49 protein-coding genes (2 of these 49 only partly in view) are annotated in these 57,671 nt (G+C 35.8%); 24 read left to right on the forward strand and 25 right to left on the reverse strand.

Features of this window, described 5'->3' with window-relative positions:
* The 8 genes from KORDIASMS9_RS09365 to KORDIASMS9_RS09400 form a co-directional block, all read right to left on the reverse strand.
* Positions 1–541, reverse strand: the 5' portion of a protein-coding gene (locus KORDIASMS9_RS09365; protein ID WP_114905194.1) for a GNAT family N-acetyltransferase. It extends 53 nt beyond the left edge of the window; the window shows 541 of its 594 coding nt (coding positions 1–541); its start codon is at positions 539–541; its stop codon lies off the left edge, out of view.
* A 139-nt stretch (positions 542–680) separates the two neighbouring features.
* Entirely contained in the window at positions 681–1,445 is a 765-nt protein-coding gene (locus KORDIASMS9_RS09370; RefSeq protein ID WP_162819857.1) for an energy transducer TonB, read from the reverse strand.
* Between the two features lie 116 nt (positions 1,446–1,561).
* The gene (locus tag KORDIASMS9_RS09375; protein WP_114902597.1) at positions 1,562–2,389 is read right to left on the reverse strand and encodes an energy transducer TonB; all 828 of its coding nucleotides are present in this window, start codon (positions 2,387–2,389) and stop codon (positions 1,562–1,564) included.
* Between the two features lie 29 nt (positions 2,390–2,418).
* On the reverse strand, positions 2,419–3,243 hold the full coding sequence (locus KORDIASMS9_RS09380) for a thymidylate synthase (protein WP_114902598.1): 825 nt from the start codon (positions 3,241–3,243) through the stop codon (positions 2,419–2,421).
* 115 nt (positions 3,244–3,358) lie between these two features.
* Positions 3,359–5,086: a nucleoside transporter C-terminal domain-containing protein gene (locus tag KORDIASMS9_RS09385; protein ID WP_114905195.1), complete on the reverse strand. Its 1,728-nt coding sequence runs from the start codon at positions 5,084–5,086 to the stop codon at positions 3,359–3,361.
* Between the two features lie 13 nt (positions 5,087–5,099).
* On the reverse strand, positions 5,100–5,747 hold the full coding sequence (locus tag KORDIASMS9_RS09390) for a bifunctional nuclease family protein (protein WP_114902599.1): 648 nt from the start codon (positions 5,745–5,747) through the stop codon (positions 5,100–5,102).
* Positions 5,748–5,841: 94 nt separating this feature from the next.
* Positions 5,842–6,810 (reverse strand): electron transfer flavoprotein subunit alpha/FixB family protein, encoded by a 969-nt coding sequence (locus KORDIASMS9_RS09395; RefSeq protein WP_114902600.1) that lies wholly within the window; start codon positions 6,808–6,810, stop codon positions 5,842–5,844.
* Positions 6,811–6,922: 112 nt separating this feature from the next.
* Positions 6,923–7,669, reverse strand: coding sequence for an electron transfer flavoprotein subunit beta/FixA family protein (locus KORDIASMS9_RS09400; protein WP_114902601.1), 747 nt, complete (start codon positions 7,667–7,669; stop codon positions 6,923–6,925).
* Between the two features lie 444 nt (positions 7,670–8,113).
* Between KORDIASMS9_RS09400 and KORDIASMS9_RS09405 the strand changes: the two genes are divergently transcribed.
* From KORDIASMS9_RS09405 to KORDIASMS9_RS09425, 5 genes are all read left to right on the forward strand, one after another.
* Positions 8,114–9,091: a pyruvate dehydrogenase complex E1 component subunit beta gene (locus KORDIASMS9_RS09405; protein ID WP_114902602.1), complete on the forward strand. Its 978-nt coding sequence runs from the start codon at positions 8,114–8,116 to the stop codon at positions 9,089–9,091.
* A 76-nt stretch (positions 9,092–9,167) separates the two neighbouring features.
* Positions 9,168–11,690, forward strand: coding sequence for a DUF5686 and carboxypeptidase-like regulatory domain-containing protein (locus KORDIASMS9_RS09410; RefSeq protein ID WP_114902603.1), 2,523 nt, complete (start codon positions 9,168–9,170; stop codon positions 11,688–11,690).
* Positions 11,691–11,846: 156 nt separating this feature from the next.
* Complete coding sequence (locus tag KORDIASMS9_RS09415; protein ID WP_114902604.1) at positions 11,847–12,374, forward strand: inorganic diphosphatase; 528 nt, start codon at positions 11,847–11,849, stop codon at positions 12,372–12,374.
* 115 nt (positions 12,375–12,489) lie between these two features.
* Entirely contained in the window at positions 12,490–14,817 is a 2,328-nt protein-coding gene (locus KORDIASMS9_RS09420) for a sodium-translocating pyrophosphatase (protein ID WP_114902605.1), read from the forward strand.
* Between the two features lie 567 nt (positions 14,818–15,384).
* On the forward strand, positions 15,385–16,920 hold the full coding sequence (locus KORDIASMS9_RS09425) for a rhomboid family intramembrane serine protease (RefSeq protein ID WP_162819858.1): 1,536 nt from the start codon (positions 15,385–15,387) through the stop codon (positions 16,918–16,920).
* 5 nt (positions 16,921–16,925) lie between these two features.
* Here the strand turns inward: KORDIASMS9_RS09425 and KORDIASMS9_RS09430 are convergent, their stop codons facing one another.
* Positions 16,926–17,411, reverse strand: coding sequence for a cyclopropane-fatty-acyl-phospholipid synthase family protein (locus tag KORDIASMS9_RS09430; RefSeq protein ID WP_114902607.1), 486 nt, complete (start codon positions 17,409–17,411; stop codon positions 16,926–16,928).
* Positions 17,412–17,425: 14 nt separating this feature from the next.
* On the reverse strand, positions 17,426–19,927 hold the full coding sequence (locus KORDIASMS9_RS09435; protein ID WP_114902608.1) for a hypothetical protein: 2,502 nt from the start codon (positions 19,925–19,927) through the stop codon (positions 17,426–17,428).
* A gap of 154 nt (positions 19,928–20,081) precedes the next feature.
* Between KORDIASMS9_RS09435 and KORDIASMS9_RS09440 the strand changes: the two genes are divergently transcribed.
* Positions 20,082–20,333, forward strand: a complete 252-nt coding sequence (locus KORDIASMS9_RS09440) for a hypothetical protein (RefSeq protein WP_114902609.1) — start codon at positions 20,082–20,084, stop codon at positions 20,331–20,333.
* 218 nt (positions 20,334–20,551) lie between these two features.
* On the opposite strand, the gene KORDIASMS9_RS09445 is transcribed toward KORDIASMS9_RS09440, so the two are convergent.
* The 4 genes from KORDIASMS9_RS09445 to KORDIASMS9_RS09460 all read right to left on the reverse strand — a co-directional run bounded on the left by KORDIASMS9_RS09445 (position 20,552) and on the right by KORDIASMS9_RS09460 (position 24,613).
* Positions 20,552–21,166 (reverse strand): deoxynucleoside kinase, encoded by a 615-nt coding sequence (locus KORDIASMS9_RS09445; RefSeq protein ID WP_114902610.1) that lies wholly within the window; start codon positions 21,164–21,166, stop codon positions 20,552–20,554.
* 77 nt (positions 21,167–21,243) lie between these two features.
* On the reverse strand, positions 21,244–21,996 hold the full coding sequence (locus KORDIASMS9_RS09450; RefSeq protein ID WP_114902611.1) for a hypothetical protein: 753 nt from the start codon (positions 21,994–21,996) through the stop codon (positions 21,244–21,246).
* A gap of 437 nt (positions 21,997–22,433) precedes the next feature.
* Positions 22,434–23,117, reverse strand: coding sequence for a response regulator transcription factor (locus KORDIASMS9_RS09455; RefSeq protein WP_114902612.1), 684 nt, complete (start codon positions 23,115–23,117; stop codon positions 22,434–22,436).
* Positions 23,114–24,613, reverse strand: a complete 1,500-nt coding sequence (locus KORDIASMS9_RS09460; protein WP_114902613.1) for a sensor histidine kinase KdpD — start codon at positions 24,611–24,613, stop codon at positions 23,114–23,116. Before KORDIASMS9_RS09460 ends, KORDIASMS9_RS09455 begins: the two co-directional genes overlap by 4 nt.
* Positions 24,614–24,755: 142 nt before the next feature.
* On the opposite strand from KORDIASMS9_RS09460, the gene KORDIASMS9_RS09465 reads away from it, so the two are divergent.
* The 4 genes from KORDIASMS9_RS09465 to KORDIASMS9_RS09480 all read left to right on the forward strand — a co-directional run bounded on the left by KORDIASMS9_RS09465 (position 24,756) and on the right by KORDIASMS9_RS09480 (position 30,579).
* Positions 24,756–25,607 carry a GLPGLI family protein gene (locus tag KORDIASMS9_RS09465; protein ID WP_114902614.1) on the forward strand — a complete coding sequence of 284 codons (852 nt, stop codon included), beginning with the start codon at positions 24,756–24,758 and terminating at the stop codon, positions 25,605–25,607.
* 10 nt (positions 25,608–25,617) lie between these two features.
* Positions 25,618–26,790 carry an aspartyl protease family protein gene (locus KORDIASMS9_RS09470; RefSeq protein WP_114902615.1) on the forward strand — a complete coding sequence of 391 codons (1,173 nt, stop codon included), beginning with the start codon at positions 25,618–25,620 and terminating at the stop codon, positions 26,788–26,790.
* 139 nt (positions 26,791–26,929) lie between these two features.
* Positions 26,930–27,820: a GLPGLI family protein gene (locus KORDIASMS9_RS09475; RefSeq protein WP_114902616.1), complete on the forward strand. Its 891-nt coding sequence runs from the start codon at positions 26,930–26,932 to the stop codon at positions 27,818–27,820.
* Positions 27,821–27,861: 41 nt separating this feature from the next.
* Positions 27,862–30,579: a carboxypeptidase-like regulatory domain-containing protein gene (locus KORDIASMS9_RS09480; RefSeq protein WP_114902617.1), complete on the forward strand. Its 2,718-nt coding sequence runs from the start codon at positions 27,862–27,864 to the stop codon at positions 30,577–30,579.
* A gap of 164 nt (positions 30,580–30,743) precedes the next feature.
* Here KORDIASMS9_RS09480 and KORDIASMS9_RS09485 read toward each other — a convergent pair whose 3' ends face one another.
* On the reverse strand, positions 30,744–31,070 hold the full coding sequence (locus KORDIASMS9_RS09485; protein ID WP_114902618.1) for a hypothetical protein: 327 nt from the start codon (positions 31,068–31,070) through the stop codon (positions 30,744–30,746).
* Positions 31,071–31,334: 264 nt separating this feature from the next.
* Here KORDIASMS9_RS09485 and KORDIASMS9_RS09490 point away from each other — a divergent pair, with 264 nt between their 5' ends.
* From KORDIASMS9_RS09490 to KORDIASMS9_RS09505, 4 genes are read left to right on the forward strand one after another with little or no spacing between them, the layout of a single operon-like run.
* On the forward strand, positions 31,335–32,066 hold the full coding sequence (locus tag KORDIASMS9_RS09490; protein WP_114902619.1) for a hypothetical protein: 732 nt from the start codon (positions 31,335–31,337) through the stop codon (positions 32,064–32,066).
* Positions 32,067–32,075: 9 nt separating this feature from the next.
* Positions 32,076–32,726, forward strand: coding sequence for a hypothetical protein (locus KORDIASMS9_RS09495; RefSeq protein ID WP_114902620.1), 651 nt, complete (start codon positions 32,076–32,078; stop codon positions 32,724–32,726).
* Positions 32,702–33,490, forward strand: a complete 789-nt coding sequence (locus tag KORDIASMS9_RS09500) for a sensor histidine kinase (RefSeq protein WP_114902621.1) — start codon at positions 32,702–32,704, stop codon at positions 33,488–33,490. The genes KORDIASMS9_RS09495 and KORDIASMS9_RS09500 overlap by 25 nt, the downstream gene beginning before the upstream one ends.
* Positions 33,487–34,155, forward strand: coding sequence for a response regulator transcription factor (locus tag KORDIASMS9_RS09505; RefSeq protein WP_114902622.1), 669 nt, complete (start codon positions 33,487–33,489; stop codon positions 34,153–34,155). Before KORDIASMS9_RS09500 ends, KORDIASMS9_RS09505 begins: the two co-directional genes overlap by 4 nt.
* 2 nt (positions 34,156–34,157) lie before the next feature.
* On the opposite strand, the gene KORDIASMS9_RS09510 is transcribed toward KORDIASMS9_RS09505, so the two are convergent.
* The 4 genes from KORDIASMS9_RS09510 to metK all read right to left on the reverse strand — a co-directional run bounded on the left by KORDIASMS9_RS09510 (position 34,158) and on the right by metK (position 38,643).
* Positions 34,158–35,456 (reverse strand): paraquat-inducible protein A, encoded by a 1,299-nt coding sequence (locus KORDIASMS9_RS09510; RefSeq protein ID WP_205318048.1) that lies wholly within the window; start codon positions 35,454–35,456, stop codon positions 34,158–34,160.
* Between the two features lie 96 nt (positions 35,457–35,552).
* Positions 35,553–36,527, reverse strand: coding sequence for a Gfo/Idh/MocA family protein (locus tag KORDIASMS9_RS09515; protein ID WP_114902624.1), 975 nt, complete (start codon positions 36,525–36,527; stop codon positions 35,553–35,555).
* Between the two features lie 209 nt (positions 36,528–36,736).
* Positions 36,737–37,261: a DinB family protein gene (locus KORDIASMS9_RS09520; RefSeq protein ID WP_114902625.1), complete on the reverse strand. Its 525-nt coding sequence runs from the start codon at positions 37,259–37,261 to the stop codon at positions 36,737–36,739.
* A gap of 125 nt (positions 37,262–37,386) precedes the next feature.
* Complete coding sequence (metK, locus tag KORDIASMS9_RS09525) at positions 37,387–38,643, reverse strand: methionine adenosyltransferase (RefSeq protein WP_114902626.1); 1,257 nt, start codon at positions 38,641–38,643, stop codon at positions 37,387–37,389.
* A gap of 927 nt (positions 38,644–39,570) precedes the next feature.
* On the opposite strand from metK, the gene KORDIASMS9_RS09530 reads away from it, so the two are divergent.
* The 6 genes from KORDIASMS9_RS09530 (at position 39,571) to KORDIASMS9_RS23640 (ending at position 47,434) form a co-directional block, all read left to right on the forward strand.
* Positions 39,571–40,866, forward strand: coding sequence for an O-acetylhomoserine aminocarboxypropyltransferase/cysteine synthase family protein (locus KORDIASMS9_RS09530; protein ID WP_114905196.1), 1,296 nt, complete (start codon positions 39,571–39,573; stop codon positions 40,864–40,866).
* Entirely contained in the window at positions 40,832–41,866 is a 1,035-nt protein-coding gene (locus tag KORDIASMS9_RS09535) for an alpha/beta fold hydrolase (RefSeq protein ID WP_371412761.1), read from the forward strand. Before KORDIASMS9_RS09530 ends, KORDIASMS9_RS09535 begins: the two co-directional genes overlap by 35 nt.
* 24 nt (positions 41,867–41,890) lie before the next feature.
* A complete protein-coding gene (gene thrA, locus KORDIASMS9_RS09540; RefSeq protein ID WP_114902627.1) occupies positions 41,891–44,293 on the forward strand; it encodes a bifunctional aspartate kinase/homoserine dehydrogenase I in 2,403 nt (800 codons plus the stop codon).
* Between the two features lie 295 nt (positions 44,294–44,588).
* Positions 44,589–45,185: a transferase hexapeptide repeat family protein gene (locus tag KORDIASMS9_RS09545; RefSeq protein ID WP_114905198.1), complete on the forward strand. Its 597-nt coding sequence runs from the start codon at positions 44,589–44,591 to the stop codon at positions 45,183–45,185.
* A gap of 74 nt (positions 45,186–45,259) precedes the next feature.
* Positions 45,260–46,375, forward strand: coding sequence for an AraC family transcriptional regulator (locus KORDIASMS9_RS09550; RefSeq protein WP_114902628.1), 1,116 nt, complete (start codon positions 45,260–45,262; stop codon positions 46,373–46,375).
* A 123-nt stretch (positions 46,376–46,498) separates the two neighbouring features.
* A complete protein-coding gene (locus KORDIASMS9_RS23640; protein ID WP_205318049.1) occupies positions 46,499–47,434 on the forward strand; it encodes a hypothetical protein in 936 nt (311 codons plus the stop codon).
* Positions 47,435–47,520: 86 nt separating this feature from the next.
* Here KORDIASMS9_RS23640 and KORDIASMS9_RS09560 read toward each other — a convergent pair whose 3' ends face one another.
* The 4 genes from KORDIASMS9_RS09560 to KORDIASMS9_RS09575 form a co-directional block, all read right to left on the reverse strand.
* Positions 47,521–48,465, reverse strand: coding sequence for a hypothetical protein (locus KORDIASMS9_RS09560; RefSeq protein WP_114902629.1), 945 nt, complete (start codon positions 48,463–48,465; stop codon positions 47,521–47,523).
* A gap of 12 nt (positions 48,466–48,477) precedes the next feature.
* Complete coding sequence (locus KORDIASMS9_RS09565) at positions 48,478–49,431, reverse strand: RimK family alpha-L-glutamate ligase (RefSeq protein WP_114902630.1); 954 nt, start codon at positions 49,429–49,431, stop codon at positions 48,478–48,480.
* Positions 49,432–49,549: 118 nt separating this feature from the next.
* The gene (locus KORDIASMS9_RS09570; RefSeq protein WP_114902631.1) at positions 49,550–50,098 is read right to left on the reverse strand and encodes a hypothetical protein; all 549 of its coding nucleotides are present in this window, start codon (positions 50,096–50,098) and stop codon (positions 49,550–49,552) included.
* 13 nt (positions 50,099–50,111) lie between these two features.
* On the reverse strand, positions 50,112–50,579 hold the full coding sequence (locus KORDIASMS9_RS09575) for an Lrp/AsnC family transcriptional regulator (RefSeq protein WP_114902632.1): 468 nt from the start codon (positions 50,577–50,579) through the stop codon (positions 50,112–50,114).
* Between the two features lie 244 nt (positions 50,580–50,823).
* Here KORDIASMS9_RS09575 and KORDIASMS9_RS09580 point away from each other — a divergent pair, with 244 nt between their 5' ends.
* The 4 genes from KORDIASMS9_RS09580 to KORDIASMS9_RS09595 all read left to right on the forward strand — a co-directional run bounded on the left by KORDIASMS9_RS09580 (position 50,824) and on the right by KORDIASMS9_RS09595 (position 56,312).
* Positions 50,824–52,131, forward strand: coding sequence for a dihydrolipoamide acetyltransferase family protein (locus KORDIASMS9_RS09580; protein ID WP_114902633.1), 1,308 nt, complete (start codon positions 50,824–50,826; stop codon positions 52,129–52,131).
* Between the two features lie 204 nt (positions 52,132–52,335).
* Complete coding sequence (locus KORDIASMS9_RS09585) at positions 52,336–53,400, forward strand: branched-chain amino acid aminotransferase (RefSeq protein WP_114902634.1); 1,065 nt, start codon at positions 52,336–52,338, stop codon at positions 53,398–53,400.
* Between the two features lie 359 nt (positions 53,401–53,759).
* Entirely contained in the window at positions 53,760–55,832 is a 2,073-nt protein-coding gene (locus KORDIASMS9_RS09590; RefSeq protein ID WP_114902635.1) for a thiamine pyrophosphate-dependent enzyme, read from the forward strand.
* Between the two features lie 3 nt (positions 55,833–55,835).
* Positions 55,836–56,312, forward strand: a complete 477-nt coding sequence (locus tag KORDIASMS9_RS09595) for a hypothetical protein (protein WP_114902636.1) — start codon at positions 55,836–55,838, stop codon at positions 56,310–56,312.
* A 279-nt stretch (positions 56,313–56,591) separates the two neighbouring features.
* Here the strand turns inward: KORDIASMS9_RS09595 and KORDIASMS9_RS09600 are convergent, their stop codons facing one another.
* Together KORDIASMS9_RS09600 and KORDIASMS9_RS09605 are read right to left on the reverse strand one after the other, a co-directional pair.
* Positions 56,592–57,434, reverse strand: coding sequence for a toxin-antitoxin system YwqK family antitoxin (locus tag KORDIASMS9_RS09600; RefSeq protein WP_114902637.1), 843 nt, complete (start codon positions 57,432–57,434; stop codon positions 56,592–56,594).
* Between the two features lie 129 nt (positions 57,435–57,563).
* Positions 57,564–57,671 carry the end of a COR domain-containing protein gene (locus tag KORDIASMS9_RS09605; protein ID WP_114902638.1) on the reverse strand. It continues 2,565 nt past the right edge of the window, so 108 of the gene's 2,673 nt are visible here — the last part of the coding sequence; its start codon lies off the right edge, out of view — the gene reads right to left on this strand; its stop codon occupies positions 57,564–57,566.

Below are 57,671 nucleotides of genomic sequence, written 5' to 3' on the forward strand. Positions count from 1 at the left end.
GAATACTGAGTACAATGCTATCGCGTCTGCCATCTTCGGTAGCGCAGTTGCTACGCAATATTCCTTCTTCTGTGCAACCAATACTTTTCATAGCAGCAATGCTTCGTTTATTTTTATTGTCTGCTCTAAATTCTACACGTTGCACTTTCATGTGTTCAAAAGCAAATTGAAGCAGTAAAAATTTGCAATTTTTATTCAAGCCTGTACCGTGAAAATCTTTTCCATACCAAGTATATCCTAAGGAAACGGTATCATGTGTTTGATTAAAATCATAAAATCGGGTAACTCCTGCATACATGTTGAAGCGTTTGTCATACACAATAAAAGGATATGCTTTTTCTTCGGCTCTTCCTTCGGTAGCAATGGTAAGATAGTTTCGTAAATTTTCTTCACCATTTGCTGGAATTAATGAATATTTCCATAAATCAGGTTCGTTCATGGAATACGGAAGCAAATATTTAAAATCATCTGCTTGCAACGGTCGCAACTGCACAAAACCATTATCTAGAATGTAATTTTTTTTAAAATCGAGTAAAATCATTTGATGTTCGCTGTATTCTTGTTGCTTTGAGAAACATTTATACCAATTTACATTTAAAATGGTATTATTCATGTAAATGTACACAAATCTCTCATAGTTTATGTAGCTATTTTGTTGAAAATGATATAATGTAAGAATCTTATTCGACGATAAAATTAAAAGGAATCATGATTCGAGTGCTTTTGGGCATTCCATTTCTAATAGCTGGTCTAAAACCATCAATTAAATGTATTACTTCTTTGATATTATCTTCAATTTTTGAATGTGGAGTTATAACTCGTATATTTCTAATAGTGCCATATTTTGTTACATTAAACAGAATTCTAATTTTTACAACGCCTTCCAAGTTTAAGTCACTTGCCAAATCACGATTGAAATGTTTGCCAAGATGAGCTGTCATTTTTTCATCAAAACAGCGCATTTGGTCTTGACGCGTTGTCATCGTTTCACAACCTGGAAATAACACGTACGAATCTGGTTTTGGTGGAGGAGCGTAATTATACAAAGGTTCCAATGTGTTTTTTTGTCTGTTTATTCGGAAATAAACCGTTTCTGTAAGATTTGGAAAAGTATTATTGCTTGCTGGTTTTTCTATAGTAAAATCAAGTTTTTGGACTTTACGATACAAATCAAAGTTGAATGGATTTCCTTCTTCTTTGAAAAAACGAACATAAGAAGCTGCCATTTTTATCTTTCCTGATGGCTTTTTGAATAAAAGTTGAATTGTGGCAAAAACGGTGTCTTTGTCAGTATTATGAATGACCTTTTTTATATCGGAAGCATTCAAAACATGGAAAAAAGCTTCATGGATTTTCTTTTTAGTGCACGCTGTGTCGGAAACATTTTGGCAGTCGACAGCAGTTACATTTGTAGGAGTTGTATTTTGAGAAAACCCAGTATACATTAGCAAAACAAAGCTTAGTAATATATAATTCTTTTTGAAATTGAATAAAATCATAGACTGTAAATTACAAATCATTCTTGTGATTCAAACTAAATTGAATACAATATTTGTGAAAATTACTGAACTTTAAAAATAATGGGAAGTGTATAGCGTAAGGCAATAGGTGTATTCTCTAATTCTCCAGGTTTCATTTCAGGAAGCAATTTTACAACTCTTCTAGCTTCTCTTGCAAGTTTTGGATGTGGTGCTTTGGCGTTAACTTTGATGATTGCTCCATCTTTATCAACCGTGAAAATCACATAAATTCTTTGAATTCCTTTTAAATTGAGCTTGGTTGCCAATTCGGTGTCAAAATATTCAGCAACATGTTTTGAAATATTTTGCGACATACATTTTCGCAAGTCTTTGTTGTTTTTTTTAGATTCACAACCTGGATACACAATGTATCTATCGGGACCGCTAAACGGAATTCTTTCAGGTTCGTAATCGGGTAAAGGAATCAATTTTTTGTTTTCACGATCAATCTTTAAAAAAAGATAACTTGCAAAACCAGTCTTTCTCGGTTTTTCTTCAGCAGTAGGTTTGATTGGTATGTCTTCCAAAGAAAAACTCAAATCAACTTCAAAAAATGTTAATTCGCGTTCATGAAACCTTACGGAAGAAACGTCAGTTGCTAACTCTCTGTTTTTATAAAAATAGAGTTTGGTGTTCATAAAGATAGTGTCTTTTTCGGTCTTCAGCAGAATTTGATCAATATCACTTTGCGCTAATGCTTCAAAAGCAAGATCTCGAAGTTTTTTATCTGTACAATAATACGGATCAGAAACATCTTCGCAACCTTCTGCAAAAGGTGTGGATGGTGGCGGTTGTGGCGGTGTTGATTTTTGTGCAAAACCAACATGTGCTGATCCAACAAAAAGCATTAGTAAAAAAAAGTTTTTCATAAGTAATTTTTTTTGTCGTAATGAATTGATTAAATCGCAACTGCACCTTTAATTCGCGGATGATGTTTGTAATTGACCAATTCAAAATCTTCAAAAGTAAAGTCGAAAATACTTTTTACATCTGGGTTAATCTTCATCGTTGGCAACGGATACGGTTCACGTGTAAGCTGTAATTCCACTTGCTCAAAATGATTGCTGTAAATATGCGCATCACCAAACGTGTGAATAAAATCGCCATATTCATATCCGCAAACTTTTGCCATCATCATCGTTAACAACGCGTATGAAGCAATATTGAACGGAACGCCTAAAAATACATCCGCACTTCGTTGATACAACTGACACGATAATTTTCCATCAGCCACGTAAAATTGAAAAAATGCATGACATGGCGGCAACGCAGCTTTTCCATTGGCTACATTTTCACTAAAAGACACAGAAGTATCGGGCAGTACACTCGGATTCCAGGCAGAAACCATCATGCGTCTGCTATTTGGATTGTTTTTTAAAGTTTCAATCACTTCTGAGAGTTGATCAATACTTTCACTATTCCAATTGCGCCATTGATGTCCGTATACAGGACCTAAATCGCCATTTTCGTCTGCCCATTCGTTCCAAATACGCACACCGTTTTCTTGCAAATATTTTACATTGGTATCTCCTTTAATAAACCATAACAATTCATGAATAATGGATTTTAAATGCAGTTTTTTAGTCGTAACCATCGGAAAACCTTCGTTGAGATCAAAACGCATTTGGTAACCAAATACACTTTTCGTTCCAGTTCCTGTACGATCTCCTTTTTCATTTCCGTGTGCTAATACATGTTTTACAAGATCTAAATATTGTCTCATGGTGTTTTCTTTTTTATTATGATGCGATACAATTTTTGCAGTTCATAAAAATAAAAAAAACGCTTTGATTTTGAACCAAAGCGTTTGTATTTTATCAATAGGTTATTAACTATATTTAGCCAATCAACATTCCTGCGATGGTAGCCGAAATTAAAGAAGCAATGGTTCCTCCAATTAAAGCTTTGATTCCAAACTCTGACAATGTTTTTCGTTGTCCAGGTGCGAGTGAACCAATGCCTCCAATTTGAATTCCGATAGAAGCAAAGTTGGCAAAACCGCACAACATATAGGTAGCCATAATAATAGACTTCTCATATGTTAAATGTGATGCATTTGCAACATCTTTTAATTCTGCTAATTGAATATAACCTACAAATTCACTTGCGGCGAGTTTTACACCTAAGAGTTGTCCCATCTGCATAATATCTTCCATGGCAACACCAATCAACCACATTAAGGGCGCAAAAACAGTTCCTAGTATCGCTTCTAGTGAGAATTCGGAGTATACTGTATTTGCTGCCATCCAACTATTTAAGGATGTAATGTCTCCAACCCAGCCTAAAATTCCGTTAATCATGGCAATAAAAGCCACAAATACTAATAGCATGGCTCCGACATTTACTGCTAATTTTAAGCCTTCTGTCGTACCATTAGCAATAGCATCTAAAATGTTAGAACCTATTTTTTCTTGAGAAACTTTTACGTCATTATTAATTTTTTCCGTCTGCGGGAACAGCATTTTAGAAATGACAATCGCACCTGGCGCAGCCATTACAGAAGCAGCTAATAAGTGTTTTGCGTAGACAAGTTGTAATTCGGGATCGCTTCCTCCTAAAAACCCAATATATGCTGCCAAAACGGCACCAGCTACTGTCGCCATTCCTCCGACCATGACCAATAAAATTTCAGATTTAGTCATTCTTTCTAAATAGGCTTTAATCAATAAGGGTGCTTCGGTTTGCCCTAAAAAGATATTTCCGGCAACAGACAAACTTTCTGTACCTGAAATACCTAATAATTTCGTTAAAACCAATGCCATTCCTTTTACAACGACTTGAATAATTCCTAAGTAAAATAATACAGAGGTAAGTGCCGAGAAGAAGATGATGGTAGGCAATACTTGAAAAGCAAAAATAAATCCATACGACTTTTCATTCATCATACCACCAAATAAAAATGTACTTCCAGCTTTGGTATATTCTAATATTTCAATGAACAATTGTCCAACAAATTCAAATCCAGTTTGTACAAAGCCAACTTTCAATACACCAATGGCTATAATTAATTGAAATGCCAACCCTAAACCAACGGTTTTCCAGTTGATGGCTTTTCGATTGCTACTGCATAAAAATGCAATGATTAGCAAGACTAACATTCCCAAAACACCACGTAGTAAACTATTCGTACTGAATCCTTCGCTTGGTTTTATATCGCTAGTTTGATCTGTGTTGGTAATTGCTGTAACCGCTTTTACTTCCTTCTCTTTTGCTCTACTGAATTGATACGAAACACCTTTTTCTTTAAAAACTAAGGTAGAATCATTCAGAGAAGTGATTTTATATTTACGAATGGTATCGTTTGGTTGGTTGTAATAAAAAACCAATAAATTATTCTGATAAATATAATCTCCGCTGGCTTTTAGATTGTTTTTAGCGGCAAGTTGATATTGAAATTCACCTGCTTCTAAGTTCAGTTTGTCTGCATTGGTAACGGGAATGATACTTTCGCTTTGTGCGTTTTGAATGCTGCTAAAATTCCACGTTCCATCAATTTCAGTTTCTTGCGCGCTTACATGAAAAAGCACACAGAATACTGTTAGAATACTTGCTACAAATTTCTGCATTTGAATAGGTGTTTTATTTTTTGTCTTGCTCTCTGTTAGAGATTTCATCACGAAGTCTAGCTGCTTTTTCATAATCTTCATCCGCCACAGCGCCATCTAACATGTTGTATAATTCTTGAAGTGATAATTTTTTTAAAGTATTATCTTTCGTACTTTCCACAGTATCCATTTCTTCTTCTTCATCGGTAAACAATTCGTCTACGACAATACTTTCCTTTTCGGCTTCTTCTTCCTCTTCTTTAGAAGTTAATTTTAAGAAGATTCCCGCTTTGTCTAAAATAGTTTTATAGGTAAAAATTGGCGCGTCAAAACGCAGTGCCAATGCAATCGCATCGGAAGTACGCGCATCAATAATTTCTTCTATTTTATCACGTTCGCAGATAATGCTTGAGTAAAATACACCATCTACCAATTTGTGAATAATAACTTGTTTGACAACCACATCAAAGCGATCGGCAAAGTTTTTAAAAAGATCGTGGGTAAGTGGTCGCGGTGGTTTGATTTCTTTCTCCAAAGCAATAGCAATGGATTGTGCTTCAAAAGCACCGATTACAATCGGGAGTTTTCGGTCTCCATCAACTTCATTCAAAATTAACGCGTAGGCTCCGTTTTGCGTTTGACTGTATGAAATTCCCTTTATATTTAGTTTTACTAAACTCATTTGTCTCTGAAATGCATTCTCATAAAAAAAGGCTGTCTAAAAAAAGGGTTTCCCAATTTTAGACAGCCCTTTGTTGGGCACAATTTAGCAAAAATTATGCGTTATTCGCTTTAAATTCTTTCAATTTTTCGATTAGTTGTGGAACTACTTCAAATGCGTCTCCTACAACACCATAATCTGCCGCTTTGAAGAAAGGAGCTTCTGGGTCTGTATTGATGACAACTTTTACTTTAGAAGCGTTGATTCCAGCTAAATGCTGAATGGCTCCAGAGATTCCAATCGCAATGTATAAGTTAGAAGCTACGGGCTTTCCTGTTTGTCCTACATGCTCTCCGTGAGGTCTCCATCCTAAGTCAGAAACTGGCTTCGAACACGCGGTTGCAGCACCTAAAACGTCTGCTAACTCTTCTACCATTCCCCAATTTTCAGGACCTTTTAATCCTCTACCAGCAGAAACAACAACATCTGCATCGGCAATCGTTACTTTTCCAGTCACTTTATCTACGGAATCCACTTTTACGCCGAATAACGAATCGTCTAAGTTTGGCGAGAACGCTTCCGCCGCAGCGGCACCTTCATTTTCAACCAACCCAAAGGCATTGTTAGAAACACCTATGATTTTTACATCCGAGTTAATTTCTGTCATATTGAACGCTTTGTTTGTAAAAGCAGTTCTTTTTACGGTAAAAGGACTCGTGCTACTTGGAGCAGCCACTACGTTTGAAGCATATCCTGCATTCAAATTTACCGCTAAAATTGGCGCCAACGTTTTGCTATCGGCACTTGAACTGATGATGACTACGTTGGTATCTTCTTTAGCAGCTGCTTGATGTAGGGTTGAAGCATAGGCTTTTGCGTTAAAATCTTTTAATGCATCCGCAGATACATTTAATATTTTATCTACACCATAGTTTCCTAATTCGGCAGTATTGTCTGCATTGATCGTAACTGCAGTTACGGTAGTTCCTAATTGGTTGGCAACTTCTTTTGCGTAGGATGCTACTTCAAAGGCTGCCTTTTTTAATTTTCCTTGATCTGATTCTGTATATACTAAAACTGACATGATTTTATTTTTTAAAATTATCCTGAACTTGATTCAGGACCTGATTTAATAATTAAAAGATTATTGATTGAAAAGATTCCGAAAATGAATTCGGAATGATTTAATCGCTAGATTAAATCACCTTTGCTTCGTTGTGTAACAAGTTGATCAATTCGTCAATGTTTCCTGCATCTACCAACTTTACAGCTCCTCTTGGTGCAGGTTTTTCAAATTTTACAGCGGTTGTTTCTTTGGCTGCATCTACAGGATCAATTACATTTAATGGTTTTTTACGTGCCATCATAATTCCTCTCATATTTGGAATGCGAAGATCTGTTTCTTCTACCAATCCTTTTTGTCCTCCAATAACTAGTGGTAAAGATGTTTTTGAAGTTTCTTTTCCACCATCAATTTCGCGTACTGCTGTTGCAGAAGTTCCATCTATTTCTAAACCAATACATGTATTTACAAAATTGGCACCTGTTAATTCAGCTAACATGCCAGGAACCATTCCACCGTTATAATCAATAGATTCTCTTCCGGCGATTACTAAATCATATCCACCATCTTTTACCACAGCAGCTAATTGTTTAGCTACAAAAAATCCGTCAGTTGCTGCTGCATTTACACGAATCGCTTTATCTGCTCCAATCGCCAATGCTTTACGCAATGTAGGTTCGGTTTCAGCACCTCCAACATTTACAACATCTACAGATGCGCCTTGCTTTTCTTTAAACCACATGGCACGTGTCAATCCAAATTCGTCATTTGGGTTAATTACAAACTGTACACCATTGGTATCAAATTTAGTATCTCCTTCGGTAAAATTGATCTTTGAAGTAGTGTCAGGAACATGACTAATACATACTAATATTTTCATGGAATTTATATGTTTTAATTGAAATTTAAAATTTTGACGAATATACTGAATATTTCTCTAAAAATACTATGCATGCATAGTATTTTTTAATAATTTTTTATTTTTTGAACGAATTATTCAATTATCAATAATTTTTAAACGTTTTTTGGGGGAATTCACTAATTTTTTGTGCAAACAAACTTAGGTTTTGTCGCTATGAAAGCTACTTTTCTTAAAAGCATTCTCGTTTTTATTTTTCATTTATGAACATCTTATGTAGAAATAAACATTGATACATTGTAACATTTTGGGCGTGGAAACAAAAGAAGATTTTCAAAGAGTTCTTTATTTTGCTAAAGAAATCATAAAAACACGTGTCTTTGTGAAATGTTTGATGTAGTAACTACCAATTTTGGAATTAATTGTTATTTTTGTTTTTCACTTTTTTAAAACAATAATAATTGTATGAAAACAATACAGTTTAGAGAAGCGGTAGCTGAAGCCATGAGCGAAGAAATGCGCGCAGACGAAACCATTTATTTAATGGGAGAAGAAGTTGCCGAATATAATGGAGCCTACAAAGCTTCTAAAGGCATGTTGGACGAGTTTGGAGCAGACCGTGTAATTGATACGCCTATTGCAGAACTTGGTTTTGCAGGGATCGGAGTTGGTTCTGCCATGAACGGAAACCGACCAATTATTGAGTTTATGACCTTCAATTTTGCTTTAGTAGGAATTGATCAAATCATAAATAATGCTGCGAAAATGCGTCAAATGTCAGGTGGACAGCTAAATATACCAATCGTTTTTCGTGGCCCAACAGCTTCAGCAGGACAATTAGCCGCCACACATTCACAAGCTTTTGAAAGCTGGTTTGCCAATTGCCCAGGTTTAAAAGTAGTCGTTCCTTCTAATGTATATGATGCAAAAGGATTGTTAAAAACGGCGATCCGAGATAATGATCCTGTCATTTTTATGGAATCTGAACAAATGTATGGTGATAAAGGAGAAGTTCCAGAAGGGGAATACACAATTCCATTAGGAGTTGCAGATATTAAGCGAGAAGGAACAGATGTAACCATTGTTTCTTTTGGAAAAATCATCAAAGAAGCATACAAAGCTGCAGATGAGTTAGCCGAAGAAGGAATTTCTTGTGAAATTATTGACTTACGTACCGTGCGTCCAATGGATCACGATGCTATTTTGACTTCTGTAAAGAAAACGAATAGATTGGTGATTTTAGAAGAAGCATGGCCATTTGGAAATGTAGCTACAGAAATTGTATATCAAGTACAAGCACAAGCATTTGATTACTTAGATGCGCCAATTCAAAAAATAAATACAGCCGATACGCCAGCACCTTATTCTCCCGTATTATTGGAAGAATGGTTGCCAAATAAAAATGACGTAATTAAAGCTGTAAAAAAAGTTATGTATAAATAAACATGAACTTTTAACGTTATAAAAGCTTCATCGGCATATTTGTTGATGAAGTTTTTGTTTTTAAAATGATACAAATTTGAGGACTACACTATTTTGTTTTTTAGCCATTTTACTCTGTTATACAGGTTTTTCCCAGACAAAAGTAAGCGGAGTAATTAAAGATTCATCAGGAGAACCTGTACCTTTTGCCAATGTGGTATTTAAAAATTCTATTGAAGGAACGATCAGTAATGAAAATGGTCGATTTTACCTTGAATCAGATAAAACATATAAAGTAGTCGTCTTTTCTTTTGTTGGATATGCCACGAAAGAAGTCACATTGACCAAAAAAGTCAATTATAAAATGGAAATCACCTTGGAAGAAGGTGAAAAACTCAAAGCTGTCGTCATTGTTTCGGGAAAACAACCCAAAAAGAACAATCCCGCAATTGACATTCTCCGTAAAATATGGAAGCGAAAACGTTTCAACGGTATTCGACAATTCAAACAATATGCATACGATAAGTATGAAAAAGTTGAGTTTGACTTGAATACAATTGACAGCGCCATGATGAAAAGCAGGCTGTTTCGTGGTATGGAATTCATCTTTAAAGAAATAGATACTTCCAGCATTACAGGGAAAACCTATTTGCCAATTTTTATCAACGAAGCGGTTTCAAAAGTGTATGGTGATAATGTTAGAAACAAAGAAAAAGAAGACCTAATCGGGAATAAAAACTCTGGTTTTAGTAGTAACGAAACCATTACTTCTTTTGTTAAAGATTTATACAACGATTATGATATTTACGATAATTACCTAAAGTTTTTTGACAAGAGTTTTACCAGTCCATTATCGCGTACAGGAATCAACACGTATAACTATGTCTTGGCAGATACGGCGTACATTGACAACAAATTGTGTTACAATATTATTTACTATCCGAGACGAAAAAATGAACTCACTTTTAAAGGTGATTTTTGGGTGAATGATTCCACATTTGCCATCAAAAAAATCAATTTGCAAGCTAGTAAAAGTGCCAATATCAACTGGGTAAAAGAAATATATATAGAACAGGAATTTGACGTGTTAAACGATTCTGTTTTCTTACTAAAACGCGATTATATGTTGTCTGATTTTGCGTTGAACAAAAAAGAAAAATCGAAAGGTGTCTACGGAAAACGAACCACTTTGTATGACAATTATGTATTTGATGAAGAAAAATCTTCTGATTTTTACAGCCAAGAGATCAATCCGTTTAATCAAGAAATTTACGAACGCAATGACGAGTTTTGGGCAGAAAACCGAATGGAAAAACTGAACAAAGACGAACAAGGTGTGTATAAAATGTTGGACACGCTCAAAACGGTGCCTAAGTTCAAACGTTTGTACAATTTGGCGTCTATTTTAGCGTCTGGTTATGTAGAATTTGACAAATATAATTTGGATTACGGACCTATTTTCTCCACGTTCGGATTCAACGATGTGGAAGGCATCAGACTTCGCGCAGGTGGACGAACGTATTTCGGACCAAACGACAAATGGCGTATTGAAGGTTATGGCGCGTATGGATTTGGTGACAATCGATTCAAATATGGAATCTCTGGAAAATGGTTACTCAGTCCTAAAAACAGATTGATTGTCTCCGCAGGAAATCGACGCGATGTGGAGCAAACAGGTGTAAGTCTAACCGTAAATGACAATGTCTTGGGAAGAAGTTTTGCATCGTCCGCATTATTTGCTTCTGGAAACAGCGATCGTTTAACAGACATCAATTTATCTACTTTGGCGGTGCAAATGGAACCTTGGAAAAATATTACCTTGCGTTTAGGAAGTTCCTACAAAACCATGCGATCTGCGTCGCCGACTACGTTTAGTTTGTCGTATCTCGATCCGCAAGCTCCGAATGGAATCAACGATCGTTTGGTGCAATCGGAAATTAATTTTTCAATAGATATGACACCCGGAAGAAAAACCATTCGTCATGGTGTGGAACGCAAAATTGTCAACGATGATTTTCCACGAATCTATCTTAATTTCAGTCGCGGTGTAGAAGGATTATTCAACAGTGATTTCAACTATTCTCGTGTACAATTATTTTACAGACAGCCTTTCCAAATTGGAGGTTTCGGACGAACATACACAACCTTTGAAGCTGGAAAAACATTTGGAACGGTTCCGTTAAGTTTATTAAATGTCGTGCCAGGAAATCAAGCATATTTCTCCATTCACAACACGTTTTCACAATTAAATTTTTATGAATTTGTGACAGATACGTACACTTCTTTGCACATAGAACACAATTTTAACGGACGTATTTTTTCGAGAATTCCGTTTTTACGAAAGTTGAATTTACGTGAAATAGTAGGAATTCGCGGAGTTTGGGGAAGCATTTCAGATGAAAACGTTGCCATGAACGTTCCTGCATTTGAAAGTTTGCCATTTAGAAACATCACGCCAGAGCGAATTGCACCCAACAATCAAATATACTGGGAATATTCACTCGGAATTGGAAACATCTTTAAAGTCTTTCGAATCGACTTCAACTTCCGAGGAAACTACAAAAATAATATTGACGCTCGCCAATTTGGTGTCACAGGCGCGTTTGGATTTCATTTCTAAGGGTAATTTCGCTGTAAAAATAGATTTTTCGTTCACAGAAATATGGGCAATTTAAAAGCGTACATCAAATAATACCGCTTCTTCATTGCTCAGTCAAAGTGTTTTACCTAAATTTGCAGCCCTTTTTAAAAAATGTTTGACAAATAAAATGGTTTTATGACAGCGAAAGAAAAAGTAACCTTCGATGCACTGATTGAAATTCCAAAAGGAAGTAGAAATAAATATGAGTACGATTTTGATCTAAAAAAAATACGTTTTGACAGAATGTTATTTTCTTCCATGATGTATCCTGGCGATTATGGTTTTATTCCAGAAACACTAGCTTTAGATGGCGACCCATTAGATGTATTAGTGTTAGGAACCGAGCCTACATTTCCAATGTGTGTTATGGAAATTAAACCAATTGGCGTATTCCACATGGCAGACGAAAAAGGACCCGATGAAAAAATTGTATGTGTGCCTGTAAGTGATCCAATTTGGAATAGTTATGAAGACATTCAAGATTTGAATCCACACCGAATCAAAGAAATAACACACTTTTTTCAAGTATACAAAGATTTAGAAAAGAAAAAAGTTGATGTTGGTGGCTGGGGAAATGCTGATGAAGCCTACGAAATTGTAGATAAATGCATTGAACGTTATGAAGCCAGCGAACACAAAAAAAACGGCGACTTTACGATATAAAAAAAATATTACAACATACAATCTTAAAAAAACCTTCTAAATCGATTTAGAAGGTTTTTTTTTCTGCTTGATTTTGTTACTTTTACGCCGCTAATTAACAAATCAAAAAAACAATATGGAATCACTGATGATTTACATGCCGATAGTTGCAGCAGCAATAGGCTTAATCTACATGCTCATAAAAAAGTCTTGGGTAATGAAGCAAGACGCAGGCGACGGGAAAATGAAAGAAATCTCGGATCACATCTACGAAGGCGCATTGGCGTTCTTAAATGCAGAATATCGCCTCTTAGCAATATTTGTAATTGTAGTAAGTGTAGCGCTTGCAGGAGTTTCGTTCATTGTGCCAACAACACATTGGATGATCGTCGTTGCATTTATTTTTGGAGCCGTATTTTCAGCATTTGCAGGAAATATTGGGATGAAAATTGCAACCAAAACAAACGTTCGTACTACACAAGCCGCACGAACCAGCTTGCCAAACGCTTTAAAAATATCATTTGGTGGCGGAACGGTTATGGGACTTGGAGTTGCTGGTTTAGCAGTTTTAGGACTCACAGCGTTCTTCCTAATCTTCTTCCACTACTTTATGGGAGGAGTTTGGTCTGATGAAATGGTAACTGTTAATGGAGAATTGTTAAACAAGTCAAATTTAGACATGACAATCGTACTAGAAACACTAGCGGGATTCTCGCTTGGAGCAGAATCTATTGCATTATTTGCACGTGTTGGTGGAGGAATCTACACCAAAGCAGCCGATGTAGGAGCCGATTTAGTAGGAAAAGTAGAAGCGGGAATTCCAGAAGATGATCCACGAAATCCTGCAACCATTGCAGATAATGTAGGAGACAATGTAGGTGATGTTGCTGGAATGGGAGCCGATTTATTTGGTTCGTATGTAGCAACCGTACTCGCAGCAATGGTATTAGGAAACTATATCATTAAAGATATGGGCGGAAGTATAACGGATGGTTTCGGAGGAATTGGGCCTATATTATTACCAATGGCAATTGCAGGAGCAGGAATCATCATCTCTGTAATTGGAACCATGTTAGTAAAAATAAAGAGCAACGAAGCCAAAGAAAAGCAAGTAATGGGCGCATTAAATGTTGGTAACTGGACATCAATTGTATTGGTAGCTATTGCTTGTTTTGGATTGTGTACTTATATGTTACCAGAAACCATGAAAATGGAGTTCTTTGGAGAAGGAAAAGTAGATATCACCGCAATTCGTGTATTTTACGCAACGTTAGTAGGCTTATTTGTGGGTGGAGTTATTTCATCCATCACAGAATACTACACAGGATTGGGTAAAAAACCAATCTTAGCCATCGTACAAAAATCAAGTACTGGTGCAGGAACAAATATCATCGCTGGTTTGGCAACAGGAATGATTTCTACCTTCTCATCTGTATTATTATTTGCTGCAGCTATATGGGCATCCTATGCATTTGCAGGATTCTACGGAGTAGCGATGGCAGCTTCAGCAATGATGGCAACTACAGCAATGCAGTTAGCAATTGATGCTTTCGGACCTATTGCAGATAACGCAGGAGGAATTGCAGAGATGAGCGAACAAGATCCAATCGTACGTGAGCGTACCGATATTTTAGATTCAGTAGGAAACACCACAGCAGCAACTGGAAAAGGATTTGCAATTGCTTCTGCGGCATTAACGTCGTTAGCATTGTTTGCAGCGTATGTAACCTTTACTGAAATTGACGGAATTAACATTTTTAAAGCTCCTGTACTAGCGATGCTATTTGTGGGTGGAATGGTGCCCGTGGTATTCTCTGCCTTAGCAATGAACGCCGTAGGAAAAGCAGCGATGGAAATGGTATACGAAGTACGTCGCCAGTTCAAAGAAATTCCTGGAATTATGGAAGGAACTGGAAAACCAGAATACGATAAATGTGTGGCAATTTCTACTAAGGCATCTTTAAAAGAAATGATGTTGCCAGGGTTATTAACCATCGGATTCCCATTAGCCATTGCTTTTGTTCCTTTAGCATTTGGAATGGAAAACAAAGCCATTGCAGAAATGTTAGGTGGATATATGGCAGGAGTTACTGTAAGTGGTGTACTTTGGGCAATCTTCCAAAACAACGCTGGAGGCGCTTGGGACAACGCTAAAAAATCATTTGAAGCAGGAGTAGAGATCAACGGAGAAATGACATACAAAGGCTCTGACGCGCACAAAGCGGCGGTAACTGGTGATACTGTTGGAGATCCTTTCAAAGATACGTCTGGACCATCAATGAACATTTTAATCAAATTAACGTGTTTAATCGGATTGGTAATTGCGCCAATATTAGGAGGACATCCTGATGAAACTGCCACTGCGGAAGAAGTAGATACAAATATCATTCAAGTCAATGCACAAGAAGCTACCGAAGCCGATGTAGCATTGAATATCATCACAATGAAAGAGGAAAATTTATAAAAAACCGACTTTTTATAATTTTTACAAAGCCGTCATCGAAAGATTACGGCTTTTTTTAGTGAAACTCAACTTTGAGAAGTCGAAGACGCACTCAAAGTTGTAAGTTGAACTAATCCCGCTGTATAGCGGGATCTCATCAAATTTTCCGCAGCGGTTTTTAATAGTTAGATTTTATAGTTTGAAACTCAACTTTGAGAAGTCGAAGACGCACTCAAAGTTGTAAGTTGAACTAATCCCGCTGTATAGCGGGATCTCATCAAATTTTTCACTGCGGTTTTAATAGTGATATTTCATAGTTTGAAACTCAACTTTGAGAAGTTAAAGACGCACTCAAAGTTGTAAGTTGAACTAATCCCGCTGTATAGCGGGATCTCAAATTGTTTTCCGTAGAGGTTTTTCTAATAATATGATTTATATTTGAAACTCAACTTTGAGAAGTTAAAGATGCATTCAAAGTTGCACATTCAAAAGAATAAAAAGATACGTATAACTCAAAAGTGATCGGTTTTTCTTGAAAAATTGAACTCATTTCGTTACAAAGCATCATTTAAAAACGATTCCAATAGTTTGAAAAACATCAAAATAAAACTTCAATACATATTTCTCCCTTTTTTGCTAGTTTCTATTGGAACAATTGTGAGTTATACTGCTTTTCGTTGGTTCTTTGATATCAAATTAGGAATCTTACCACTAAAAGAAAACTTACTAAACCTTTGGATTCCCATAACGGTTGCTGGGATTTTAGTATATGTTTTTCTTCGCAGAAAAGTCAAAATTCTAAATCTTCGCGGAAAAAGAGATGATGGACATTTTGTGTATGTATTTGTCATGGCATTTGCAACAGGAATTCCATTAATGATGAGTCAACAATATCTCGTAAAAAGCGCATACAAGCTACAAGAAGTATCTTCTATTGCAGAAATTCAAAACTTACAAAATGAAAAATACTTTACAATACCTGCATTTCAAGTAAATAAGTATGCAAGTTTGTCGCATGTAAATTCTAGAGTTTCTGGACGCAATAATGAAAACTTAAATTTTCACTTATACCTTTCTTGTCCTTTCAAGTTTGTAGATAATGTTTGGTATGGAGTTGAGTATTCTAGAAGCATTAAAAACAGCGGCACTGAACAAAAGAAAAATAGCGCATACAGGATCTTCATAAGATCTTCCGAAGAGAAATTTAATAAGTATAACTTCCAAGATGTTCGCTACTTTGAAAAACTAGGATATTCTGACGATAAGGACGGTTTTTTAAATGCAATTAAAGAGCAATATCCAGACAAAAATCTCAAAGAACAAATCATACTCATTCCTAAGAAAGAAGCTTTCAGCGAGCGACTTGGCAATACATTTCCATGGATTTTTGGTGCGTATGGTATTGGTGTTTTTGTCCTGTTGATCATGATTCTTATTCCTAAAATTGATGAAGAAGAATGGAAGCGTTTCCAGCAAAAAAAACCACTTCGTGATGATGACGTAAAAGATATTTTGAAATTTTTAAATCCAACTGGAGTGTATAAAGCAAGTGCTATTTTAATACTGTTAAATATAGGTGTGTTTTTAGTGATGGTTCTTTACGGACTCAATCTTATGTCGCCAACACCGCAAGAATTACTCGAAATTGGCGGAAATAGAAGAACAGAAGTCCTAAATGGTGAGTATTGGCGATTGTTCTCGGCGACATTCATTCACGGTGGCTTGTTACATTTAGGCATGAATATGGTTGGTCTTGCGTTTCTAGGAATGCTATTAGAACACTTTGTTGGAGCTGTAAAATTAATTGTAATCTATGTAACTTGTGGAATTCTAGCGAGCTTGGCAAGTATCTATTGGTATGAAAATACGGTCGGTGTCGGCGCTTCCGGAGCTATTTATGGATTAAACGGGTTGCTTTTAGCCTTTTTAGTATTCAAAGTATATCCAAAATACGAACGTTCGGCTGCGTGGATCGTATTAGGCCTTTTTGGTGGAATTGGTCTTTTGTTCGGAATTTTTTCTGGCGGAATTGACAATGCAGCACACTTTGGCGGACTTTTTAGTGGATTTGTAATTGGAGCCATTTTAGTGCTGTTGTATAAAAAACAATTCACAAAAAAGTAGCTTGATCATTGTACACAATACACATAAAAAGTAAATAAAAATGCTTCTTTCGATTGAAAATCAATCACTTTTTCTGCTGTCCAACCTGGAATGTCAAAATCGTGTGTAACAATTCTAGTGCCTTTGGGCAATTCGTTTTCTAACTTTCCCGAAAGTTTTCCCAAAGAGTTTCGCGTTAAATATAAAATCAATGCGTTTGCGTTAGAAAGATCAGCCCGTAAAAAATCTTTTTCTATAATTTCAATACGATCTGCCAATCCTGCATCTTCAATATTTTTTGTAGCAGCTTCCAACGCTTTAGGCAGAATTTCGTAACCAATGCATTGTATATCGGCAAGTTTGGTGGCAGCAATCAAATTTCTTGCATCGCCGCAACCTAAATCTACTAGCACGTCGCCATCTTGCAATGCTAACAATTTTAATTTTTCTTGAACAACTTCGTCAATCGTTTTTTCAAAAGGTTCGTCGAGTCGCGTTGGGAATGTTTTCAAATTAGCTACAGTTTTTAAGAGGAATAGAGTTGTTTTTGTAAATTTTCAAAAGTGTCTGATACATAAAATGCGCACAAACTTTTCAAGCGTATAATCAATTCTTGATGCACAAATTCATCCTGTTCATTGGTTTGCGAAAGAAAGTGTTGCACGCCATGTTCTGTAATAATAGAATGATACTCTTCATAAAATTTCGTGCCAACCAACAAACCTTTTACGGCAGCTTTCAAATCATCACAAAACAGCAGCGCGACTTTATCCGCGATGATTTCCATCAATCTTGAAGTAATCAACAAGTTTTCAGAAGTATTTGTTTGCGTAGTTTTTTTACTAAAAGGATTCAAATTAAACGTGTCACTCACGTCTTTAATTTCCTTTCCTTTTTCGGCAGCATTTGCCACTTGTTCTACGCGCTGTAAAATAGTTCCGTACTTTTCAATTGCTTTCGCATTTCCAAACAACGTTCCAATATTTCCGGCAAAAGGCAAGATAGTCAGCAGCATATTGATCAATGAAAATCCTTTATCTGCGGCGCCACGCCAAACATCGGTTGCGGTAATTTTTGAATGTTCAAAATACATATGTGCCAATTCGATAGTGATCAAAAATGTCAACGCATTGAGTTCTAAATAGCGAATGTTGTTTGGTGCTAAAAAGTCAATTCCAACAATTAAAAAGGAAGGTTTGCCTTCTACACCAATTACAGCATTTGCATAATTGCCACGACCAATATAACATTCAGGAACGTCCATTTGTAAAGCCGTACAAATTTCGGTCAAGCGTAGAAAAATCTTAGGATAATTGGCTGCATTCAAACGATCAGAAAAGGTAATCACAGCGTTGTAATCTGGCGGATTCAAATCGGCAATAAAATTGTTTAAAGAATCAAAAAAGCCTTTCGCATCTTTAAAACAACTGGGAACCACTTTGGGTAAAATTTCTTTTTTTTGGAGGTTTTGAAAGGAACTTTTTGGAAGTTCTGTCGCAATATTAAATGTTTTTGTGTGTAAAATTTCTTTGATGGTTTCCGCTTTCGGTTGATACTTCTCATGATCGTACAACGCTTCAATTCTGGAAGCAACCAACGGTTGTAATTCCGCAAGTTGGTGAACCGTTTTGGAAACATCTGCATTCAGTTTTTCTTGAATCTCCAAAATAGCTTCTAAAATTGTAACTTTTAACTGTCGTCCGCCTTCACCATTAAAAATATTGGTCGTTTTTTTGGGTAATAAATCTGTGATACTATCATCTGGAAGTGACTCGTAAATCGTTCTATACACCGAAATCGCTTCTGAAAATTGTGCTGCATTGTGTAAATGTTGTGCGTAATTCAAATTGAATTCGAAAATACTTTCTGCTTTCTTTTCTTTTTCTAAAAAAAGTTGTGAAATATGTTCGTGAAAAGCAATCGTATGTTTGGCGGTTTCTGGTTTTTGAAATGGTTGTAAGATGCGCAATATTTTCTGTTGCTCTGCAAATGCCAATTGCCAATCTGTGACAATTTGAACCAAATCTTGTCCAAAAGTTGCGTGTTTCGGAATGTGATTTGTGAAAATTTCCAACCAATTTTCTTCTTGTTCGGCGGAGATTTTGCCACGCTTAAGCTGTAAAATTAACTCCGATTTTAGTGTGTTGCATAACGAATCTACAGCAGTGTTATCTAAATTATATACCTTGGAAGCTAACAACAAATGCGCTTCTTTTTTGGTGTATTTCCTTGCGAGAAGATCGCCAAAAGTTGTCAAACGATTTTTGAGAGCGATTATCACGGGTAGCATTTCCAAATACACGGCATCGTTCATAAATTCGGTATAAAACGACAAATTTCCCACTGTAATCAAATCTTTACCCGTACGTTCTTGAATGGTGAAATTTTCTGGGGAAATTTTCACGATAACAAAATCACTTTCTGAATGTTTTCCTAGTAAAAAAGTACGCGTTGAGGTCAACACAAAATGCCAAATTGTATGTTTTGGAGCTGTTTCAACAGTTTTAAAAACGACTTCGCTCACGCCCAAAATACTCAAAACATATTCGTTAGTTTCCAGTTGATGAAATATGAAATTCTGCGTTTCCAAATCTGCGGAAGCGACAAAAGGAAGTTGCTCCTCATTTTTTAGCACATACAAATGATCGTTTTGTAACGTCAATAGAAAATTTTGCAAGTGCGTAAAAAAAGCTTGTTTTTTCAAATTAAAATCAACAGCTTTTTTAGTTTCCTGATACGAAGTTAGCTCAATTTCTATAGATTCTGCAACGACGCGTACAACTGTTTTATTCTGTAAAAACTGCAAGCGCGTTGCTGTAATAAGCTCTTTTTTTGAATCATTTTTGATGTCAATATCAACGGTAAATCCGTTTCGTATCTTTTTGAAAATCAGCTTGTTTTGTGCATTTTTTTTATAGAAAGAACGTAACTCGTTTTGTAACTTTAGTAGTGAAAAATGAGAAGTTACATACAGTTTCGCACTGGCGTTTTTTGGTGTGTTAGTGAATCCTTTAAAAAAGTGAAGCATTGGTAAAGTGACTGATTTTAGAGAAAAATACGCAATTTTAGGGAAAACAAGTGTTTTTTCGTGTAATTACGTAGAAATAGTATGGTAAACTAAAATGTGTTTGTAAGATAAAATTGTAGATTGTTGAAGAATATTAATCATAAATTATATCAACATGAAAAAAAAGAAATTAAACACCAAATTGACCTTAGGGAAAAATCGAGTTTCTAATCTAGAAAGCATTAGCGGAGGTTATGTAACTGCGCCTGTTTTATGCGGGACAGGAGATTGTGGCACAGGAGATTGCGGCACGTGGAATTGTCCAACAAACAATTGTCCAACGGATTATAATTGTTTGACAAACAATCATCCATTGAGTGATCCAATTCACTGTAGAGGTTGTGCAGTAGAAACGGGTTGGTGTTAAAATCAAGCAAAAAAGGAGGCTGTCTTAAAAGTTTTAAAAGCCGTCATTCTGGACTTTTACACTGAGCTTATTGAAGTGTGATCCATACTCTCATAAAGCTGATTTTCAACAGTTATGAGAAACCGAATCAAGCCTGTCCTAAGCGACAGTCGAAAGGTTTGGTTTGACGAAATTTCGACTTTCAAGACAGCCGCTTTGTATTTTATAAAAAATTGTTTCTAAAACAATCCGTGGATTTCTGCGTCGATTCTATTAATGACATTTCCTAAATCTTCAGGATTGTCTACAAAATCCAAATTATCGACATCAATTACGAGTAATTTTCCTTTATTGTATTTGGAGATCCAAGCTTCATACCGTTCGTTCAATCGGCTTAAATAATCAATACTGATTGAGTTTTCATAATCGCGTCCACGCTTGTGAATTTGCGCAACCAACGTAGAAATATCGGCACGTAAATAAATTAGTAAATCGGGCGCATCTACCAATTTTTGCATCAATTCAAACAACGATTGGTAATTTTCATAATCACGATTTGTCATCAATCCCATGGCATGTAAATTCGGAGCAAAAATATGTGCATCTTCATAAATTGTACGATCTTGAATGACTTTTCTTCCACTTTCACGAATTTGTAAAACTTGTCGAAAACGACTGTTTAAAAAGTAAATTTGGAGATTAAAACTCCATCGTTCCATCTGCGTGTAAAAATCATCCAAATACGGATTGTCAACGACATCTTCAAAATGTGCTTCCCAGTTGTAATGTTTTGCTAATAATTTTGTTAAGGTTGTTTTTCCTGCGCCAATGTTTCCTGCAATTGCAACATGCATGTGATTCTGTGATTAGGTGTTCGCTTTACAATCGGACTAGCGGATTTTATAGTCGATTCTAAAAAATATTCGTTTCTTTATTCTTTTGTTGGTTTCTTGAGTTGAAATCGGTACAATACAATTCCGTCGTAAATATACAAGATATCATCGTGAAGCGAAAACTGTTTGATGGCAATTCCGTCAGATGGTATATTTATAAGATAAACTTCGTCATCTTTGCTGTAATGTAGTTGTTGGTCTTTTAAGAAAATAATTTCCTCATTCGTCATGTCAAAATCGGTCGCGCCTTCTAGTGGTTTTTCCGAAAGCAAACTTCCGTAGATATTATACAGATACAGTTTTGTCTCTGTCAATACGCGGCAAAAATTGTAATTGCTTTTTAGGGTGACGAATTTTTCGGGAATTGGTAAATTTTGAACTGGCGTTTTTTGCTGAACGTAGTTGTATACTTCCAATTGTTGTGTATTCGTATCAAAAATCCAAAGATTCCGATCGTTTGCAGTGGTTGCTGCGGCTAGATTTTTAAAATCTTCAATAATATTAAAATCGGTTCGTTTAATTTCGTTTAGTGTATTATCTAACACAATTACGGTATTAAAATCTTCGTAAAAGAGTGTAATTTTCAGCGGATTCAGAATGTCCACCGAGGTAATTTTCCCCATTTGAAAATTGTTGTATTGCCATTCTTTTCCGTCGAGGCGTTTCATCAAAATATTATTCTGAATAACGTACAACGCGCCAAAATTATCCATCGCTACAAAACGGTCAACTGCCAAGCTATCTTGTTGTAGCAAGGTTGCCGTGATGGTTTTCTGTCCGAACGTACACATGGAACAACAAAGGAATAAAGAAAGAAGCAGCGATTTCATGGTTGACAAAGTACAAAAAATGAACCGTTTTTAATGTAGCAGTGTATCAATTTTTTAATGTAGCAATATTGTTGTGATTTTCATTTGAAGATTTGGAAATGTTTTCATTAAAAATTGAGTTACCAAGCAGACTTCGATACAAAATTCTTTCAGAATTTCACTCAATCTGACGTTTAGTGTTTCAAGTTCATTTTCGACTTCAATTTCAAGTCGTCACTTCGAGTGATTTTTCGTAATGTTTACATTGAGCGTAGTCGAAATGCAGCAAATTTGTATCGAGAAGTACTTTGAAATCATAAAGTGGATTCCTGTCTGCATTTCGACTACGCTCAATGTGACATGTAGGAATGACAAATCTAAAATCTCACTACTAAAATCTCAATACTCACTACTATAATTTAGCAAATCAACTTATACCCAAAACCGCGCACATTCACAATTTGAATTTCAGGATCGTTTTTGAGTTTCTTACGAAGTTTGGTAATAAAAACATCCATACTTCTGGCGTTGAAAAAGTCGTCATCGCCCCAAAGTTTGTTCAAAATAAACGTTCGATCCAACACTGCATTTCGCTTTTCGGATAAGTGAAAAAGCAATTCAGATTCTCTGTGTGTCAGTTGTGTGGCAGTTTTTTTCCAACGTAATTGTTGTTGGGTATGATTGAAAATGTAGCTTCCAATCGGAATTTGTGTATGATCTTGTTTTAGGTGAATTCGGTCTAACAAGGCATGAATCCGCACAATCAATTCTTCCATGCTAAACGGTTTCTTCAAATAGTCGTTTCCGCCATGTTGAAAACCTTCTACCACATCTTTTACTTGCGATTTTGCGGTTAGAAAAATAATCGGAATCGTTGCATTTTCTTGTCGAATTTCTTGTGCCAATGTAAAGCCATCTTTTTTCGGCATCATCACATCCAACACTAAAATTTCAGGTTGCACTTCGTGATAGGTTTTCAAGGCTATTTCGCCATTTTCACATAAAAACACTTCAAAATTGCGCGATTCCAGACTTTCTTTCACAATTTGTCCCAAGGCAGATTCGTCTTCTGCTAATAATAATTTGATGGTGTCTTTCTTCATTTTAGCAGCGTAATTTTAAAAATAGTATGCTTCGTATTTGGCACAAGTTGAACAGTTCCGTGGTGTTTTTCAACAATCTTTTTCGTGTAATACAGTCCAATTCCAAAACCTTTTACATCATGTGTATTTCCTTTCGGGATTCGGTAAAACTTGTCAAAAATCTTTTCGCGTTGCTGTTTGTCAATCGGAGTTCCATTGTCGGAAACCGTAATTTCTATTGTTTCCAGCACTTTCGTCACATTCACCTCAATTGCATCGCCACCATATTTCTGTGCATTATCAATCAAATTATTGATAGCATTTTCAAAATGAAACGGATCAATTTCTGTATACAATTCATCTACATTACTTTGAAATGTAAGTGTCTTTTCCGTTGTGAGTGTGCGCTGTTTATCGGTGATATTTTGGATAAAATCAACAATGTGTATACTTTCTTTTTTCAAGAACAACTTTTCGCTGTCGAGCGTGGCAGTTTCCAGTAATTTCTCGACCATCAAGTGCAACTTTTTCAATTGCTTGTCGGAAATGGACAAATACTTTTGTGTTTTCTCAGGGTCTTTAATGGCATCAAAATGTTGAATCGCTTCTAATGCTGTAGAAATCGTAGTAATGGGTGTTTTAAACTCGTGTGTAATATTGCTGATCAAATCGTTTTTTATCTCTGCGAGTTGCTTCTGGCGGCGAATTACACGCAATAAATACAGCAACGAACTGATAATTGCCAAAGAGAGAAAGGTAGATATAAATATGCCGAACATGCTCTTTTTCAATACAGGAATTTGAATATTTGTATACTGCATTGCTAATTTTTCGTCCGCTTTTCGGTAGACAGATTTTGCATAGGTTTTTAATGCTTTCGCGGGAAGTGTCTTATCGCCAATTTCATCGATCACTTTATCATTCACGGATAATTGCAAATGATAGGGAATGGCAATTTGCTTTCGGTCTAATTCTATATCAAGAAAATCTTTTAGCTTCTCAAAATTTAAAGAATCTTCGGAAATAGAAATGTATAAAGAGGCTACTTCGTTGAACATGCGAACACTATCTTTATATTGCTGAAGGTTGTTCGCGAATTTTGAAAACTTTGTTCTAATCGAAGATTCTGCTGAAATAAGTAAAGAATCCATCGTTTCTTTAGCGTTAGGAGTCAGTTCCTTTAGGTTTGTTTCAATAATAATGGTATCAGACTCTCTGTAATTATCATGACCAAACATACGTAAAATGGAATCTGTATCCATATTTCTAAGCTTGTCAAATGATGGCAAATTGCCCAAATTAGAAGCGTCCATAGAAACAAACATTACTCTATCTTTCTTTGCGATATCTGCATAATAGGCTTCTACCGCATTGTCCAAACTAATTTGCACTTGGTTGATAAATTGTTGCTTATTGGTTTGATAATTCTTGTAATTCCAATACACTTGCACAGCAATCGTAATGGCGATTGTGGCAATAATTCCGTATAAAATCCAAGAAGAGCGTTGTGGCTTCATAATTTTTTAATTCCTTTCAAAAGTAAGAAGTTATTGGTTGTAAACTAGTATTGGTTAACACTCGTTAACGTTCATTAACCAAAATCGAAAAGAAAGTCTTTCATATTTGTAGCATCAAAAAACTAAAAAACACAAACAAATTATGAGAAACAATACAAAAATAGTCATTGCATTTGTCTTCATGTTACTCAATGCGATGTTGTATGCGCAGGAATTTCAAGGAGTTGCTACGTATAAAACGAGTATGAAAATGGATTTAAAAATGGACAGTATTACCACTGCACAAGGCATCAATAAAGAAATGCAAGAAAAATTGAACGCTATGCTGCAAAAGCAGTTTCAAAAAGAATACACATTAACGTTTACACCGTATGAATCTGTGTACAAACAAGAAGAAAAACTAGCAGCACCAACGCCACAAAGCAGTGGTTTTCAAGTAATGGTCTTGGGCGATGGCGCATCCGCAGTTTTATACAAAAACACCAAGGAAAAGCGGTATGCGAATGAACAAGAGGTTTTAGGAAAAAAATTCTTAGTACAAGATGTATTGGAAGATAAAGGTTGGAAACTGGAAAACGAAACCAAATTCATCGGGCAATATACATGCTATAAGGCAACACGCACCATGGAAATGGAAAAAATGACGTCTATGTCTGTCAATTCCGATGATGACGAACCAGAAATGACAACAGAAAAAGTAACGGTCACAGCTTGGTATACGCCAGAAGTTCCTGTAAATACTGGGCCAGATATGTTTTGGGGATTGCCAGGATTAATTTTAGAAGTGAACGATGGAACGCGTACGATGGTATGCAGCAAAATCGTATTAAACCCTAAAAATAAAATAACCATTAAAGAGCCGACAAAAGGGAAAAAAGTAGCTGCTGAAACGTTCAAAGAAATTATGGACAAAAAATCAAAAGAAATGATTGAGCGTACCCGCGGAAACAGGCGAGGTGATGGTAACGAAATTAGAATCCAAATAGGTGGATAATTCTACAATTATGAAAACGAATTTATATTCTTTTGTGGTTTGTGTGCTAGGTTTTGTATTGGCGATACAAGCGCAAGTAACAACGATTCCTTTTGTGAATGACGAATTGATGTATATCAAAGTCAAAGTCAACAATCATCCAGAACTTTTAAATTTTGTATTTGATACCGGCGCTTCCACAGTAGTTTTGGATGAGAAAATAGCAAAGAAAATTGGTGTAAAAGCAGATTATCAACAACCAACGGAAGGTGCTGGAGGCAGTGAAATGTACAATATTGCATTGGCTCAAAAATTTCAAGTAGGAACAATTACACTAGGAGATGCGCACACTGTTTTGGTCGATTTAGAACGCTTAACGAAAAGAGGAAATCTTCCAATAGATGGTATCATTGGATACAATATCATGCGTGAATATGTAACGCATATTGATTACGATCAGCAAATAATTCAGTTATATAAAAATATAGATGAAATTGAAGGAAAAGAAGCATATACTGCTTTAGAAACGACTTTTGATTACAGTCAAATTCCGCAACTGAATCTTGAATTTACACTGGAAAATCATCAAAAATTTAAAGGGAATTTTCTGTTTGATTCAGGTGCGAACATCACTTTTTTACTCAACACACCTTTTGTAAAAGAAAAAAACATAGAACGTTTGCTCAAAAAAACCATTGAAAATAAAGCAGAAGGGTTAACGACTTCTACAAATTTTAAAATTGGAAAAATTGCAAGTGCGAAGTTGGGCGATTTTGCCTTTGGAGAAATGCCTATAGATTTGTCAAATAGTAAAGCGGGTGTCATGTCTTCAAGCAATTTCACAGGAATTTTAGGTGTCAAAATCATCAGCAGATTCAACCTTATTTTAGATTATGCCAATGAAAAAATGTACCTAAAGCCAAACAAAACGTACCACAATGCTTTTGAGTTTCCTCGAAGCGGAATTTCATTAACCAAAGAAGCAGATGCCATCAAAATATCCAATGTAATTACAGCGGCTGAAGCCTATCAAAAAGGAATCCGTGAAGGTGATCAATTGTTGGAAATTAATGATGTTATTGCGGACGATGTTCGTAAATGCAGAGCACTTTTAAAACAAAAAAACACCAATGTAAAACTCAAAATAAAAGATAAAACAGGTTCCATAAAAACGGTCACAATTTTATTGAAAAGGCTTATTTAATATTTTTTAAGAAAAGTTTAACAAAAGTCAATTAAACTATGGTTAAAAAAATAGGTCATAATGAAGTTAAAAAGTGTAACTTTTTAAGCTATTATATACTAACATAGCATTTACAATAAAAATATTAAAGACTGAACAGATGAAACAACTAATACTTTGGAGCTTAGTTTTATGCACAACGAACATATTTGCTCAAAATTTTCAAGGAAAAGCTTACTATCAATCCAAAACAACGATGGATATGGACAGTTGGGGCAGAGGCGGAAGAGAAATGTCCGCAGAGCAAAAAAAGCGTGTTGAAACGATGATGAAAGATTATCTAGAAAAAGTATACATTCTAGATTTTACGCAAACAACAGCTACGTATAAAGAAGAAGAAAAAGTTGAGACGCAAGGACGAGGTGGCGGATTTGGTAAAATGATGATGGGAAGCTTTATGCCAGGGAAACAATACAAAGATGTGCGCAAAGGCGTGATGCTAGAATCGAAAGAATTTTTTGGAAAAAGATTTCTCATCAAAGACAGCTTGCCAAAGTTAGAATGGCAAATGGAAGGTGAAACCAAAAAAATAGGAAAATACCTTTGCTTTAAAGCGACAGCATTGAAAAAAGTAGACGAACTCGATTTCAACTCCATGCGTCCAAAGAAGCAAAAAGACGACAAAGATAAAACTGCCGAAGAAAAGAAACAAGATTCTATCAAAGCTGCCAACGATCCATTCAGTCAAGTAGATATTCCGAAAGAAATCTTAGTAACAGCTTGGTATACGCTTGATATTCCTATCAATCAAGGGCCTGGAGAATACTGGGGATTACCCGGATTAATCTTAGAAATAAGTGCTTACAAAACTACAATTCTATGTTCTAAAATCGTTATGAATCCTGGCGAAAAAGAACTGATTGAAGAGCCAACCAAAGGGGAAGTTGTAACTCGTAAAGAGTATAACGAAATTGTAAAAAACAAAATGCAAGAAATGCGGGGCATGTATCGCGGTCGCGGTCGTGGCAACCGTCGTGGCGGTAGAGGATAAAATTCTCTAGCGGGCACTACTAATCAGAAGAAAATACACCAATGAAAAATATATTGTTTATTATGCTATGTTTCATAGCACAGGCAACTAGTGCCCAAATTCAACTAGAAGGAACTGTCAAAGATTCACTCGGAAAGCCCTTAGAATTGGCAAATGTCATTGCACTGAACAAAGCAACAAATGCACTAGAATCATACGGAATCACTAATAATGAAGGTAAGTTTCGACTCAAATTGAAGCAAAATTCAAACTACACCATTAAAGTCAGTTTTATCGGTTTGGCAACGATCAACGATTCGTTACAAACAAAAGAAGCTGACCTTCAAAAAGATTTTGTCATGAAAAAAGACGAAAGTCTAGCTGCGGTAGAACTCACCTATGAAATGCCTGTGACCATCAAAGGTGACACAATTATCTACAATGCGGATTCGTTTAAAAATGGTTCCGAACGAAAACTTGGCGATGTATTGAAAAAACTGCCCGGCATGGAAGTGAGCGATGAAGGCGAAATAGAAGTGGAAGGTAAAACGGTGACGAAAGTGATGGTAGAAGGGAAAGATTTTTTTGATGGCGATAGCAAACTTGCCACGAAAAATATTCCTGCGGATGCAGTTGATAAAGTAGAAGTACTAAAAAATAGCAACGAAGTCTCACAATTAAAAGGACTTGGAAACGATCAAGATAATGTGATGATTAATATCAAGCTCAAAGAAGGAAAGAAAAACTTTTGGTTTGGCGAAATTACAGGCGGAATCGGTCCAGAAGAACGCTATGTTGCCAATCCGCGCTTATTTTATTACAGTCCAAAATACAGCGTCAACATCATTACAGATTTTAATAATATCGGCTCCATTCCGTTTACACGACGCGATTATTTTAATTTCACGGGCGGATTCAGAAGTGCTGGCAGAAACACAGGAACCAACTTTAATGTAGCTTCTAGCGATATCGGATTTTTAACCTTGCGGGATAATCGTGCGAAAGATATCAATTCTAAATTCGGCGCAGCAAACTTTAGTTATTCACCCAAAAAAACATGGGATATTAGCGGTTTTGCCATTTATTCAGGTTCTCGAACAGAACTAGAAGAAAATAGCTTGAACGATTATATTGATGAAAATACACCTGATGAAACCACGACGACGACGACACGCCAAAAAAGTGACTTAGGATTGTTAAAATTAAGTTCAGTCTATAAGCCAAATACAAACAATCAGCTAGATTATGATTTCTTTGCAAAAATATCGCAACAAACAGAAACAGAAGATTATTTTTCGTCCTTGTTGGGTGATATTGATGAACGTCAATCGCAAAATCCGTATAGTTTCAATCAGAACTTAAACTATTATTACACACTAAACAACAATCATATTTTTGCGTTGGAAGCGCAGCATTTGTACCAAGATGAAGACCCTTTTTACAACGCACGTTTGGCACAAAGTGAACAATTCCGTTTCACAGATCTATTAGGCTTAAACACGTCGCAAACATTTTTAGACATTGCGCAAGACAAACGTGTAAAAACCAACAAACTCGATGCGCGATTGGACTATTGGTACGTGTTGAACCAGAAAAGTAATATCAACATTACGGTAGGAACAACGCTGAGCACACAGCAATTTGATTCAGAAATATTTCAATTGTTAGACAGTGGAAGTAAGTTGTTATTAAACAATCCGCAAGAAGCGATTCGGAATGATGTAACCTATAATTTTACGGATACATTTTTAGGATTGCATTACAAGATAAAATCTGGAAAATTCACCTTTACGCCAGGAATCACAGCACATGCGTACAGTTTGAAAAATACGCAATTCGGTTCAGAATTTACGGATACTTTCACACGTTTTCTGCCTGATGCAAATATTTTAGTGCAATTTAAAGATTCGGAAACCTTGAATTTTACCTATCAAATGCAAACCGATTTTACGGATGTAAATAATTTAGCGGAAGGTTTAGTGTTTAACAATTTCAATGCTATTTTTCGAGGAAATCGTACACTTGAAAATGCCTTGTCACACAATTTGAATTTGAGTTACTTTAGCTTCAATCTGTTTAATTATACAAACATTTTTGCCTTTGTAAACTATAACAAACGGATAGATCCGATCCGAAATCGTTCACAATTTTTGGTCATTCCAGGAGAAAACACCGGCGATCCTGACATTTTGAGTACGAATACCGTTTCCACGCCTTTCAATTCAAACTTTGCCGATGAAACTTTTACTGCCAATGGTCGCTTTGAACGTACGTTTGGAAAAATAAAAGCATCGGTTGGTGGAACGTTGTCTTTGTCAAAATTTAATCAAGAAATAAATGGGCAAAGAGCGGTAAACGAATCGTTTACGCAAGCCTATCAAACACGCATCAGCACCAATTTTAGAGATGCGCCAAATGTGGAAGTTGGGTATAACTTATCGATCAATACCTACGATCAAGGACAAAATTCAAACCGATTCATCACCAACAGTCCGTTTGTCAATGTAGATGCGTATTTCTTAAAAAGTTTCATCTTTACAGCAGATTATTCGTATTTCAATTACAGCAACGAAGAGCGTACCATCAACAGTTACAGTTTCCTAAAAGCAGAACTATCATACCGAAAAAAAGACAATCCTTGGGAATATTCGCTAAGCGGAACCAACTTATTAAACACAAAATCGTTGAATCAAGATAATTCGAATAACTTTTTAACCAGTACCAGCGAATATTTTATTCAGCCACGTTATGTGATTTTAAGTGTAAAATATAATTTATAAGTAGCTATATTTCATAAAAAGACTGTTTAAGAAATTTGTAAGCGTCATGCTGAGCTTGCCTCAGAATCCATCACAATCATTGTTTGTGTTATGGGAAACCGAACTTGATTCGGTTTGACGGAAAACGACTTTTAAACAGTCTTTCTACAATAAAATTTCTATCATTACTTCGTAATAATTTGCTCTACATACACATATGGTCCGTCAGGCGCACTTTGTGCAATACGGGCGCAATACCAACCTTCTCCATAAATTAATCCAGAATTCCATGGACTGTTTTTAGCATCTGCCCAGGTCCATGCTTTTGCATTGGAATCCGGATTGTGCGGATAACCTTTTTCATAGACTTCAATTTTGTCTTTTTGTGCTCTAAACGGTGAGTTTGTGTTCCATTCTAGCCATAATTTTCCTTGTCTTTCAAAGGTTTTTAAAGACCATTCAAAAGATTTGCTTACTGTTTGCTCATTTGCTAAATCATCATTTTTTGCCATGATATAAAGTTTTTTTGATTATATAATGCCTACTCTGTTAGGTTTTCGGCCTCGCCTTTTTAACTATTTTGATGATTCAAAGTTGAAAAGAAAGCTGTAACAATAACAGACCGTAAGTACTGAAAATAGCACTCCGTAATTTCCCGTGATTTCCCGTGGTTTATACGTGTTTATACCATAGAAAGTATAATTCGAATCGTTTTTTAGCTAGTTTTATAACACTTTTTAATAGAAGAAATTAATAATCACATAAACTCACACATCATGGAACAACAAAATGCAGTATTTACAGATTTTTCAGAAGCTATTGAAAGATGGGCGTATGAAGATATGTTGCAATTAGCACATCATTTTCATCGCTTAAACAAAAAAAAGGCACAATATGAGCGTACAAGTAATTTTGTGATGAATAAAGAAAACGATGTGCCAACATTTGATAGCATTAGAGCATCCATGAAACGATTGCGCATCTATATGGCGCTTGATGCGAATGATAAAGAAAAATTTACTTTTTTCCCAATTTTAGAAGTGCAGACCGATGACGGTAAAACGCATTATTTTAAACTTTATGCTGTGGAAGGCGTACGCTCCAGTTTTCAACCACTCGAAGTTGTACCAAAATTATTTAAAGACATTATTGCTAAAAATTGGGATGTGATCGACTTGAATTTGATCGACGATTTATTTGTAGCAACTAAAAAAAATGAACATAATTTTGACGAAGTTGTACGTGTCAAATATTATGAAGTAAAAAAAGAAATGATTACAAATGTTATTCAAGAATTGCCAAAAATTAAAGGAATCACCTTATATTCTGGAATTGATATGAATAAGTTTTCAGACAAAACTCAAATTTCATTTACGCCTGTGTTAGGATTTCAATTTGATGAACCCGAGGATACAGACGATTATAGTTTTGGACTTAAAAGTATTATGGAATTTACCAAAGGAGAAGTATTTTTAGAATACTCCAGACCATGTCCACCAACTTGTTAACACAAACACATGAGTAAAGAACTCTTCGGAAATCTAAGTCTTATTTCATCAATTGCGGTGATACTTCCATTGTTTTTAGCACTTTGGAAATACCGTCGTTTGCAAGCTGTACAACAAAAATTACTGTATTTGTTGGTTACTATTTTTATCATAGAAGCCATTGCAAATGTGTTGTGGCTTCAAAAAGAAAATAATTTGCCAGTATACAATGTGTACAGTATTCTCGAATTTTTACTCATTATCAATATATACAAAGATGCTTTGAAACGTTTGTTTTCAAAGCATTTTTTTGCCGTTTTAGCAGTCGCATTTACGCTATTTGCTATTGTAAATATGTGTTTTATACAAAACATCAAAACGTTCAATTCTAATGTAACAACCACATTAAGTTTTATAGTTATCTTTTTATCGCTCAGTTATTTTTATGCGCTTTTGCAAGAAGAAATCTACAGTCCGCTAGACAAAAAGCCACTATTTTGGATCAATGCAGGGTTTTTAATTTATTTTTCGAGTAACTTAATCCTGTTTTTCATCAACAATAGTATGTTTACCAAACCCGATGAAGTGAGTCATTTAGTGTGGGGATTGCACGCCATTGTCAATATTATATTAATGCTCTTTTTTACCATTGCTGTATGGATACATCCGAATCAACGCTAACCTTACAAATTATCATAATTGGAATGGTGGTACTTTTTGTACTGTCGCTTGGGGTAATTGTGTTTTTCATTATCTATCAAAGACGGTTATTCGCACAGCAACAAAAACACCAACAAATAGAAGCGGAATACCAACGAGAATTATTACAAATTGCTATTCAAAGTGAAGAACGCGAACGTACTCGAATTGGAAAGGAATTGCATGATGATGTGGGGGCATTGCTAACGACTACGAAATTGTATTTGAGTCAAATTTCGCCAGAAGCGTCTCCCGAAAAATTACAAGCGACCACCGAAAAAATGTATTCTTTATTTGATACCATGATTCAAGGAGTACGAAGCATTTCACAAGATTTACGACCTGTCATTTTAGAGCGATTGGGTTTGGTAGAAGCGGTAAAAAGCTTGGTCGCAACGGTCAATGCTATAAATATGGTGGCGGTGAATTTTGAGGATTTTTCAAGAAATACAATCTCAAAAGAAAATGAATTGAATGTGTATCGCATCTTACAAGAATTGATAAATAACACACTGAAACACGCTAAAGCGACTGAAATTTCTATTATTTTTAAGAGTGATATCACAAATTTCATCATCATTTACAAAGATGATGGTGTCGGATTTCATCAAAATGAATTGCAACAAAAAAAAGGAATTGGCTTAAAAAATATAGAAAGTAGGTTGTCGGTACTTTCAGGAAGTTTCCAATTTGAAGAAGTTTCTAAAGGAATAAAAATAACCATACACATACCAATCATATCATGAATGAAAAAGTTATTAAAGTAGGGATTACAGACGATCATTTATTATTTCGCGAAGGCGTAAAGTTGATTCTAGAAAATTTTGAAAATATTGAGTTCATACTAGAAGCTGATAACGGAAAAGATTTGTTAACCAAGTTGAAAAATGGCATTCCTGACGTTGTCTTGTTAGATTTGGAAATGCCTGTGATGGACGGTATAGAAACTATCAAAGAACTAAAAGCAAATCCTGCGTATCAAGAGTTGAAAGTCATCATCTTAACCATGCATACCGAAGAACGGATGATTGCGTATGCGATGGAGCTTGGTGCGAATGGATATATAACGAAAGATGCTGTGCCAAGCGAATTTGAATTGGCGATTAGAACGGTGTACAGTCAAGATTATTATTTCAGTGATCACGTGTCGCAAGCCATGTTAAAAGGACTTCGAAACAAAACTAAAAAAGCACCAAAAATTGGAGCAGATTACCACTTAACAGCTCGTGAAACAGAAGTTTTGCAATTAATAGCGGAAGGATTTACGACACAGGAAATTGGCGACAAACTTTTTTTAAGCAAGCGAACTATTGAAGGACATCGAAAGAATTTGATAAGCAAATTGGGCGTTCGAAATACGGCAAGTTTGGTGGTAAAAGCAGTAAAAGAAAATTTAGTTGTAGTAGATTGATGCTATTTTGTTGTGTCACTTTCAACACTTTGTAAAGGCGTTTTAACCAACTTTTGAATTTTTTGCGAAATAAAAATACTAAAAATTACAAATCCCATAAAGAAGAAGAAACCGTTTTGTAGCTCAGACTTATTTGTCGATAAAATTTCCAAACTTTCAACGCTGTTTTCCAATTGTCCCAGCTGACTTGAAATGATGCCTGTAAAGCCAATATACGACATAAAAATGGCAACTACCATGACATCTGCCATCGACCATTTTCCACTTTTAAATACTAAAAATTTGATGAGTTTATTCCGCTGAAGCGAACGCTTAAACACTAATAAAAGACTCGATATTAATTTAGAAACGGGGAAAATCACACTAAAAAGCAAAACCAAAATCCCAACGAGCATCACTTTTGTTTTTCCTTGTGAAAGCATAATACTTGAGACTTCCATGATACTTTTGCTCTTATAATACAACACCTGATCTTGGAATGAAATCGCTTCGCCCATCAATTGTAACTCCATGGAAGCTATACGCGCATCAATATCAATCATCGGTAAAAAAACGCCCAACGCCAGTAAGTGAATTGCCGCTATGATGTAAATAGTTATTTTTAATTTGGAAGTTTCTTTCCGTAGAAACATAGATAAAAGCATGCTTAAAAATGCAATAACTAAAACAATATTAGAAGTGCTTTGCTTATTTTTAACAGTTTCTAATTTGCTTGAAATCAGATTGATACATTCGTTTCCTGTAGTTGCTTTGTATTTGGAAAGAATGGTATTGTATGCGGTATAATCTAGCTTTTGAAACGTTCCTTCGGTATACGAATTGATCTGCTCTAAAATGTATTTTTTAATACCATCTCGATTTTCGTCGCTCTCTAAAAAATCAAGGATATCTTCGGTAATTGTTGGGACTTGATTTTTAAGTTCACTAAAAATTTCAAAAAAATCAGCTCCAATATTCTTTAAGGAAAGTCCTAAAAAGTCATTGTTTTTCTCGTTTTTGGCTTTATATGCGCGTTCAAACTTATCAATAGATTCATTCAGAAAAGCTGTTACTTTTACACGAGCTTCATCGCGTTGTGTGCCCGAAAGTTCTAATTCTTGAAGTTTTGTGGTAATAATATTGGCAAATTGTTCTTCCCAAGCATCCACATTGAACATTCCGTATTTAATGTCCGAAAGTTCAATAACATCCGCTTTAAGTGCCCGTTTCTTAGTTTCGAGTTGATAGGTATACGAAGCCGCCACGCTAATCGCAATCAGCAATACAATTAAAATACTATATGAGATGAGGTTTTTACGCACGGTTTTGCTAAAATTCAAATATTAATTTTGATTTTTGGTAGTTTCATACAGTAAGACGACTCAAAAGCAAATTTGTTTCAAACGATTGGATGTTCATCATTCATACGACAACCCAATTTTCGCTTTTACTAGATCAATAATCGTCATCAGTTGCTCGCTAAATGCTAATGGCAATTTGGAATTTTCGGTGTCACCATTCAAAATATTAGCATGTACAGCTTCAATTTCGTGAATGTATCCATTTCCAGCATACGGAAGTTCAAACACGGTTTCTTCATTATTTAGGTATACCGAAATCGTATTTGGTTGATGAAAACTACGGTACAATTTAATCACGCCTTTGGTACCGTAAATATAGGCTTCTGTAGGTGTATCGGTTTCAAATGTGCATTCTAGGACTGCTTTGGCGCCTGTTGAATAATTGAACAACATTGCGCAAAAACTGTCTACTTCAGTGTGTGTCATACGCGCCATAGCGTTAATTTCTGAAGGCATTCCCAACACAAATAAACTTAAAAAAATAGGATACAAGCCAATATCTAGCAACGCGCCGCCACCTAAATTTTTATTGTACAAACGACTTTCAGGATTGAATTCAGTTCGGAAACCGAAATCGGCACGAATACTTATAATATCTCCAATTGCGTTCTCATTTAACAATTGCTGTATTTTTTGATACGAAGGCATAAATCGTGTCCAAATGGCTTCCATTAAAAATAACTTTCGCGATTGCGCTTCTTGGATGAGGGTTTGCACTTGCGTGAGATTGATTCCGAGTGGTTTTTCACACAAAACAGCTTTTTCATGTTGCAGGCACAGCATGGTATTTTCAAAATGAAACGTATGTGGTGTGGCAATATATACTACATCAATGTCAGTGTCGTTTGCAAGTGCTTCATACGAATCGTAAGCTTTCTGTGCATTGTACATTTCTTTGAAAGCAGTAGCTTTTTCGCTACTTCGTGAAGCAACTCCGTAAAGTATTGCGGTTTCTGAGCGTTGTAAATCGGCAGCAAATGTATGTGCTATTCCGCCCAATCCAATAATTCCCCAACGTATTTTTTTTGACATGATTTTTGTATTCAATTTAGCTATTTTTTTGATTTGATATATTTTGCGAGCATCAACACAAACGTGGCTGCTCCAAAACCTCAGTAATTTCCAGCAAATATGGTGAAATATCTAAAAATATTACGAAATTTCACCAAAAACAACCACTAAAATTCCCATGAAAATTAATTACTTGATTTCTTTTTTTGTGATTGGATGCATGTTTTTGATTATTTTTTCAAAATTCCCAAATAGGCACTCCACGGTCCAACTTCATCACTATATTGTTTTGCCATCACTCTGGCTATTTGTGCAATATGTCCTAAATCGTGTACCGTCCAAGTGGCTAAAAGTTGTTGTAAAGTTACTTCGCCCAAATCAGGATGCACGCCCTTTTTTGAAAAATCACCTTCCATAATTTGAAGCTTTTCCAATTCGTTGAGATTTTGAGAACGAAGTGCTTTAAATTTTTCTAATAAATCATGAATTGTTTTTCCTTTGCTATCACGTTCTTGTGCAAAGCGATCAAACGGTTCAAAAGTTTTATCATTTCCTTCACTCAATATAATTTTTGCTCGAACAATCCAATCGGTTTGCTCTCCATGAATCAAATGTCCAACAATAGCATGCGGACTCCAAGTAGCTTCACCTTCATTGTTGTGAAGCCAATCGTCCGACAAACTAGAAAGCATTGTCATAAGTGTTTCAGGTGTTTGACGGAGTATTTCTATAGATTTGCTAAGATTGAATGTCATGGTTGCTGTTTTGATTTAATAAAAATACAACTGTTTATTCAAATTTCTTTACGATTATATAAAGAAAAAAGTCGCTCCTATTTTCTTTAGAAGCGACTTTTTAATATATAACTACCCTCAGAATCTTACAATCCGAAAGCTGTTTTTACCTTGTCTACAAAGTCTAATTTTTCCCAAGTAAATAACTCAACATCTAAGGTTTTGCTTTCACCATTTGGAGTGGTAAATGTTTTTGAAACCACTTCGTTTTTACGTCCCATGTGTCCGTAAGCCGCCGTTTCGCTGTACATTGGTGTGCGTAATTTTAAACGACTTTCAATCGCCGCAGGACGCATGTCAAATACTTCTTTTACTTTCTCAGCAATTTCCCCATCGGTCAAATCTACTTTGGCAGTTCCGTACGTATCTACAAAAATCCCCATAGGTTCAACCACTCCGATAGCGTAGGAAACTTGTACTAAAATTTCATCCGCAACTCCAGCCGCAACCAAATTTTTCGCTACGTGACGTGTGGCATACGCAGCACTTCTGTCCACTTTACTTGGATCTTTTCCTGAGAACGCACCACCACCGTGTGCACCTTTTCCACCGTAGGTATCTACAATGATTTTTCTTCCTGTCAATCCTGTATCTCCGTGCGGTCCACCAATTACGAATTTTCCAGTAGGATTGATGTGATATTTGATATCATTGCCAAATAATGCTTGAATTTCTGGTTTTAATTTCGACTTTACACGCGGAATTAAAATATTCACGATGTCTTCACGAATTTTCGTCAACATCACTTCGTCACTTTCGTCAAAATCATCATGTTGTGTAGAAATTACAATCGCTTCTACTCGTGAAGGCACATTATCGTCATTATATTCAATCGTTACCTGACTTTTCGCATCTGGACGTAAGTAGGTAATTTCGTTGTTTTCTCTGCGCAAAGCAGCCAATTCAATCAATAGTAAATGTGATAAATCCAAGGCTAACGGCATCAAGTTTTCAGTTTCTTTCGTTGCATAGCCAAACATCATACCTTGGTCACCTGCACCTTGCTCTTCTTTCGTAGCTCTGTCAACACCTCTATTAATGTCATCAGATTGTTCGTGAATTGCAGATAAAACACCACAAGAATTGCCATCAAACATATATTCGCTTTTTGTGTAGCCAATTTTGTTAACTACTTCTCTAGCAATCTTTTGCACGTCTAAATAGGTGTTCGATTTTACTTCTCCAGCTAAAATAACTTGCCCTGTAGTCACTAAAGTTTCACAAGCTACTTTTGACTCGGGATCGAACGCTAAAAAATTATCAATTAAAGCATCAGAAATCTGATCTGCTACTTTGTCTGGATGTCCTTCTGAAACCGATTCAGAGGTAAAAAAATATGACATAATAAATCTTCTTTTAAAATTAAAGTTGTAAAAAAATAATACAGCGATTGCTTAGTCGTCTAAAGAAGTAGAAATTACTGCTTTAGCATTTTTTATCATTCTGAATTTTCTTCAGAACTTGAGGTTGCAATCAGTTCAAATTTTTCCTCAAAACAGGTGCAAATGTATAAAAAACTAAGCAGATACAAACAACAAAAAATAGAATTTTATTGGAAGTGCAAAAAACTGTTAAAAAAGAAATTTTTTGAAAAAACATTTGGATTTTAAATAATTATAACTTTACCTTTGTACAAAACAAAGACAAAATATGTTTATTAAAGTTTGTAATATGTGTTGTATGATGTGTAGCAGAAATGCCGCAGAGGACACTATTGTATTACGCTAACTTTATGAAAGCATTCAAAATACGAAGCCTCTGCAATTTGCAGAGGCTTTTTTCATGATTATATTTTAAGTTAATTTTTTTTTTCAAAAACCAATGAGTCAAATTTTTCAAATAATAGCAATCGAACCAACCGAAACACTGTGTTGCTGTATGATGATGGTTATGTGCATGATGTGCTGTAGCCCACGCTACTATTATCGAAAAGTACCAGATAAATGGTGATTCATTTATCATATATTTAAAAAGGTTCTTTTGGTAATATGCTTCCAAAAGAACCTTTTTTCATTGGTGACACTTCGACACTTCGACACTTCGACAGGCTCAGTGTCAGTGTCAGTGAAAAGGTATATAGAAATAGTCATAAAATAAAAATTAAATAACGATTACAATATAATTTGTGAAATATCTGAGAAAATCAATAAAATACTGTAAAGTCGAATATATTCGTCGACAAAATATCTCTACTAAATTAGTAGGGTAATAGATTGGATAATGAATCAACAAATAGAAAAAAAACAAAAACAAACATAAAAACAAAGAAAATGAGTACACAAAAATTCGCAACAAAAGCATTACATTCAGGACACGACACAACGCAAAACGGAGGTACAAGAGCGGTGCCAATTTATCAATCTACAGCGTATGTCTTTAACAATTCCGATCACGCATCGAATTTATTTTCGTTAGCAGAACCAGGAAATATTTACACGAGAATCAACAATCCAACCAATGACATTTTAGAGCAGCGATTAACTGCTTTAGAAGGTGGATTGGCAGCCGTAGTTACCGCTTCAGGAACTGCAGCGATTGCCACAACATTCCTAACACTACTTAGAGCAGGTGATCACATTGTAGCTTCTAACAGTTTGTATGGCGGAACGTATAATTTGCTAAATGTTACCTTGCCAAGACTCGGAATTACCACAACATTTGTAGATCCAGATCAAGAAAATAGTTTCAATGATGCCGCACAAGAAAATACCAGAGCAATTTTCATTGAATCTTTAGGAAATCCAAAATTAGATGTTTTAGATATCGAAGCAATTTCTGCACAAGCAAAAGCCAACAAAATCCCACTCATTGTAGACAATACGATTGCCACACCTTACTTATTGAATCCTATCAAACATGGCGCAAACATCGTTATTCACTCACTCACAAAATACATTAACGGAAACGGAACTGCCTTAGGTGGCGCAATCATTGACGCAGGAACTTTTGATTGGACAAACGGAAAATTCCCAGAATTTACAGAACCATCCGCAGGATATCACGGTTTGGTATACAGTGAAGCACTCGAAGCAGCAGCATTCATCGCCAAAGTACGTATTGAAGGATTGCGCGATTTTGGTTCGGCACTCAGTCCATTCAACGCATTTCAAATTATACAAGGATTGGAAACGTTGCCAATTCGTATCAAACAACACAGCCAAAACGCACTAGAACTCGCAACATGGTTGCAAACACAAGAAGCCGTAGCTTGGGTAAATTATCCAGGATTGGAAACTAGCAATTACAAAGCGTTGGCAGATAGATACTTGTCAAAAGGACAAAGCGGAATTGTAACCTTTGGTATCAAAGCAGGGTATGAAGCTGCAAAACGCATTGCAGACGAAACAGAAGTTTTCTCACTCTTAGCCAATATTGGAGACACAAAATCACTCATCATTCACCCAGCAAGTACGACGCACCAGCAATTAAATGAAGCACAACAAGCCTCTACAGGTGTTACACAAGACTTAATTCGCTTGTCTGTCGGATTGGAAGATGTGGAAGATTTAAAAGCAGATTTAAAAACTGTATTTGACAAAATTACCGCAGGAATTCCAGCATCATAAACACAATATTTTGACACAAAAAGCAGCACATATTACCATTTCAAATTTCTTTACCGAAAGTGGCGCGTACTATCCAAACCTCAAGTTGAGTTATCAGCTTGTAGGTTCGGATAACGTCAATGCGCCAATTGTTTTAGTAAATCACGCCTTAACGGGGAACTCAGAAGTAACTGGGGAAAACGGTTGGTGGAACAAATTGATCGGAGAAGATAAATGCATTGATACGAATCATTTTAAAATTTTGAGTTTTGACATTCCAGGAAATGGTTTTTTTATGGAAGGCGGTTTGATTGAGCATTACAAAGATTTTGTAGCACGTGATGTGGCAAAGATTTTCCTAAGAGGATTGGAACAATTAAAAATCAATCAGCTTTTCGCCGCTATTGGCGGATCGTTAGGAGGCGGAATTGCTTGGGAAATGGCAGTTTTAGAACCAAATTTGATTCAAAATCTAATTCCGATTGCGGCTGATTGGAAATCGACCGATTGGTTGATGGGCAATTGTTTTTTGCAAGAACGGATCTTAGAAAACTCTAGCAATCCGGTAGAAGATGCACGTATTCATGCCATGTTGTGTTATCGTACGCCGTTTTCACTCAAAGTGAAATTTCAGCGAACACGTCACAAAGAAAAAGACATGTTCAACACGGAAAGTTGGTTGGCGCATCACGGAAAAAAATTACAACAACGCTATCAATTGGGAGCGTACAAACTGATGAATCAGCTCTTAAAAACGATTGATATAACGCGCGGAAGAGGACCATTAGAAACGGTAGCGTCAAAAATTGCAGGAAACATTCACATCATCAGTATCAACAGTGATATCTTTTTTTCACCAGATGAAGATATTGAAACCTATAGAAGATTAAAGCGTTTCAAAGAAAATATATATCACGACGAAATTCAGTCCATTCACGGACACGATGCATTTTTAATAGAATACGGACAATTAAGTCAAATGCTCAGAAACATATTTCAAGTTCAAAAATCATCAATTTAAACCAAGTACTTACACTACAATGCTATGAAGATTTTAAAATTTGGTGGTAAATCCCTTGCTAATGGCAAAGGAATCAAAGCCGCCATTCAAATCATAAAAGAAAAAGCAGCACAACAAGAAGACATTGCCGTCGTGTTATCCGCACGCGGAAACGCTACCAATGAATTGCTAGAAATGTTAGAAAAAGCAATTCGCAAAGAATCCTATCACGAACAATTTACGGCGTTTAAAGCCTATCAAAGTCAAATAGATCGCTCGTTAGATTTTTCAGAAGAATTTACAACGCTCGAAAATTTATTTCAAGGCGTTTCTTTATTGGGCGATTATAGTGAAAAAATAAAAGATCAAGTCGTATCACAAGGTGAAATTATCGCTGCAAAATTGGTGACGAATTTGTTAAAAAAAGAAGGCGTCAATGCTCATTTTACCGATACGCGAAACTTGATAAAAACCGACAATTCTTTTGGAAATGCGCGTCCGTTTGATGTTGTTTCTCGCAACAATATCATCAATCATTTTAAATCGTACAACGGAACTACGGTGAATATTGTGACGGGTTTTATCGCGTCTAATGAAAACAATGAAACTACGACGTTGGGACGAAACGGAAGCAATTACACAGCGGCGTTATTGGCGAATTTTTTAGACGCAGAAGAATTGCAAAACTATACACATGTAGATGGAATTTTTACAGCAAATCCTGATTTGGTGGCAGATGCACGAAAAATCTCGGAATTGTCATTCAACGAAGCAAACGAATTGGCAAACTTTGGCGCGAATATTTTACATGCAAAAACCATGTTGCCACTTATTGAAAAAAACATTCCATTGCGAATCTTAAACACCTTCAATAGTTCGGATGAAGGAACCATCATCAAGCAAAAGACAACAACCAAAGGAATCAAATCCATTTCCGTGTTAGACAATGTTGCCTTGGTCAATTTAGAAGGTAGAGGTTTGCTTGGTCGTGTGGGCGTTGATGCGCGAATTTTTAAAACAATGGGCGAAAATGATATCAATGTCAGTATCATTTCACAAGGTTCTTCGGAGCGTGGCATTGGTTTGGTGATTGATGCGGACAAAGCTCCGAAAGCAGTTGCAGCCTTACAAAAAGAATTTGAAAATGACTTCTATAACAATGATGTGAACAAAATATCGTTGGTAGATGATGTTGCTGTGATTTCGATCATTGGACAAGATTTGAGCGAATTTCACAAACCGTACAATGCGTTGATCAAAAATCAAATTGTGCCAATTCTGTTTAACAATACAGTTTCTGGCAAAAACGTGAGTTTGGTAGTGAAAGAATCAGCATTGCACAAAGCTATTAACGTAATTCACGGACAAATTTTCGGGATTTCTAAAAAAATAAACTTGGCTGTTTTTGGAAAAGGATTGGTTGGCGGAACACTTTTAGATCAAATCATTCAAAGCAAAAAAGCAATCTTAGCGAAAAATAATATCAAGTTGAATGTATTTGCTGTGGCAGATTCACAGCATGTATATTTAGAAAAAAGCGGTATCGCTGACAAATGGAAAGAAGCATTTTTGAAAGAAAAAGTTGCCTATACTGTGCAGCAAATCATCGACTATGCAACAAATCATCATTTAGAAAACTTAATCGCAGTCGATACCACAGCAAGTAAAGATTTTATTCATAATTATATAAGTTTAGTTACTAATGGTTTCGATTTGGTTTCGGCAAATAAAATAGCGAATACAGTCGCGTATTCATTTTATGAAACGTTGCGAAGCGAACTGAAAAAGCATCAAAAAAATTATTTGTACGAAACCAATGTCGGAGCTGGTTTGCCATTAATTGACACCATTAAACTATTGCACAAATCAGGAGAAAAAATCAATAAAATTCGCGGTGTATTCTCAGGTTCTTTAAGTTATCTTTTTAATACTTTTTCCATAGAAGATGTTGAATTTAGCACTGTATTACAACAAGCAGAAGAAAAAGGATATACCGAACCTGATGCACGCGAAGATTTATCAGGAAACGATGTGGCGCGAAAGTTATTGATCCTTGCCAGAGAATTGGATTTAAAACACGAATTCTCAGACATCACCATTCAAAACTTATTGCCAGCGCACTTACAAACGATTAGTTTGAAAGAATTCAAAAAGAGCGTAACCGATTTAGATGAAACGTATAAGCTAATCAAAGCCAATCAAAAGGAAAATCACGTATTGCGCTATGTGGGCGATTTATCAACGGAAACAGGAATCTTGGAAGTCAAACTCATTTCTGTGCCAAGCAATAGTGCTTTGGGACAAATAAAAGGTTCGGATTCTATTTTTGAAATTTACACAGAAGCGTACAAAGAACAACCGTTGGTTATTCAAGGCGCAGGAGCTGGTGCAGCAGTGACCGCAAGAGGTGTTTTTGGAGATATATTACGATTGACGGAGAAACTCTAAATTATAAATGGTAAATATTGAGTTTTAAATTGAACACTAAATGTTCAAAACGTGACTTTGAGTATCATTGAAATCACAATATATTTTCATGTGCTGTTGTTTCAAATGGTCTGAATTTTAACTTCACAATATCTTGTTCTAGCGCTTCAAATTGCATTATAAGTTTATATGTAAGTTGTACTGCTTTCATAATTCATACGCTAATATTGACCAATCTATATCAATTAAAAAAATAGTATTTTTACAAATAATTACAAACTTGAAAAAAGTTTCTGCCTGCGCAGGAAGTGAAAATATGATTTATTCATTCAAAGGATATATTCCCGTTATACACGAAAGCAGTTTTGTACATCCATTAGCGGCGGTGACAGGAAATGTGATTATTGGTAAAGATTGTTACATCGGTCCAGGCGCGGCGATTCGTGGCGATTGGGGAGAAATCATCTTGGAAGATGGTGTCAATGTGCAAGAAAACTGCACCGTTCACATGTTTCCAGGCAAGTCGATTGTATTGAAAGAAAGTGCGCATATTGGACATGGCGCTATCATTCACGGCGCGAATATTGGCAAAAATGTTTTGGTCGGAATGAACACTGTAATTATGGACGATGCAGAAATTGGCGATGAAAGTATCATTGGCGCAATGGCGTTCGTGAAAGCAAAAACAGTGATTCCACGTCGTAGTTTGGTGGTTGGAAATCCTGCAAAAGTTATCAAGCAAGTTAGTGATGAAATGATTGCTTGGAAAACCAAAGGAACACAACTATATCAACAATTACCAACTGACTGTCATGAAACCTTGCGTGAAGTTGAGCCATTGCGTGAAGTTCCCAAAAACCGTCCTACGCAGGAAGCGTTTTATGATACCTTGCGGGATTTTATGGAAAAATGATTAGACTTCGTTCTTTTAAAGTTTAACAATTATTATAAAATATACACATATACTTTAGTGTATATTTGAGTACCATGAAGTTTAGTTTTTTTACCGTTGTATTACTCCTAGGAATCCTACAAGGTTCTATTTTTATCATCTTATTGTATCGAATTAAAGATAAAAACAAACGTGCAAATAAATTTCTGTCTGCGTTTATATGTTTGATTGTTCTTACGATGTTGGGAAGAGTACTTATTGATACAAAGGCAATAGCCCAATTGCCAAATTTTTTAGCACTGCCAGATGCGGTTATCTATCTATATGGTCCAATTCTATATTTCTACATAAAAACATTAGTCTCAAAGTTTAAACTCGGGAGAAAAGAATTATTCATTCATCTAATTCCTGCGACTTTATTTGTAATTTCTGAAATTCCGTTGCTGCTAGATGCGTCAAATCCGTTGTACATATTCTGGTTAAAATATATTAGAATGCGCTTTATTATTATTGAAGGAAGCGCCATCTTTTTGAATATATGCTATCTGTTGTTAAATGTGAGATTGTTATTGAGATACAAGAAAAATACAGTAGACAATCTTTCCTTCAAACAATATCCAAGTTATCTCACAGTCATCTTAATTTTAATTGGAATATGTCTTATATCTTGGCTTTTTTCATATTTATCGTGGGTGATAGGATTTTACAATCCGTTTAATGTTTTTGGGTATGGAATGATTTGGCTAGCGTTGGTTTTTATAACGTATGCGTTGGCGTATTTTGCAATGAATCAGCCATCATTATTTAAAATGCCTTTAGCAATAAAAAAAGAAAAAGAACCACTTTTAAAAGACAATGAACTCAATTCACTAAAAGCACAATTGCTACAATTAATGCAAGAAGAAAAACCGTATTTAAAACCTCGATTGACGCTTCACGAATTGGCAACAATGTTGGAAATCAATACAAGCATTCTTTCCAATGTGATCAATGTAGAATTTAAGCAAAACTTTAATGACTTTATCAATGAATATCGCATTCAAGAATTCATAGAACTTTCTCAAAAAAGCACCAATGAACATCTAACAATTTTAGGATTGGCGTATGAAGCAGGTTTCAATTCAAAAACAACATTCAATACAAAATTCAAAAAGAAAATGGGCAAAACACCATTTCAATTCATCAAAGAGAAAAAAGTCACTATAGAATGAGTTCCATATCATAATCTTGAACGATTTGTACTCGTAATGTCTCTATAATTGCGGAAGTATAAACCGTAAAAAAAGATTATTAAAAAAGCAATTACATGTACAAAAACAATCGTTTTACTACTGATGGTCATTTCCATTTTAGGCTGCTCAGATAGTTCGTCAGACGATATTACACCGACAATTCCAATGGAAGATAGTGGGACAGACCCAGTCGACCCTGCCGACCCAGTCGATCCCGTTGACCCAGATCCTGTTGATCCTGCCGATCCGACACCATCGTCTGTGCAAGTTTCTACCTATGCTTCCATTCTTGCTCCAGACGGATTGACCATTGATAGCAATGGAATTTTATTTGCGGCCAGCTATGGAACTTCTAAAGTATATAAAATAGACACAGATCAATCAGTTTCTTTGTTTGCTGAAAATCAACCTGGCGCTGCAGGAATGATCTTTAACGATCAAGGAAAATTGTACTTGGCAAGATACAATGTATCAGATATTGTTGAACTTTCAGATCAAGGAGTTGTCACACAAACCATTGCAACTAATGTGTTGGGTACAATTGCACTGGCATTGGATGATGTTGGAAATGTATACACCAATAATAATGTAAACAACGCGGTCACAAAAATTGATCCTAGCGGAGCAAAGCTTACCATAAGCCATTCTATTTATAACAATAGCAGTGTTACCTTAGATGCTGACAATAATATGTATGTGTCTGACTATGTTTCTGGGCAAATTATTAAAATAGATGCGCAGACCAATGCCGTTTCTTCATTTGTGAATTTACCCATAAATGGAGGTGTAGGTTTTATCATTTATGTGAACGGAGTTTTTTATGCGACGGCAATAGCAGATCATGTTGTGTATAAAATAGATGCACAAGGGAATGCCGAAATCATTGCGGGAAGTAAAGGTATTGCGGGAAGTCTGGATGGAAATGGAGACGAAGCACGATTAAACACACCTAATGGTATTGTGGCTTCCGCAGACGGAAACACTTTATATGTAGCGCAAGGTGGTTCGGGAAGTATTCGAATGATTACTGGATTTTAATGGAATAAGTGACGGTTGTAAAAAAGGATCATAAAAACAGGAAGTGTTTTTATGATCCTTTGTATGATTTTATGGGGAAGAGATAGTTAATAAAAAGTATATTTATAACTTATAGTGAATCTGAGCATCTCTTCTTCAAAAACATTTACATAATCAAGCAATCCATTTTTTTTATAAAAGTGTTTATAGGTAAAATGATTGTCAAGACTCATACATGGATCACTAAAATAAGTGTATTTCTCTTTGATTCTACCTTGAGAATCATATGTAAAAGTAGTAAGTAATACATCAATATCTTTGCGATTTCCGTACTTATGCTCATTCAGCATTTTAATTCTATTACTGTTATCTGTACTTTTTTTAATCAATCGAAGAGAAGCATCATATTCATAACAAATAGTGTTGAAAACTTCATTGTTTTTAGAATGGACTTCTCTAGTCAAATTCTCATATGAATCGTATTCATATATTTTTTTATGAGTATATAAAGTGTCATTTTCTGCATCTAACTTATGACTAAAACGATACTCAGATTTCATCTTGTCAAAATCTGTCCATTCAAGAATTGTTGTGCTTATAATAGAATCTTGTTCGTGATTTTTTGACCTAGAAATCTGCTTGATCAAACGATTTTTATGATCATACCAATTTTTTAAATTTTCACTATTATGAGGATATGGATTATTATTTTCTGAAACTAATTTGTCAAATTCATCATATTTAAAAAGAATAGTGTCCACTTTAGTAGTATCACTTTTATCAATCCATATAGTAGCTACTTTTCTGTTTTTTTGATCGTATTGATATTTATATCTAGTACCCAAACGTCCCATATTCCATTCGATAATATTTCCACGGTTATCATACGCTTCATATATTACAGTGCAACTTCCAGAAGAACCTATGAAACAATGTCTTTCTTCAGAAGATTTCACTTTATTCTTTACAATAGCTTCTTTAGTATTTTCAACCTGCGCGTTTGAGTTGTAAATTGAAAAGATTGCAATAATTGAAAGCAAATAGGTTTTCATAAAATAGTTGTGTTATATTTCTAACATCCGCAACACAGCCTTTTCATAAATTGCTTTCACACGATCATATTCCTGCGGATTGCTATTTAAGAAATGCTCAATCATCACGCCAGAGTTGATTTCCAATACATAAAATGCTCCCAAAGTTGTTTCAATAATATCTACAGAACAAAATCGAATGTTAATGGCATTTGCAGCTTTTATAGCAAGCGTTGAAATGGCTTCGTTAGCAATAATTTCCGCCTGAGCGCCTTCACCCAAATTACTTTTCCAATTGACTTCTATCGTTTCGCCTTTCGGCGGGATGTCGCTCAAACTTTGTTCTTTTTTGTTAGTAAACGAAGTGATCACACTATCTAAAGTATCGCCTGAAAATTTACCTTGAAGCAATTCTAAAATAGTTGAAACACCATCAGCCATCACAAAAGGAATATTTTTTTGATACAACAATTCCACTTCACCATCTAAAATGACAGCTCTGTATTCTTTCTGAATTTCATAAAAAGGTGATAAACAGATGCTTCTATGTTTTGAAAAAAGTGTGTGAATGGCTTGCTCTAGTTGTGTAACAGTTTTGACCATAAACACACCATTTCCGCCAGTTCCATCTACAGGTTTACAGACAATATGCTGATGATTCTCGTGGAAGAATTTCAATATGTGTTGCCAATTTCCAATGCTTCCCACATATTTTTCCATACTTGGATTCAAAAATAATTTGTGTTGAACTGTGGCAACAGTTGCAGCTTCTAGCAAATCGGAAGCCGCACTTTTATCGCCAGCAATCATCTTTGAGGTAGCAGAATTCAGTTCGAAATTATATCCAAAAATATGTTTGTGAATTCCGTTTTTAGACAATTTCAAAATCCAATCATACGAAAAAGATTCAATAGCAATTCCGTGATCATTCGCAATATCATATACGATTCTGACTAAATTTCGCTTGCTGTTGGAGATGGTGGACATAATATTCGATATTAAAAATCAAATATAAGACAAATATTACCTACTAAGAATAGCGTTTTCTTCTCTTTAACTAGAATAAATACTTTTAGTTCAAAACCATACCTATATAGAAATCAAACTAAAATAAATCATCTAGTTGATCATTAATGATTTGATTTCTATTTTTTCGCTGTTTCTTTATTCGTTCCGATCTATTTTTTGCAGCACAATCATTCTTGTCAGAATCAAAATATAGGTTGCTATTGGCAAGAAAAGAACCTTGCTTTATCATCAATCCATTATAGCGACAATCTTCGTAGCCGCAATTATGTTTTGAATATTCTCCAAAATTTCGATGTTTAATTCTTTTTTTAGTTAATATTTTTTGTTGATTAACTTTAATATCATCCCAAATCTTTTGTTCATCGGCAACGGTTAATTCTTTCCCCAAAGTAATAAGGTCAAAATATGTTGTTGGATCTTTCAGTTGATAAAAGTCAAATGTTTTACCAAAAATAGTATTGGCGTAATCTCGAATTTCAATTTTTTCAGAAAGTGTCAATTTTTCATTTTCACAAATAGAACGATACAAACCTAAAGTATTGAAGTCTGTATATTTTTTATAATTATCTATAAAATGAATATATTCACTTGTACGAAGTTGATTAAAACGTTTCCCTATTTTCATGTTACAAAATGTATTATAAAACCTCCAAATTCAACTCATGTGTTTGCTTTCCTTTCGACAATGCCACATAACTCTGAACACTTCCCAAATACGGAAGCAAAGTCAATTTGGTAATGATAAATTTTTCATAAGCTTCGACATCTTCAACCACCAATTTCAACAAATAATCAAAGTTTCCCGTAATACGATGACATTCTACGACTTCAGGAAACATGTTGATCTGTTTTACAAAGCGCTCCAAATAGCTACGTGTGTGTCCTTGCAGCGTAATTCCTATAAAAACGGTTTGCCTCAAGCCCAACTTTTTTGCATTCAACAACGCTACATAACTATCGATAAACCCTTCTTTTTCAAGCTTTTTAATACGTTCAAAAACGGGCGTGGTTGACATCTGTAATTCCTCTGCCAAACTTTTGGTGGTACGATTGCTATTCTGTTGCAACAACTTCAAAATTTTCAAATCAACTTGATCTAACTTCATAGGTTTCAGATAAAAAATATAAAAAAGCCATATCAAACAGCTTCTAAAAGAAAAAAATACAATTAAAAATCAAAAATAAAGAAAAAAACACTGCTAATAATAATCATATATAGTGTATTTATTTTAAAACGCTAGAAAATCAGTAATTTTGTTCGATTTTTAAGAAGAAAGTCAATTGCTTCGAAGCAAGTATTGGAGTATTTAAATCTCGATTATCGAGAAAACAATTGAAAAACAAACGCTCATGCCTATTGTACCGCTGAAAATGCCCAAAATGGGAGAAAGTATCTCAGAAGCCACTATTATCAGTTGGATGAAAAATGTGGGAGATACCATCGAAATCGAAGAAACTATTTTAGAAGTTGCTACGGACAAAGTAGATTCCGAAGTGCCCTCACCTTGCACAGGAACGATCACAGAAATTCATTTTCAACCCAACGATGTCGTGCCAGTCGGAGAAATCATTGCTTTGATTGACGCTTCTGAAAACGGAGAAATTGCAGCGGAAACCTCAAAAGAGAAAATAAAAGCAGAAACACCAAAAATAGCGAGTCAACCAACTTCAAACAATACTACATCCAATAGTCAGCAAACAACATACGTACGAAATCCTGATGCCTTTTTATCGCCACTCATCGTAAGCATTGCGAAAAAAGAAAACATGACAATCGAAGAAGTGCAAAGTATTCCAGGAACAGGAGCCGACGGACGTATTCGCAAAAGTGATGTGTTCAATTATTTGAAAAATAGACAATATCCATTGGCAAGTCGTCCACAAGCGCAGCCGAAAGCGACGAAAAGTAGTTACAATCCACCACCAATCAAATATGTGGAAGGACATGACACTGTGGTAGAAATGGATCGCATGCGCAAAATGATCGCCGATCACATGGTGTATTCCAAACACACATCGCCACACGTTACGGCATACATTGAAATTGATGTCACAAACATGGTGAATTGGCGCAACGCGAACAAAATTCCATTCCAAGAAAAATACAATCAGCGACTTACGTTTACACCATTATTTGTGGAAGCGGTTGCAAAAGCAGTGATCGACTTTCCAGGCATCAATGCTTCGGTATCAGAAGATGGAAAGAAAATTATAGAACGTAAAGACATCAACATCGGAATGGCAACTGCCTTACCAAATGGAAACTTAATCGTTCCTGTAGTGAAAAATGCTGATGAAAAAAACTTAAAAGGCTTGGCTGCTGAGGTGAATCACTTGGCCAATGCTTCTCGCGAAAACAAACTAAAACCTGAAGAAATTCAAGGAAGCACATTCACCATTTCGAATGTAGGCACCTTTGGAAGTTTGATGGGAACGCCAATCATCAATCAACCAGAAGTAGCAATCTTGGCATTAGGAATTATTAAAAAACGTCCTGAAGTTATTACAACCCAAAAAGGAGATGAAATCGCTATTCGTAGCATGATGTATCTATCCTTATCATTCGATCACCGAGTTGTGGATGGATACCTTGGCGGATCATTCCTAAGAAAAGTAGGTGATTACCTAGAAGAATTCGATCCGAATCGGAAAATATAAAATTTGAAGTTGAACTCTAAATTGGAACCAAAACGTCACTTCGAGTGAAATTCTGCAAGAATTTAGTATCGAGAAGTACTGTGAAACTCAAAATGTAAACTGATAAAATATAAATGAAAAAGTGAAGAGCGAACAGCAAAAACAAATCAACAAATAGTGAAGCGATCAAATTGACGAATCATCAAAAAACAAACAACTAAACAAATGATACAAACACAAAACATACACATCACAAAAGCAGCGGAATCAAATGTATCCAAGCTCGATTTTGACAACATTCCACTCGGAAGAACCTTTACCGATCACATGTTTATCTGTTCGTATGAAGATGGTGCGTGGCAAACACCAAAAATTCAACCTTTAGAAATGATTCCTACGCATCCAGCAGCGATGGCATTGCACTACGGACAAGCAATTTTTGAAGGTATGAAAGCTACAGTAAACGAAGCAGGTGAACCGCTGCTATTTCGCCCAAAAGAGAATGCCAAACGTTTAAACTTTAGTGCACGTCGTATGGGAATGCCCGAATTTCCAGAAGAATTATTTGTGGAAGGCTTAAAAAAGTTGGTCAATATGGAACGCGGTTGGATTCCGCCACAAGAAGGAAGTGCGCTCTATTTACGCCCGTTTATGTATGCCACCGAACCCTTTATCGGAATGCGCGCCGCCACGAGTTATCACTTTATCATCATTGCGTCGCCTGCGGGACCATTCTTTACAAAACGAATCAAATTATACGCAGAAACGAAATACATTCGTGCTGCCGAAGGTGGCACAGGAGAAGCAAAAGCAGCAGGAAATTACGCAGCAGCCATTCGTCCAACGGAAATTGCCAAAAGCAAAGGATTCGATCAAGTATTGTGGCTCGATGCACACGATTTCGAATACATTCAAGAAGTGGGAACGATGAATATCTTCTTTAAAATCAATGGCAAATTCATCACGCCAAGTTTAGATGGTGCTATTCTCGACGGAATCACGCGAAAAAGTGTCATCACTATTTTGGAAGACAATGGTTTTGAAGTAGAACAACGCCCCATTAAACTCTCGGAAATCATGGAAGCTTCCAACAACGGAACGCTCGAAGAAGCCTTTGGAACAGGAACTGCGGTTGGCATCGCCATGATTCAAGCTATTGGGTACAAAAACACGCAAATTCACGTATCTGACGAAAGTCCGGTTGGACAACTAGTTATGGATACCATCAACGGATTGCGCGCAGGAAAACTAGAAGACAAACACAACTGGATGGTTTCAGTTAGTGAATAGTATTGCGTACTGAGATGTTAGTATTGAGAAATATCAAAGCAAAATTGTATTACTTAACTTGACTCAGTATCACATAAAGTAAAGAAAAACTAAACGTCACTTCGAATTTGTAGAACAAATTTGTATCGAGAAGTACTATGAAACAAAAAGGAAAAAAGAAATGAGAAATTAGTTATGAAGGTATCTCAATACTCACTACTAATAACTCATTACTAAAAACATGACGTCACTTCGAGTGAATTTGTGAAACAAATTAGTATCGAGAAGTACTTTGAAATAAAATATATAAAAAGAAATGAGAAATTAGCTGTGAAGGAATCTCAATACTCACTACTAATAACTCATTACTAAAAAAAAACATGAACAAAGAAACACTACAAAAAGGATTCTCATTGCTCTGCACTGCCAAAGCAATGGCAACATTATACGAAGACAATTTCAAGCAAGTTTCCAAATATGTGCATGCCACTTCACGCGGACATGAAGCCATTCAATGTGCAATTGGAATGCAATTAGTACCGCAAGATTACGCGTTTCCATACTACCGCGATGATGCGATGTTGTTATCTATCGGAATGCGTCCGTATGACTTAATGTTGCAATTACTCGCTAAAAAAGAAGATCCTTTTTCGGGTGGACGAACGTACTATTCACATCCAAGTTTAAAAGATGCCGACAAACCAAAAATTCCACATCAATCGTCTGCAACGGGAATGCAAACCATTCCTGCAACAGGTGTTGCGATGGGAATGAAATACAAAGAAATTCAAGGTATTGCAGATCAAGCAGCGAAAGACTCTCCTTTTGACGATACGCGTGATTTGAATCCAATTACGGTGTGTTCTTTAGGAGATGCATCGGTAACCGAAGGCGAAATTGCAGAAGCGTTTCAAATGGCAGCACTAAAACAATTGCCAATACTATACTTAGTACAAGACAACGGTTGGGATATTTCGGCAAATGCCGCAGAAACCAGAGCACAAAATGCTGCGGAATATGCAGAAGGTTTCATCGGATTGGATGCCATTTCCATTGACGGTGCCAACTTTATAGAAAGTTACGAAACGCTTGAAAAAGTCATTAAAACTATTCGTGAAGAACGTCGTCCAATGTTGGTTCATGCCAAAGTTCCTTTACTCAATCATCATACTTCAGGAGTGCGTATGGAATGGTATCGTGACGATTTGGAAGAAGCACGTTCGCGCGATCCGTATCCCGTAATTAAACAGCAATTACGCGACCATGGCTTTTCTGCGGAAGCGGTTTCAAAAATAGAAACAGACGCCATTGCACAAGTAAAAGCAGATTTTGAGGAAGCACTAAAAGCGGAAGATCCAACGCCAGCCGATTTATTTACACACGATTTTGCACCAACGCCTGTCACAGCGGAAGTAGGCGAGCGTAGTCCAGCACGTGAAGAAAAAGTCGTGATGGTCGATTGTGCCTTATTTGCTGTAGAAGAACTCATGCGCGAACACAAAGAATGTTTGTTATATGGACAAGATGTTGGTGGACGTTTAGGCGGCGTATTTCGTGAAGCAGCAACCTTAGCACAAAAATTTGGAGACGATCGCGTGTTCAATACGCCAATTCAAGAAGCATTTATTGTAGGTTCAACCGTAGGAATGAGCGCGGTTGGATTGAAACCTATTGTGGAAGTTCAGTTTGCCGATTATATTTGGCCAGGACTCAATCAATTGTTTACGGAAGTAAGTCGTTCGTGTTACTTATCTAACGGAAAATGGCCAGTTTCTATGATTCTACGTGTGCCCATTGGTGCATACGGAAGTGGCGGGCCGTATCATTCATCGTCGGTAGAATCTGTCCTCACAAACATTCGTGGAATTAAAATCGCCTATCCAAGTAATGGAGCCGATTTAAAAGGTTTGCTAAAAGCTGCCTATCACGATCCAAATCCTGTCGTAATTTTAGAACACAAAGGATTGTATTGGTCAAAAGTGCCAGGAACGAAAGGAGCGACTTCTATCGAACCAGCAGAAGATTATATGTTGCCTTTCGGGAAAGCAAACATATTACAAGAAATCTGGAAGCAAGAGGAAAAAGAAACCATGACCGTCATTACCTACGGAATGGGAACGCACTGGGCAATGAATGCTTCGGAAGGACAACGCGAGCACATTGAAATCATAGATTTACGAACGTTGTTTCCACTTGATGAAGAAACCATTATTGACTCTGTAAAGAAAACAGGAAAATGTTTAGTCGTGACGGAAGAACCTGTAAACAATTCGTTTGCCAGAGCGTTATGCGGAATGATTCAAGAAAAATGTTTCAAATATTTAGATGCACCTGTCATGATTATTGGTTCGGAAAACATGCCAGCCATTCCGCTCAACAGTACGTTGGAACAAACGATGATTCCATCTACAGAAAAAGTAAAAGCTAAGATTGCGGAATTGATGCAGTATTAATTCATGGAACGTTTCACAAATGATAGAGATGAATTTTTCAATCAAGTAAAAATTGAACTCTCAACAATTACATCTCCAAAAGGTATTTCTGGGCGATTTACCTATTTGGAGATTCCTTATTTCATGAGATACGGCTTTTCGGTAAGTGGTTTCGAAGAAAATGCTTCTGAACTATTAGTAAAATCTTGGGATGCCGAATACGATTGGAATCGTTTTAAGACAGGCGTTTTTAACTTAGATCGTTTGGCGATTCATGAACATACTATTGTTTTGAGTCAAGCCGAAGTCAATACGTTGAATGTATTATTAGCTAAAGAGTTGTGTTTAGTTGAATGTAAAGGAATTACGCTAGATGGCTATTATTGTCAATATAGCACGAACGCTGAAAAACTCAACTGGAATACAAATTATGAACTCAACGGGAATATGACAGCATTGATTGATTTTTTAAGAGGAAAAGTAAATGAAGTTTTAGAGTAGTAAATTACGTCTATAAATTTAGTTTCAAAGAAGTTCTCAATACAATTTTCTTCATTTCATTTCAACTAAGCTCAATGTAAAACATTTCGAAAAACACTCGAACGAACATGTTGGATATCAAAGTTGAATTGGAAAAACGAAACATCATATCGAGTAAATTTGTGCAACAAATTTGTATCGAGATATGCTGTGAAACGCTGATTTTTAAAAGAATAAAAATAGGCGAAGCCTGTCTAAAAGCACAGCGATCTCAATTCTAACAGCGCAGCGGACTAAATTCTAATTCAAAATCGTCTTAATCAGCTTGTCATTCTTATAAATATACTGTTCTACAACCTTTCCATTTTCATCGTAAATTATGTATTCACCATGAAAAAGTCCGTGTTTGTAATAGTATTCTTCTTTTAGTGTACCATTTTCATAATACTCTTTCCATGGACCTTCTGCCAAACCTTTATCGCGATATTCTCCTTCAATTTCTTTCGCGCCAGATTCGTAATACGTAGTACTTTTGCCAAACTTTTTGCCGTTTTTATAAGTGTTCACAATTTTCTTGTTTCCGTTCGGATAGTAATACACATGTTCTCCATCTGCAATCTTATCATTTTTATAGGGAATTCGATAATGCAATGCGCCACCAGCGTGAAACTCTTCTGAAATTCCGTGTTTCTTACCTTTGGCGTACTGTTCCATTCTCATGACTTCACCATCGGCATGGAAATAGTAGGTGTTGCCTTCCAAAAAATCATTTTCAAACCTAGAAGCGGCAATAAACTGTTTGTCGTTATCAAAAAAAAGCCACAATCCTGTGCGTCTTTCATTCTTGCGAACGCCAAAACACTCACCTAAAATCTGACCTCTTGATTTTGGATCGTATTGTGTTTCTACTGAAACTTCAGATGGTGCTAAGGTTCGTTTTTTACCATTTTTATAAAAGTAGGATTTGTGCTTTCCATTGGATTTGAATTTGAAAAACAATCCATTCTTTTTTCCATGTTGAATCGTTCCTAATTCTTTCACACGATTTTTACGATCTAACTTTATAAAAAGGCTGTCTTGTGCTATGGAAACACTTGAAAAAACAAAGAAAACAGCGAGTATACAGACTACTTTTTGAATCATTCTAATAGAAAATTTAATAAAGTAAATATATAAAAATGTGTTTTAAGAAATGTATAAGAAAATTATAAAACTGAGTTTGATTGATTTAAGTAAAATTTCAAGCAGCATGATTAAATTTCAAAAAATTAATCATATTTGTAATAAACGCGGTAATACTTTATCAAGTTGTCTTTTAAATTGTAGATGCAAGTCTTCAGTATTTTTATAGACTGTTCTAAAATGTCCTAAGGCTTTTAA

Source organism: Kordia sp. SMS9 (genome assembly GCF_003352465.1).
GTDB lineage: Bacteria > Bacteroidota > Bacteroidia > Flavobacteriales > Flavobacteriaceae > Kordia.

Bases quoted from the DNA above. Each gene is read 5' to 3' on its own strand.
- KORDIASMS9_RS09485 (WP_114902618.1), bottom strand. From the start codon at position 31,070: ATGGCAAAAAATGATGATTTAGCAAATGAGCAAACAGTAAGCAAATCT.
- KORDIASMS9_RS09455 (WP_114902612.1), bottom strand. From the start codon at position 23,117: ATGAAGAAAGACACCATCAAATTATTATTAGCAGAAGACGAATCTGCC.
- KORDIASMS9_RS09550 (WP_114902628.1), top strand. From the start codon at position 45,260: ATGAAGTTTAGTTTTTTTACCGTTGTATTACTCCTAGGAATCCTACAA.
- KORDIASMS9_RS09575 (WP_114902632.1), bottom strand. From the start codon at position 50,579: ATGAAGTTAGATCAAGTTGATTTGAAAATTTTGAAGTTGTTGCAACAG.
- KORDIASMS9_RS09440 (WP_114902609.1), top strand. From the start codon at position 20,082: ATGAAAAAAAAGAAATTAAACACCAAATTGACCTTAGGGAAAAATCGA.
- KORDIASMS9_RS09465 (WP_114902614.1), top strand. From the start codon at position 24,756: ATGAGAAACAATACAAAAATAGTCATTGCATTTGTCTTCATGTTACTC.
- KORDIASMS9_RS09380 (WP_114902598.1), bottom strand. From the start codon at position 3,243: ATGAGACAATATTTAGATCTTGTAAAACATGTATTAGCACACGGAAAT.
- KORDIASMS9_RS09520 (WP_114902625.1), bottom strand. From the start codon at position 37,261: ATGACATTCAATCTTAGCAAATCTATAGAAATACTCCGTCAAACACCT.
- KORDIASMS9_RS09545 (WP_114905198.1), top strand. From the start codon at position 44,589: ATGATTTATTCATTCAAAGGATATATTCCCGTTATACACGAAAGCAGT.
- KORDIASMS9_RS09450 (WP_114902611.1), bottom strand. From the start codon at position 21,996: ATGTGTACGTTCGGACAGAAAACCATCACGGCAACCTTGCTACAACAA.
- KORDIASMS9_RS09515 (WP_114902624.1), bottom strand. From the start codon at position 36,527: ATGTCAAAAAAAATACGTTGGGGAATTATTGGATTGGGCGGAATAGCA.
- KORDIASMS9_RS09475 (WP_114902616.1), top strand. From the start codon at position 26,930: ATGAAACAACTAATACTTTGGAGCTTAGTTTTATGCACAACGAACATA.
- KORDIASMS9_RS09415 (WP_114902604.1), top strand. From the start codon at position 11,847: ATGACAGCGAAAGAAAAAGTAACCTTCGATGCACTGATTGAAATTCCA.
- KORDIASMS9_RS09420 (WP_114902605.1), top strand. From the start codon at position 12,490: ATGGAATCACTGATGATTTACATGCCGATAGTTGCAGCAGCAATAGGC.
- KORDIASMS9_RS09375 (WP_114902597.1), bottom strand. From the start codon at position 2,389: ATGAAAAACTTTTTTTTACTAATGCTTTTTGTTGGATCAGCACATGTT.
- KORDIASMS9_RS09395 (WP_114902600.1), bottom strand. From the start codon at position 6,810: ATGTCAGTTTTAGTATATACAGAATCAGATCAAGGAAAATTAAAAAAG.
- metK (WP_114902626.1), bottom strand. From the start codon at position 38,643: ATGTCATATTTTTTTACCTCTGAATCGGTTTCAGAAGGACATCCAGAC.
- KORDIASMS9_RS09390 (WP_114902599.1), bottom strand. From the start codon at position 5,747: ATGAGTTTAGTAAAACTAAATATAAAGGGAATTTCATACAGTCAAACG.
- KORDIASMS9_RS09490 (WP_114902619.1), top strand. From the start codon at position 31,335: ATGGAACAACAAAATGCAGTATTTACAGATTTTTCAGAAGCTATTGAA.
- KORDIASMS9_RS09405 (WP_114902602.1), top strand. From the start codon at position 8,114: ATGAAAACAATACAGTTTAGAGAAGCGGTAGCTGAAGCCATGAGCGAA.
- KORDIASMS9_RS09600 (WP_114902637.1), bottom strand. From the start codon at position 57,434: ATGATTCAAAAAGTAGTCTGTATACTCGCTGTTTTCTTTGTTTTTTCA.
- KORDIASMS9_RS09595 (WP_114902636.1), top strand. From the start codon at position 55,836: ATGGAACGTTTCACAAATGATAGAGATGAATTTTTCAATCAAGTAAAA.
- KORDIASMS9_RS09590 (WP_114902635.1), top strand. From the start codon at position 53,760: ATGAACAAAGAAACACTACAAAAAGGATTCTCATTGCTCTGCACTGCC.
- KORDIASMS9_RS09560 (WP_114902629.1), bottom strand. From the start codon at position 48,465: ATGAAAACCTATTTGCTTTCAATTATTGCAATCTTTTCAATTTACAAC.
- KORDIASMS9_RS09385 (WP_114905195.1), bottom strand. From the start codon at position 5,086: ATGCAGAAATTTGTAGCAAGTATTCTAACAGTATTCTGTGTGCTTTTT.
- KORDIASMS9_RS23640 (WP_205318049.1), top strand. From the start codon at position 46,499: ATGGTCATTTCCATTTTAGGCTGCTCAGATAGTTCGTCAGACGATATT.
- thrA (WP_114902627.1), top strand. From the start codon at position 41,891: ATGAAGATTTTAAAATTTGGTGGTAAATCCCTTGCTAATGGCAAAGGA.
- KORDIASMS9_RS09500 (WP_114902621.1), top strand. From the start codon at position 32,702: ATGGATACATCCGAATCAACGCTAACCTTACAAATTATCATAATTGGA.
- KORDIASMS9_RS09585 (WP_114902634.1), top strand. From the start codon at position 52,336: ATGATACAAACACAAAACATACACATCACAAAAGCAGCGGAATCAAAT.
- KORDIASMS9_RS09460 (WP_114902613.1), bottom strand. From the start codon at position 24,613: ATGAAGCCACAACGCTCTTCTTGGATTTTATACGGAATTATTGCCACA.
- KORDIASMS9_RS09400 (WP_114902601.1), bottom strand. From the start codon at position 7,669: ATGAAAATATTAGTATGTATTAGTCATGTTCCTGACACTACTTCAAAG.
- KORDIASMS9_RS09480 (WP_114902617.1), top strand. From the start codon at position 27,862: ATGAAAAATATATTGTTTATTATGCTATGTTTCATAGCACAGGCAACT.
- KORDIASMS9_RS09565 (WP_114902630.1), bottom strand. From the start codon at position 49,431: ATGTCCACCATCTCCAACAGCAAGCGAAATTTAGTCAGAATCGTATAT.
- KORDIASMS9_RS09495 (WP_114902620.1), top strand. From the start codon at position 32,076: ATGAGTAAAGAACTCTTCGGAAATCTAAGTCTTATTTCATCAATTGCG.
- KORDIASMS9_RS09470 (WP_114902615.1), top strand. From the start codon at position 25,618: ATGAAAACGAATTTATATTCTTTTGTGGTTTGTGTGCTAGGTTTTGTA.
- KORDIASMS9_RS09435 (WP_114902608.1), bottom strand. From the start codon at position 19,927: ATGCTTCACTTTTTTAAAGGATTCACTAACACACCAAAAAACGCCAGT.
- KORDIASMS9_RS09370 (WP_162819857.1), bottom strand. From the start codon at position 1,445: ATGTATACTGGGTTTTCTCAAAATACAACTCCTACAAATGTAACTGCT.
- KORDIASMS9_RS09580 (WP_114902633.1), top strand. From the start codon at position 50,824: ATGCCTATTGTACCGCTGAAAATGCCCAAAATGGGAGAAAGTATCTCA.
- KORDIASMS9_RS09570 (WP_114902631.1), bottom strand. From the start codon at position 50,098: ATGAAAATAGGGAAACGTTTTAATCAACTTCGTACAAGTGAATATATT.
- KORDIASMS9_RS09505 (WP_114902622.1), top strand. From the start codon at position 33,487: ATGAATGAAAAAGTTATTAAAGTAGGGATTACAGACGATCATTTATTA.
- KORDIASMS9_RS09445 (WP_114902610.1), bottom strand. From the start codon at position 21,166: ATGCATGTTGCAATTGCAGGAAACATTGGCGCAGGAAAAACAACCTTA.
- KORDIASMS9_RS09530 (WP_114905196.1), top strand. From the start codon at position 39,571: ATGAGTACACAAAAATTCGCAACAAAAGCATTACATTCAGGACACGAC.